Genomic DNA, 57,671 nt, shown 5'->3' with positions numbered 1-57,671 from the left:
CAGCGCACGGATCAGATCGGCGCTGAACACATCGAAGGAAAACCCGGCCATCTGCAGGTGGTTGAGGGGCTTGCGCAGCGCGTATAGCTGCTCCCATGCCGCACTCACCGCAATCAGCCCGCGATGCTCGACCATCACCCCCTTGGGTGTTCCGGTGGAGCCCGAGGTGTAGATGACGTAAGCCAGATGGCGTGACGTCAGCCCGACCGCATGCGGGTCCGGATTGTGCACTGATTGCGCTGCCCACAGCGGGGTGTCGGCCAGATCCAGCAGGGTTGGTGCAACCTCGACGCCGTGCAGAGCGGCCAACAGTGCCGCACGCGCCGGAGCATGGCTCAACAGCACACGTGGCGCACTGTCCGCCAGCATGTGTGCCAGGCGGGCTTTCGGGTACGCGGGGTCCAGCGGAACGTAAGCGCCGCCCGCCTTGAGCACTGCAAGCACGCCGACCAGCATGTCCAGCGAGCGCTCCAGGCACACGCCGACGCGCACATCCGGCCCAACGCCGAGGCTGCGCAGGTAATGGGCCAGACGATTGGCCTGAATATTGAGCGTCGCATAGTCAAGCGCGTCCTCTTCGAATCGCGCAGCGATGGTGCCGGGATTACGCTGCACCTGCGCTTCGAAAAGGCCATGTACAGACTGGTTTTCGTCAAAGAAGTGCGCTGTATCAGGATGAGCGAAGCCCGTCCCGCGCGAGGAAGATTTGTCGACCATCAGGAACCACCGTCCGTGAGCAGATTATTTTTATGAACGGACGGAAGCACAGAGCCTCCCGCCCTTCAGGCACAGCATGAGAGATGCCGGATGAACCTTGACACTCAGGGGGCGGCGCGCGCTCTTGCGCTCACGTCATGGCCAGACATGGAAGCGCTCGGGGGGATCGCAGGGAAATGACGGGCGAACGCGGCAAGGCGCGACTCGCATACAGAAAGGGGGTTGGCTGGCTCGTTGACGAGACTGATCGCTCTGCCCCTGAAGCTGGCGTTTGCATACCGCGTGACCAATTGAAACCTCATCTTCCGTTTGAGGGTCAACGACGGGGAACGGCCTGCGCCGGGGTGTCAGCGCCAGGGTGGACCCGATCGGCTGTGACTGCGGGGTTTGTAGACCCGTTACAATCATTGACGCTGGGTTTTTGGCCCTGAGCGCCCCGGATAATAACCATGAATTTCGGCGGTGAGGCAAACAAAAAGTTACAAACCCCGAAAGTGTCCGTCAAACGGCACTGCGCTGGAGGCGATGGACGTGTTTAAAAAATCGGCACCGGGTTAAGACTTTTCCCGGCCTTGAATGCAATACTCAGCGCCGGACTCAGAGGAACCCTGCGCTCATGACCATCACCTGTCGACGACTGATACCGGCTGATGCGGTCGCTTATCGCGCGCTGATGCTTGAGGCCTACGAACTCCATCCAGACGCCTTTACTTCTGACGTGAAGCAACGTGAATCGCTGCCTGTCGAATGGTGGGAGAGAAGGCTCGATGAGAGCGATACGGCTACCGACGTCGTGTTCGCCGCAGTTGAAGACCATCAGTTGCTGGGTGTCGCCGGGCTGTCTGTAGAAACGCGGAAGAAGGCCAGCCATAAATCAACCCTCTTCGGTATGTATGTGCCCCTGACGCACAGGAACACAGGCATTGGCTATCAGTTGATGAGCAGCGTGCTTGCCCACGCCAGATCGCGTCCTGAGATTCTGGTCGTGCAGCTTACTGTCACGCAGGGCAATAGCCAGGCACAAGGGCTGTATGAACGAATGGGCTTTGTCACCTTTGGCGTAGAGCCACTTGCCGTCGCTGTGGGCTCCAGGTTCGTCTCCAAGGTGCATATGTGGAAGGATTTGCGCGAGTGAGCCACTGACAGTAATCGCTGTCCCGACCGTCGCATCCCCCCGCCTTTACCGGCTCGGGCTCAGCAGCCGAGTGCTTCTGCCGCGTCGGTCAGGGAATCGACGATCAGGTCCCAGTCCTGTTCGGCGTCAAGGTCAGAGGTCTGCCCTGGCCCATGCTCGGATGGACGTCGAACGAATACGGTCTTGAAGCCACTGGCGCGGGCGGCAGCCAGGTCGGAATTATGCGCAGCCACCATGGCGATGGCTTCCGGAGCAAGGCCCACGGCCTTCGCGGACTTCAGATAGGTCTGGGGCATCGGTTTGTACGTGCCTGCGATTTCTGCGCCGACGATGACGTCCCATGGAAGCCCGCCGAACCTGGCCAGGTTGAGCATTCCGGCGATGTGCCCGTTGGAAAGCGTGCCGATCGAAAACCTGCGCTTGAGCCGAGCCAGACCGGCAACGGAATCAGGCCATGGATCCAGCCGTTCCCAGGCTTTATTGAGCTCGACGAGCTCGGCGTCAGGGATAGCGCCGAAATCCACCTCGTGCCGGGCCAGCAGTGTTTCCAGGCTCTCGCGGTTAAGCACGTCGAGTGTCACAAAAGGACGTTCACCCGAGCGCACCCGCTGCATGGAAGGTTGATAGAGCCCGCGCCACTGATCGGCAAAATCGAGGGGGTCAACGTTCACGCGATGGCGTTGCAGAAAGGGGGCGGCGGCCCGTGCGACACCCTTTCGCCAGTCGACGACGGTGCCGAATACATCGAACCCGAGAAAACCTGTCTGTTCAAATCCGGTCATATCGCCGCTCCCGAAATGTGTATCGTCGTTTATAGTTCTACAAAAGTAGAACTATAAACACAGCCCTACAGAGAAAGTCGCTGAAGACGCAGTCGCGCGGAAGATAGTCGTTCCGGGCAGACATTGCCCGCATTGAAGAGGTAATGAGCGGTATCGAAACGGTCGGCGACCGGCCAATCACCGATGAATGGAGAGTTCATGAACTACGTGAAGCTTGGAAACACAGGTCTGGATATTTCCAGACTGTGCCTTGGATGCATGACCTTCGGCGAACCTGATGCCGGAACGCATCCCTGGACACTGGGCGAAGAAGCAAGCAGACCGATCATCAGGCATGCCGTCGAGCAAGGCATCAACTTCTTCGACACCGCCAACAGCTACTCGGCAGGCACCTCGGAAACCATCGTCGGAAAGTTGCTGAAGGAGTTCACCCGTCGCGACGAGACGGTGATCGCAACGAAGGTGTTCTTCCCGGCAAACATGTGGGAAGGCTCGACAAGGCCCAACGAGAAAGGGCTCTCGCGCAAAGCCATCCTGTCCAGTATCGATGCAAGCCTTGCACGGCTTGGCACTGACTACGTCGACCTGTACCAGATTCACCGCTGGGACTATGACACGCCGATTGAAGAAACCATGGAGGCCCTTCACGACGTGGTCAAGGCCGGCAAAGCCAGGTACATCGGCGCGTCATCCATGTATGCATGGCAATTCGCCAAGGCCCAGCAGGTGGCCGCCGCGCACGGCTGGAGCAGGTTTGTCTCCATGCAGAACTACCTGAACCTGGTGTATCGCGAAGAAGAACGCGAGATGATCCCGCTGTGTATCGATCAAGGTGTCGGCCTGATGCCCTGGAGCCCTATGGCGCGCGGCAGGTTGACCAGGCCTCACGGTCAGCAGACCGAACGGACGAAAAGCGACATTTCCGGTCAGTCGTTCTACCAGGCCACGGAAGAGGAAGACGGTCGGGTAATCGATGTCGTGGAGCAGGTCGCGGCAGAACGAGGCGTACCGATGGCGCAGGTTGCACTGGCCTGGGTATTGGCCAAACGAGGGGTATCGGCACCGATTGTCGGTGCCTCCAAAGCCGCTCAGCTGGACGATGCCATTGCTGCACTGGCGCTGGTGCTCAGCGATGAAGACATCAAACGCCTTGAGGCTCCGTATGTGCCGCATGGGGTGACCGGGTTCGTCTGACGGACGCATTGGAATCCGTTCCCGGTGGCGGATTGCCCTTCCGGGCGGAAGCGCTCTGATGCCGTCATCGACGCCTTCGCAACGTCACATACTTATGCAATAACACCTGCCTATCTCGCTGCACGCAAATATCTATTGGGCAGCCGATAAAATGGACGATACTGTCCGGCCATTCGCAATGAATGGCCGTTTGCCATTGCTTGATTCGACTTTCCCGACTTCCCCGTTCGAGTTCCTTCCATGAAAAATCCGGTTTCTCTGGCTACCCGCATCGGCTTGGGGTTTGCCGCAGTCGTTTCCCTGCTCATATTGATCACAGCCGTCGGTATTCAGCGGGTTGGCTTCATTGACAGCACCCTGGAAGACGTGAGCAACAACGCCGCAAAGGTGCAGCGCTATGCGATCAACTTTCGTGGCAGCGTGCATAACCGGGCAATCGCCCTGCGCGATGCAGTGCTGGTCAACAATGATCAGGACCTGGCACTTCATCTGGCAGAGATGACCCGCCTTGAAAAAGACTATATCGACTCGGCAGCACCGATGGATCAGCTGTTCTCGAGTCCGACCGTCACTGCCGAGGAAAGGCAACTACTGCGTGGCATCAAGGAAATCGAACAGCAGACGCTGGGTTCCACCAAAAGCGTGATTGCCTTGCGCCGCACGGGAGACATTGCCGGTGCCCAGGCATTGTTGCTGCGCCAGACCTCAGGTGACTACAGCGAGTGGCTGAAACGCATCAACGCCCTCATTGACCACGAGGAAGCCGCGATCAGGGTTCAACTGGATGACGTGCAGGCAACGGCCAGCCAGTTCCGTGGCCTGATGTTGCTGGCTACGGCTTTCGCCGCAGTGCTGAGCATTGCGCTGTCGGTTCTCATCATTCGCTTTGTGAAAAGAACACTTGGCGCAGAACCGGTGGAGGTTGCGCAGGCCATTCGCCGATTGGCTGCGGGCGATCTGCAGCAAACCATCAGTACGGCGCATCCAGACAGCGTCATGGGCGTACTGGGCACCGCGCTCGGTCGTCTCTCGGAGACCATCACCGAGGTAAGGATGGCTGCTCAGGAGGTCAGCCAGTCATCTACGGTGCTGCTGGCAGCCTCATCGGCCAACAATGCACAGATCATGGTCCAGACCCGTGAAGCCGAGCAGGTGGCGACCGCCATCAGTCAAATGGCCGCGACGGTCAATGAAGTTTCGGGCTATGCAGCGCAGGCCGCCGACGCGGCACGCCTGGCAGACAGCGAAGTGGCAACCGGTAACAGCCTTGTCGAAGGCACCACAGTTGCCATCGAGCAACTGGCAGCCACGCTGACTGAAACAACCAGCACTGTGGAGCAAGTGTCCAGGCACGGCGAGCAGATCGAAACCGTCATTGAGGTGATCAACTCGATCGCCTCGCAAACCAACCTGCTGGCGCTCAATGCCGCCATCGAAGCAGCCCGCGCAGGCGAACATGGCCGTGGCTTTGCAGTAGTCGCTGATGAGGTTCGCTCCCTGGCGAATCGTACCCAGCAGTCGACCCAGGAGATTCAAAGCATGATCAGCACGCTGCAAGGAGGCACTGAAACAGCAGCGCAGAACATGCGTGACAGCTGTGAGCTGGTCAATCGCGCCGTCGACCAGACACGCAATGCACAAAGTGCGTTGTCCAGAATCAATCAGGAGGTGGGCGCAATCAACCACATGAATGCGCAGATCGCCAGCGCTGCGGTTCAGCAAAGCTCGGTCGCAGAGGACGTGGCCATGAACATCAACAGCATCCACGACTCGACGCTCAAATCCGCCAGTGGCTCGCAACAGGTGGCAACCGCCAGCGAAGAGTTGGCGCAGCTGGCGGACCGCCTGACCCGGAAAGTAGCGTTTTTCAAAGTCGGCTAGGGGTGTGAAAACGCGAATCGGGCGATGAATTTGGTCATCGCCCGATTCGTCAGCGCCGACACATCAGTCTGTGCAACGCACCGGTCTTGATCTGCGCAGCGACAGCGCCACGGTCGTCGCGGACAGCGCAGCGCAAACTGCACCAATCACGATAGCCGCGGTAAAGCCCACACGACCGGAGACCACGCCGCCAATGAACGCCCCGCCGCCAATCGACAGGTTGACCACGCAGACCAACAAGGCCTGAACCCCCTCCACACGCCCACTGGACGCCTCGAAGCACCAGATCTGCGTGGTGATGGGGATCATCCCGAAAGCGAACCCCCAGACCAGAATGACCGGCCAGAGCAGCCAGGGGTTGCCGACAAACGTCAGCAGCGCAGTCAGCGAGCCCAGCATCAACAGGGTCATGATCAAGACCGAAGACGGTGCGTTTCTGGCCGCCAGAGCTCCGCCGGCCAGGTTACCCGCGACCGCTGCCAGACCGAAGGCGAACAGCAAAACGCCCAGAGTCTGACCTTCGATATGCGCAAATTCCTGCACAAAGGGCGCGAGGTAAGTGTAGGCAGCGAAGTGCCCCACATAGATCAACAGTGCCGCAGCAAACATACGACGGATTCGTTGCTCGCCCGCCAGTGAAAGCATCTGGCTGATGCCGGCAGAACGCTCGCCCGGCAGCGCAGGCAGACAGGTTGCAATCAACAAACCAACCGCGATGGTCACAGCTGCCGCCGTTTCAAATGCGGCTCGCCAGCCGAACGCTTCGCCGATCAGCGTGCCCGCCGGAATCCCCGCAACAGTGCCTATCGAAACACCGGCGAGAATGTACGCGGTCGCCTTTACGCCCTCCTTGCCCGGCCTCAAGCGAGGCCCGAGCGACCCGGCAATCGTCCAGAAACCGCCCAGCGCAAAGCCGAGCAATACCCTGCCGGCAAGGGTCAGCCAGAAGTGCGCCGAGAACGCCACGATCAGGTTGGACGCCAGCAATATCGCCAGCAGCCCCAGCAGCAGGCGCTTGCGATCAACATGACTGAACAGGGCGATACAGGAAGGTGCCGAAATGGCCGCGAGGATGCCGGGCACCGCCATCATCAAGCCCGTCTGACTGACGCTGGTTCCCAGATCGCGAGCAATATCGGGCAGCAGCCCGACAGGGAGAAATTCAGTGGTGACGGTAGCGAACGACCCAAGGGATACACTGCCGACGGCCCACCAGGAAGCGGGCTCCAGTTTGACATTTTCAGCGGTTTCAAAGCGACTCACAGCGGTTCCAGAATTCGGAAATGTCAGCAACTGATCGTTCAGGCCAGCGCGCGGAAGCGACCAACCCTAACGTGTAAGCCCGTAGCGAAGCCACCTTGCGAGGGGATTTTGTTGTCACTTGACGCTTGACGGCTCCCGCACAGAATGCACGTGGACATACACCGATCCACCTGACCGGCGTGCCGATACTGCACGTCGACAGACAGTTCGTGCCGCGCTGCGCCACTGTCTGGCGCAGCGCGGCATCAGTCATCGTCATGGCCTATTTGTTGCGGGTCACTCTCCAGACAGTGTTTGCCAGGTCATCGGCGATGATCAACGCGCCCTTCGGATCCACCGTCACACCCACTGGTCGCCCGCGAGTCTTGCCATCAGCCCCACGGAAACCCGTTGCGAAGTCCACTGGCTCGCCCGCAGGACGTCCATTGCTGAACGGTACGAAGATCACCTTGTAGCCAACCGGGTTATCACGGTTCCAGCTGCCGTGCTCGCCGACAAATACGCCGTCGGCGAATTTGTCACCCATCGCCGGGATCGAGAACGACACGCCCAGTGCGGCGACGTGCGACCCAAGGCTGTAGTCAGGCTTGATCGCCGCAGCGACCTTGGCCGGGTTTTGTGGCTGGGCACGCGTGTCGACGTTCTGGCCCCAGTAACTGTATGGCCAGCCGTAGAACGCGCCCTCCTTCACCGAGGTCAGGTAGTCGGGAACCAGGTCAGGCCCCAGCTCGTCACGCTCGTTGACCACTGTCCATAATTGCCCGGTGCCGGGTTGGATCGCCAGTGCGGTAGGGTTACGCAAGCCGGTCGCATAAGGCTTGTGGGCTCCCGTTGCAGCATCGATCTGCCAGACCATCGCGCGATCGATTTCGACCTCCATGCCCCGCTCGGTCACGTTACTGTTCGAACCGATCCCGACATACAGGGAGCGACCATCAGGGCTGACCGTCAGCGCCTTGGTCCAATGGTGATTGATCGCCGAAGGTAGATCGGTGACCTTGACCGGCTCACCGCTGGCCTTGGTCTGGCCGTCCTGATAATCAAAGCGAACCAGCGCATCCTGATTGGCCACGTAAAGCTTGCCATTGGCGAACGCCAGGCCGTAAGGCGCATTGAGGTTTTCGGCGAAGACCGTCTTCAGCTCGTATTGGCCGTCGCCGTCCGCGTCACGCAGCAAAGTCAGGCGATTTCCGCCTTTGACCTTGGTATTGCCCTGCGCCTTGATGACGCTGGCAATCACATCCTTGGGCTTGAGTTTGGCGGCACTGCCACCACGACCTTCGGCAATGATAATGTCGCCGTTTGGCAGCACGAGGGATTGGCGTGGAATGCTCAGGTCGGTGGCAATCGCCGTGATGCTGAAGCCTTCGGGCACAGTCGGCTTTTGATCGCCCCATGCAACAGGCTCGGCAATCTTCATGCTCGGCAGCAGTCCGCGTTGCGGCTCCGGCAGTTTCGGGTCCGGCCCGCGTGCCTGCGTAGTGTCCGCTTCGCCACCGCAAGCGCTCAGCAGCAGCGCCATACTCAATACCGTCAATGCGTGAGCGTGCTTCATTCTGCACCTCCCGAACGCAGGCTGGTCAGCCCTGTCCATGTTGCAGCACAGGCCAGTACGGTCACGATCACCGACAACACCAGCCCCGACGGCATGACCGCCCAGGCGTCCTTCGCGTGTTCGAAGGCGTTGACCAACCCCAGCACCCAAGTAACCAGCAGCAACAGGAAATAAGCCACGGGACGGCCGGCCTTGTGATCCGCACGCACCAGATTGACCAGTGCGAACAGCAACGCCAGCCCGCAGAACAACAGACCTCCGGCAATCAGCCAGGCGGCAAAGTTGCTCCACTGAATCTGATAGGTCTGGTAATAGGCGATGTCGCTCAACAGTCCGCCGAGAAACAGCGGGACGGTTCCCGCAAGCAGGGTCGCGTGTAGCGGACCTGGCGTGTAGCGGTACAGGGGATGGGTGGTTACGGTCATGACGGCTCCTTTTCGTTCGGCGACCCTGGATCAATGCTCAGTGCGAATGCTCTGGCCTGTCGGGGTCGCGCTGAATGCGCATAGAAAAGGATCATGCTGGCGAAGCGATAGTTCAGCGCTTTTCATTTCGAAATATTTTGAAAGCGTTATGGGTTCACCGACTGCCTGTTTCGCCGACAGCGCTCCGAGCAATAGCGCACCTCGTCCCAGCAGCGCGCCCACTTCTTGCGCCAGGTAAACGGCAGCCCGCAGACCGCGCAGGTTTTGACCGGCAGTTCACTCTTTTTCAAAGCGCCTCTCCGGCATCCAGCCTGGCCAGCAACGACTCCCCACGTTCCCACAGGGCCTGTTGTCTGGGTTCGGCCATGCGATCAAGGTTCTTGTAAATAATGCCCATACGCTGGTTGCGCCGTAAAAGATCGCCATGACGCATCAGGAAATGCCAGTACAGCGCGTTGAACGGACAGGCATCGTCGGTGGTGCTTTCGGTCACCTTGTAAGCGCAGTTGCGGCAATAGTCAGACATACGCTTGATGTATTGACCACTGGCACAATAGGGCTTGGAGCCCAGATACCCACCGTCGGCGTGCATGACCATGCCCAGCGTATTGGGCAGTTCGACCCAGTCAAAGGCGTCCATGTAAATCGCCAGGTACCACTCGCAGATCTGCTCCGGCACAATACCGGCCAGCAGGGCGAAGTTGCCGGTCACCATCAGGCGTTGAATATGGTGGGCATAGGCATGCTTCAGGCTCTGGCCGATCGCCTGGCTCATGCAGTTCATCTTCGTTTCGCCGGTCCAGTAAAACTCCGGCAGCGGCCTGCTGTTGCCGAACAGGTTGCCATGGGCGTACTCGGGCATCTTCAGCCAATAGACGCCGCGCACGTATTCCCGCCAGCCGATCAACTGGCGAATAAAACCCTCGGCGGCATTCAGCGCCACCCTGCCCGACCAGTACGCGGACTCCACGTCACTGCAGATCTGGCGCAGATCCAGCAGGCCGATATTCAGCGCAGCGCTGATCCGCGCATGAAACAGAAACGGCTCATCACTGGCCATCGCGTCCTGATAATCGCCAAAGCCGGCCAGCCCGAAATCCAGAAAGTAGTCCCACAGCGACTGGGCATCGGCATGCGTGACCGGGTAATCGAAATCATCCAGCGAACCGTAGTGACTGGCAAAGTGTTGCCCCGTCAGTGTCAACACGTCGCGCGTGATCGCGTCTGCGCAGAAGCGCATCGGGTAAGGTGCCGCTACCCCTTTGGGCAGCGCCTTGCGGTTCTCCGCATCAAAGTTCCAGGCACCGCCCACCGGCGTGCCGTCGCCGTTCAACAGCAGCCTGCTTTTGCGCCGCATTTCCCGGTAGAAAAATTCCATGCGCAGCTGCTTCTTGCCTTGTGCCCAAGAGGAAAATTCTTCACGGGAACAGAGAAAACGCGTATCGGCATGCCACTGGATCGACAGCCCGCAATCCTTGATCGATTGCTCCAGCCGCCAGTCACCGCACTCGGTAACGTGCACCTCTTCGGCCTGCAGCAAAGCCTGCCAGCGCCGCAACTCACCCGGCACCGACCCGGTATTGTGCGGATCATCGAGCGCGACGTACTGCACCCGAACCCCACGCTCACGCAGCGCCTGGGCAAAATGACGCATGGCGCTGAAGATCAGCACGATTTTCTGCGGATGATGCGGCACATGGCTCGCCTCCTCCATCACCTCGACCAGCAGGACCGTGTCGCGTTCGGCGTTGAGGTGTTCCAGAGACTTCAGGTCGAAGGACAACTGATCGCCGAGGACAAGATAGAGATGGGGGGATTGGGTCAATGGGCGAGCTCCGCGGGGCTTCTGCAAGCACCTGAAAGGACGTGGCGACAGGCTGTTGGTCTGTACATCAACGCTGGCAGGCCAATACCCCAGCGCCACAAAACTTGTACCAATGTAATTTCATGTACAAGATTTTCATAGCATTTTTTGATGGCCTCGCACTGGATTGAATGCAGGCTTCAAGTTGTTCAGGCGAAGTCAGTCATCCAGTCGGTCTATACAAGCAAAGTGTAAAGCGTCATCACTGTAAGAAACGCACTACAACTTCTTATGAAATGGCCGACGTATTCGTTCGCCCTCTCGCCTCATTTCGCCGCGTTATTAGTAGTAATGTCGCCTGGTGACATACCGCTGCAATCTCATGGTGTGAGCCCGGAAACAGATCCATCGATTTCCACACCTCTCTCTATCGGCACTCTCAACCGGAAAGAGACGCTGGTTTTATCTCGGAGCAACAATGCTAAAGGATTTAACGGCCCTCTTTGCGCCGCAAAACCGTCGCTTGATCAAGTTGACGACCGTTGCCCGTGACGAACAGGAACTGCTGCTGGAGAAATTTACCGGCACTGAAGGCCTGTCCGAACTGTTCAGCTTTGAGTTATCCATGCTCAGCCGAGACGCCGGCCTGGCGCTCAAGTCCCAGATCGGCCAGCCTGCACAACTGGCAATCGAACTGGCCACCGGCGAGGCGCGTTACATCAATGGCTATATAAGCACCTTCAGCCTGCAAGGCAGCGACGGCGGTCTGGCGCATTACAGCGCCACACTACGCCCCTGGCTGTGGATGCTCTCGCGGCGTATAGACTCGCGTATATTCCAGGAGCACACCATCGAAGCCGTTATCCGCACGGTCTTTTCTGCCTACGGTGTATTACCCGATTTCGAGTTTCAACTCAGCCAGCCACTCAAGACGCACAGTTACATCACCCAATACCGTGAAAGCGATTTGACGTTTGTGCTAAGACTGCTGGAACACGAAGGGCTGTTCTTTTATTTCGAGCACGACAAAGAAAAGCACACGCTGATTATTCTCGATCACTCGCGTGACCTGTTACCACTTCCACAACAGCCGACCCTTCGCTATCACACGGTGTCCGTTACCGAAACGTCGGACTCGATTACCGAGTGGCGCAGCCATCGGCGCCTGCAATCGGGGCGCATGTCCATTCAGACCTTCGATTACAGGCAACCCCGCAATCAATTGCCTGTCGGCATGCCCAGTATCAATGAGCAGGGCAATGTCGAATCGTACGAAGTGTATGACTTCCTCAATCATTACAGCCACGGTACGTTCAATGACGGTGAACGACTGGTGCGTCAGCGCCTGGAAGCTCTTGAAGTCAAGGGCAAGACGTTCACCGGCAACAGTAATTGCCGCGCCCTGTACCCCGGTCATACCTTTGAACTGACACAGCATTTCGATCACGACCGCGGCACTGCCGAAGATCGTCGTTTTCTGCTGTTATCGGTCAGGCATGAGGGCTGCAATAACTACTTGTCGAAGGACGCCGCAGGTTACAACAACGAGTTCGAATGCATCCGTCACAAGATCCCTTATCGGCCTCCGCTCACCGTACCCCGCCCCACCGTTCCCGGCCCGCTCAGCGCAATCGTGGTCGGGCCGGAAGGTGAGGAAGTGTTCACTGATGAGCTGGCGCGGATACAGGTGAGGTTCCACTGGCAGCGTGGCGACAGCCTGCCGAAGGGCACTACGTGGCTGAGGGTGGCGATGCCCAGCGCGGGCAGCGGCTTTGGGCATCAGTTCCTACCACGCATCGGCCAGGAAGTGCTGGTGACGTTTCTGGGGGGCGATATCGACCGGCCTCTGGTGACGTCGGTGCTCTACAACAATATCAACCTGCCACCGCGCTTCAGCAAGGCCTCGGGGCTGCCGGGCAACCGCACGCTGTCGGGGATCCGTACCCAGGAACACAAGGGCAGCGGCTTCAACGAATTGCTGTTCGACGACACACCCGGTTCGCTGCGCGCACGCATGGGCACGACCCATCAGGCCACGGCGCTCGACCTGGGCAAGCTGACCGACCCACGCACCGACGGCACTGCGCAACCGCGTGGTCACGGCGCAGAACTGCGCACCGATGCCGCCATCGCCCTGCGTGCCGCGCAAGGCATGTTGCTGACGACCTATGCGCGCACTGACGCAAAAGGCTCGCAACTGGATCGCGAAGAGTTGCTCAAGCTGCTGGCCGAGTGCGGCGAACTGTTCAAAGCCCTCGGCGATACGGCTGCCGCTCGCGGCGGTCAGGCGGTGGATGTTCAAGGCATCGAAGCCTTGCGTCAGTCGCTCGAACAGTGGCCCGCGCCCGATGGCAACGGCCTGGGCGACCCGGTACTGGCCATGACCGCTGCTGCCGGCATCGCCAGCGGCACACCGCGCTCGCAGGTTCACTATGCCGGCGAAAATCACGACACCACCGCGCAGGACAACCTGCAATTGACCAGCGGCGCGGCCATGCACCTGCAGGCCGGCAAAGGGCTCTCGGCCTTCGCCCAGGACGGCGGGATCAGCGCCATCGCCAATCGGGGCAAAGTGCTGGTGCAGGCCCAGGAAGACGACATCGCCCTCAATGCGCAGAAAAACCTGCACGTGTCGGCCGTCGAAGGTGAAGTGGTGATCACCGCGCCGACCATTCGCCTGGTCGCCGATGACGGCAGCTATATCAGGATTGGCGGCGGCGTCGAGATCGGCTCGCAAGGCAAGGTCACCGTACACGCCAGCCAACACGACTGGATCGGGCCGAAAACCGACAGCGCTCAGTTCCCCTCTTTCGGCCGCGACCCCGCCGCCCAACAGGTCGCCTTGCACTACCCCGGTCACAGCGAAGAAAGCCCGCGGGCAGCGGTGGACCATTCTTATGAAATCAAACTGGAAGACGGCAGCCGGGTGACAGGAATGACGAACGCAGACGGACTGACAGAACGAGTGGAACGCGAAACGATGCATCAGGCACAAGTCTCGGCACTGCGCAGCGGTACATCGAAAGGCGGTGCGCAATGAACGGTGCCGATGAATACACCGTTGCCCAAGGCACCACACGTCTGATCCCCAACCTCAACACCACCTGCAAAATGGAAGTGCCCGCCGATTTGCCCGGTGTGGTGATCTTTCTGCATGGCGTGAATGATCCGGGGGCGTCTTATGAGTCGGTGGAAACGGGGTTGTGTCAGGGGGTCAATGAGCGGCTGGATCGGCCGGATCTGCTGGCGGGGCGGTATGGGGAGAAATACAAGGAAGCGGGAAATGTTCCCTATGAGAAAAGGGACAGTGATCAGAGAGCCCTACTTGATGATCCTGACACTTATCTTTATCAGCGCGACACCAAGGATCCGAAAACTCGTAGTCTGCTGATTCCCTTTTATTGGGGATATCGAGCCGACCCCAGCGAAATCAGTCGAGACAAAAACAACGACCCCACCAAACTGCGCGACCAGTATCAGGACATACAGGGCAATCGCCTGGATCGGCATTTCGGCAAGGCCGGTGGTTTTTTCGTTAACGCCACCAACAACCTGCTGGATATGTATGACAAAGGCCTGCCGCTTACCGGGCGTCTCAAGGCGGCCCGCCTCATGCTGCCCAATACGCATTTTATAGGCGATAACCCGCATCGGCGTTATTACGTGCTGGCCGCTCACCGGCTCGCCATGATGGTCAAGGAGATACGCCGGGTATCTGCCAACGAAACCATCACAATCATGGCGCATAGCCAAGGCACGTTAATCACCCTGCTGGCGCAAGCGCTGCTGGTCGACGCAGGGCATCGTTGCGCGGACACGATCATCATGGTGGACACGCCCTACTGCCTGTTCCCGGAAGTCACCCCCAAAGATCAGGACACGCTGACCACATTGACCCGCATCGTGGCGCAGGTGACTCAGGCACCGCACACCCAGCCGCCGCTGTCAGACCTGCGCAACCCTGCAACCTACTGCGGACGAGCCGGCCCGCAGTGGTCGCCTACACAAGGCTCGCGCAAGGACAAGGTCGGTAACCTGACGGTATTTCCCGAGCGGGATAACCGCGGCAAGGTGTACCTGTATTTCTGCCCGGACGACACCACCGTCGCACTGGATGACGTGAGAGGCATCGGCACTTACGGGGTGTGGGACACCCATGGCAAAGACAGTACTCGCAATCCTATGGCTGAATTGAAGGCCGTGCGCTTTTTCCAACGCATGTGGACCAAACGCTACCGCGACGGATCGCCGGTCATGGTTGGAAAGCCTCCAGGCCATGAGCTGTTACGCGCCAAAAATGAATCTCGTTATCCAGGTGGCGGTTTTATCACCGGGCTCATTTCGAAAGGCCCTATCGAAGAAGGGCATAAGCTCCTGATCAATGCTGAACAACTGTACCCGCCCCATGCCCCCAACATGTTTGGCGGGGAGGCGGTAGAGGGAACGCCGACTGCATCGGGCCGCGACAGACCTGACGATACAAACAAAGCCTCTGCATTGGGCAATCCCAGAGCCAAATTCAACTGGCGTTATGTTCGCAGCCACACTGGACCGATAGATCTGGAGCAAGAGCTGGCCCGATGGAACATGGGCAAGGCGCCAGGGGAGCAAACCCGCCTCATGCGTAAAAAAAGAGTGACAGGTGAAGGCGCGCCGAAGCCGATGGATCGTTACGACATAGAACGGGAAGAAACCCCAGATGAAATACGTAAGTTTATGGATGAAAGCAGCGAGGTGCTGGACGAAAACAGCTATCACTCGGGCCTCTTGCGCAGCCCGGAAAACCAACGTTGGGTAACGGCGATGGATATTGCGATTGGTCAGGCGAAATGCCTGGACGATCCGGTAATGCGTGATGTGCTGGTGGCGATTGCGGATTGGAAGATGGACAAAAAAAAATTCGAACTCATTGAGAGGCTGCCTGGCTGGACAAAACTTAGCGTCGAAGCTCAGACATTGGTAGAAGCTAGTCATACTTACTACCAACGAGGCATATTTCCGTCATCCATCCTGGTACCACTATCACCGCCACCCTTACTAACAGATTTTCAGATAAAAGGAGATGTTCAGTGACGGTTCGCCAAGAGAACACTCCGATACGTCCCAAGCTGAAGCTCTATATCTGGATTATATTAGCACTGCTTTTTTTCTGGTTAGGATTTGTCCTATTCGTCTACTTAAAATCACAGGAAAATAACATGGAACTTCGTGACATACACTCGGTGACAAGCTGGGGTATTGCGGCTATTTTTGGCACTGTGCTACTGACCTATAGTGGTCACTGGTGGGGCAAAGCCATTGCTCATGACAAGGCCGCCCTAGCGGCCTATAAATCCAACGTCGCAGCACAAGTTTTAGAACAGCAGGCTTTGCAAAAACGGACCTACGCCTTAGAAATGCGTGGAATCGGGCTAGCCGTAGCAGGATGGCATCAATCATCTGTATGGCGGAAAATCAAAGAAAAGAAAAACAACTTCACATCAATATATTCGCAAAATTCTGAAGATTACACGGACTCTTTACTCTCTCGAGAGAATACCCAGAGCATTAATATCCGTGCCGCATTCAAGCACTCAGCAGGAGAAGCGGTTGCATATTGGCCCATCCCGACATTTGCAATTGCCCCCCCGAAACAACCATCAGATACAGGCGCTGCTGATAACATTCTCAATGGGCGCAACGCTGCTACCTTAGGTGTAACTTTATTTTTGTGGCAAGATGCTGAAAACACCACTCACGCTCAAAAAATACTTGAGCGTTTATTCCGTTTTTTTGACGAAAATCCCTTAGTACCCGAGGCACTTATCGTAAGTGAAGATGGTGACGTCACCCGTAACGGATTACGCGTTTCAGGTACTCCAGGACTGCAAAATGCGCAAGTCGTACCTAAGATATTTGAGAGCATGACTGGACTACTGCTCAGTCGTTCAGATCGGATAGATCGTTATGTTCGCCCGTATGCGACTACCGAATCAGAGGACAATCAAAACAAAGATAGCGATCTAGGCAAGCTGTGGGCTTTTTACTGGGAGCGCGACAAGAATCTATATGAAGCAGGAGCAGGCACCTATAATCCCAACGTACCGGATGCTCCTAGCACAATGTCCACCCCCTACTGGCAAGCCCAACTCCCCACCCTGTGGAAAACCATCAGCAACCGCGGCCCCGGCAACTTCGAACCCTCCCCTTGGCTACCGATCCGCTGGGCTCAGCATCAGGTCAAGGAGTTCGACGCTGCGCCGGTGCTCGGCTATCTGCATCGCCCGATCAAGGCGTCCATGCAGGATGAAAACGGCAAGCGTCTGAAACCTGCCTTGCAAGCAAAAGCCCTGCAAGCCGCCTGGGTTCAGGCGCTGGATACCTTGCCCGAAGGCCAGAAACCGGTCCGGGTGTTCTACGACAGCACCAACAATCCGGAAGCCGAAATTGCTCTGAACAACGCCCTGCACGACCTGAACAAGGACGGCCATGGTCTTGAGCTCGGCAATGTCGAAGAGGGTTACGACATCGGTCGTCGTCTGGGCAATACCGGGGTCAGCGGTGCGCTGGTCGAGATCAATCTGGCGACCATCGCCAGTTACAAGGATGGCGGCGTCAGCGCCGTGGTCTACGCCGGCACCGATGGCAGCCTGACCGTACAAATGGTCCGCCCGCCCGATGAGGCCCGCAAGGCGAAGAACAGCCAGAACCGCGGCGCAGATCCGTTCACCTACGGCTCGCCAACCGGCGGGGCACCTGCAGAGTGAGTTATCCGGTCTGCCTGGGCGACGCCACCAGCAGTGGTGGCCTGGCAACTTTCAAGGCCTCATTGAATACCCCGTCAGCCCCTCTACCCGCTTAGCCCAGCGCAAGACATTCGGGTAGGTCTGCAACTCCACGCCACCCTCCGGTGCCAATGCCACGTAAGGATAAACTGCACATTCGGCGATCGTGGGCCGACCTATCGCCAGCCAATCGTGCTGCTCAAGGTGTTTGTCGAGCAGCCCCAACACTACAGACGCTTTCTGCACAGCTTCGGCCTGGTTCAGCACAGCACTGAATTTCTGCACCAGCCGTGCCGCGCAAAGGCTGTGCTGGATCTCGTTGCTGGCGAACGACAGCCACTGGACGATTTCGGCCTGCCCCTGAGGGTGAGCGGGCCACCACGCCAGGCCGCCATATTCGCCAGCGAGGTAAACCAGAATGGCTTGCGAATCGCGCAGGACAACCGGGCCATCTTGTAGAACGGGCAATTCACCCAATGGATTCAGGTCGGACAGTGGTGGCCTTTTATGCTCTGCATTCAGAAAGTCCACGGCGATCACTTCAAGCTCGATATTGGCGAGCGCAGCGAACAAGCGAACTTTGTAGCAGTTGCCGGAGGCTTGCAGATCGTACAGTTTCATTGCGTGTCTCCATCAACGAGTTGATTGAATTCCAGAACATTGCCATCGGGGTCGCGGATGAACAGGGCGATTCGTCTCGGGCCAATGGGGTGCGGTCCTTCCGTGACGACAATGCCCTGCGTATCAAGCCAGCGCTCGAGGAGTTGCAAGTCATCGACGACAAACGCCGGGTGCGTCATGCCGGGCAGTTTTAGCGGAGCATCCAGCAGCACGTTGTGCGCACGGGGCACGCGAACGCCATTGAAGATCAAATTGATGCGAACACCGTCCGTGCTGAGCATCTCGTTGGCTTCGTAACGCGGAAAACGTGCACTCTCGACAAAACCAAGCGCCTGGTAGAAAGCCAGTGCACGGTTTTGATCGCTGACGCGAATGCCGATGTGGTCATATGCGAGAATCCGGGCGGGGTTGGGTTGCAGGCTCATCAGGGTGAAACTCCGGTTGGAAGCAGTTACGCAAGTGTCTGCCACGGCCGCCGTTTCACCTATGCTGCGGACCTGACAAGACCTATGCACTAATCGCACAAATCAAGGGTGGCAATGGACAGGCTCAAGGCAATGGCCAACTTCGTGCGGATCGTCGACAGCGGCAGCCTGAGTGCGGCGGCGGACATTACCGGTCAATCGGTCGCGTCGCTGGTCCGCTCGCTGGCGGCGCTGGAAAGCCATCTGGGCGTACGCTTGTTGAACCGCAGCACACGGCGCATGGCGCTGACCGACGAAGGCGAGGAGTACTTGCACTGGAGCCGGCGCATGCTCGCGGATTTCGATGACATGGAGCACCGGCTTGATGGCCGCGACGGCGTGATGCTGACGGTCGCCTAATCAGGGTGCTCAATGACTTCGAAACGGCAGACCTGCCGATTCAAATGGTTTATCCACATGCCTTGCAGCTCTCGCCGCGGGTCAAAGCGTTTGTCGACTGGGCAATTCCACACCTGGAAACACGTCTGCCTGATCCTGCACTTCCAGACCTGTAACGGTCCGCCCTGCCCGGTCCGCCTCGCCACCGAGATGCACCTTGCCCGCCCGTGCAAATGTGAAAATTTTGTTAACTATTTGTTCGCAATGTCTTTTTCTGGCCGAAACAACCTGTCACACTAATGCGAACAGTTATCAACATTATTATCATCCTGCCACGGAAGGCATCGGGGGAGTGTCGGGTTCATGTCGGGGCAACAATCGCAAAGCCGTAATGGTTTCACGCCGGGGCTATTGGCAATGGGGATCTGGGCTGCCACCTCTCAGGCGGCCTTTGCGGCAGAAACCCAAACCACCGAAACACTACCAGCCACGACCATGGAGCTGGGTGCCACACAGATCAGCACCGATCAGCTTGGTTCCACCACCGAAGGCAGTCAGTCCTACACCACGGGCCCGATGCAGACGGCGACCAAATTGCCGCTGACCATTCGTGAAACGCCGCAGGCCGTGACGGTCGTCACCCGTCAGCGCATGGACGATCAGGCCATGACCAGCATCAACGATGTCGTGAGGTATACGCCGGGGCTGTTCCTCGACCAGTCCAGCGGACCGGGTCGGCAAACCTACACATCCCGCGGTTTCGATATCGACAACATCATGTACGACGGCCTGCCCGCCTCGTACTCCGGGTACACGGCGGGTGTCCAACCCAATCTGGCCATGTTCGATCATGTCGAGGTGATCAGAGGTGCCACTGGCCTGGCAACAGGGTCTGGCAATCCTTCGGCAGCAATCAATATGGTGCGCAAACGCCCTACTGCCGAGCCGCAGGTCACCCCCACCGGCACTGTCGGAAGCTGGGACGACTACCGTGGCGTATTCGATGCTTCCGGTCCATTGAACGACAGTCGCACAGTGCGTGGCCGGGTGGTCGGTTCTTATCAGGATGCCAACAGTTTCCGCGACAAGGAAAAAAGCGATCACGGCGTGTTCTACGGGGTTGTCGAAGCGGATCTGAACGACGCCACGACAGCGACCATAGGCCTGTCCCGACAGGAAGATCAGACCAATTACTTCTGGGGCGGGCTGCCCCTCGGCACTGACGGCCACCACCTGAATCTGCCGCGTTCGACCTATTCCGGCTCGGATTGGGAAAACAAGAAAATCCGCATCGACACCGTCTTCGGCGAGCTGGAGCACCGGTTTGACAACGATTGGAAACTGCGTGTGGCGGGCTCGAGCTCGTCGCTGGACGGCCTGTTTTCGGGCACTTATCTCTCTCGTTACAACGGCCCGCTGGAAACGACGGCCTATCAGTCGAGGCCGGACGAGAAGCAAAGCGCTTTCGATGTCTACGCCAGCGGACCGGTGGAAGCTTTTGGCCGCACCCATGAAGTGGTGGTCGGCACCAGTCGGCGCGTGTACGACAAGACCAGCAAGGAATACAGCCCGTACGACACCGGACTGCCGATAGGCGCGCCGAAACCGGACTTCGTCCGCGATGGCAAGACGCATAGCATCGCCACACAGGATGCGGTTTATCTCACCACACGCCTGAGCCTGGCCGATCCGCTGACCCTGATCCTTGGCGGCCGTCTGGACTGGTACGACTACGATGACCGTTCCGGCGATGAAGACTACAAGGTCACCCGCAACCTGACGCGCTACGCCGGGCTGATCTACAAACTGGATGAGCACCATTCCCTGTACACCAGCTACACCGATGTCTTCCAGCCGCAGAGCGCACAGGACTTGTCCGGCAAGGTACTCGACCCGGTGGTCGGCGAAAACTATGAAATCGGTATCAAGGGCGAATATTTCAACGGTGCCCTCAATACCAGCCTGGCGGTGTTCCAGATCGACCAGAAAAACCTCAAGACCCAGTCACCGACTCAGGCGGGCTGCGCGGTACTGACCTGTTACGACGCCGCCGGGCTGGTACGCAGTCAGGGCATCGAGATGGAACTGCAAGGCGCGCTGAGCGAAAACTGGCAGGTCGGCGCTGGCTACACCTACGCCCGCACCCATTACCTCAAGGACGCCGATCCGGCGAACAAGAATCAGCGTTTCGACACCGACACGCCCGAGCATCTGTTCAAAGTGTCTACTGTCTATCGGCTACAGGGCGCGCTGGAAAAAATGCGCGTTGGCGGCAACGTCTACTGGCAGAGCCGCATGTATAACGACATCGCACTCACCGATGGCAGCTATCGTCTGGAACAGGGCAGCTACGCCGTCGCAGATCTGATGGCGGGTTATCAGGTGAGCAAGAACCTGGACCTGCAACTGAACGCCAACAACATCTTCGATCGCACCTACTACACCGCGATAGGCGCAAGCTCGGTGTGGGGCTCGACTGACGTCTATGGCAACCCGCGCAGTTATGCATTGACGGCCAAATACAGTTTCTGAGCATGAAGCACGCCGCTACCGAACCTGATCGGTAGCGGCATGGCCACTCGCATGGCACCACCCGGCACCAGATCAGATACCTTCGTCACACCCCCTGCCCTGCAAAGTCAGATCAGTGTCCCGAACCACACATGAACCCCGTCGCCGTCCACGGCATCGCGATCAGCCATCCCTCCTGCCCGCCGTTCTGCACACTTGCCGGTGTGCCATAAGGTTTTTTCTATGGTCATTACGCGTATCCGCGAGTTTTCGGCATTGGCGATGGCTGGCACGCGCGCTTAAAAATCATCAAAAAGCTAAAAACAGAGTGATCACTCTGCTTTTTAAAAAGGCTTATTATTTTAAAAAAACAGTAAATTTCAAGATTTTATTGCCGATAAACAGTTTTATTAACAATTTAATATAAATAAATCACTTAATTACAGGTAGTGAATTTTAGTTTATTGAATTATATAAAATTCCATTCGTGTATTTTATCTCCTCGCCATTCCCCCACTCGTCAGACGCTCTTGCAATGAACTGTCAGCCGCCCTGAGCTGCCGACGTGGCTGTCTGCCTGTTTCATATTTCTATTTGGAGATTCTCCCGATGGCCAGCCCCCTGCTGCCTATTGTTGCCACCTTAATGATGTCCCTGGCCGCACTCCCGGTATTTGCCGCTGACAGGCAGAGCCCGCTGCCATCCACCTCGAGCGAGCGCCGCGCGGAGGTCGACACCCAGCGTGAGCAGATCACGGGGGCCGACGTCGCCGCACAGAAAACGCCTAATGGCGCGCAAACGCTGGTGGATGCCCCGATCGATACCGCAGACGCGCCTGCCGGCACTGAAGACCACTGAGTTCAGCGCTGACAGACAACCGAAAAACCCATGAATTATGTAAGGAATAGCTCCGTGTCCATGATCAAACAAGGCCTCGGCCTGAGCCTGCTGACGCTCGGTCTGGCCCAGGCAGGCAACGTGTTCGCTGTGACGCCAATGACAGGCAATGAAGTCGAAGCCCGGGTAGGCGCAATACTGGACAACATGACGCAATCGCAAAAAATCAATTTTTCGCGCGTTGACGATGGCCGGATGATTCCGAAGCTGGACGCGTTCAATCTGCAGGGTACGGTCGCCTACGATTCGGCGATGGGCGTACTGGTCGGCGGCAAGACATTCGGCGCGCAGTACCCTTCCCCATCAGCCCTGGCCGCTACCTGGAGCATCAATCGGGCCAAGGAATTCGGTCTGGCTATTGGTTATGAAACCCGAATAGCGGGTGGTCAGCAGATGCTGTCGCCGGCCATCAACCTCTATCGCACCCCTTTCAACGGGCGAGCGGCAGAATACATGAGCGGAGAGGATCCGTTTCTCGGCGCAGTATTGGCACCTGCCGTGACCAACGGTATTCAGGTGCAGGGCATCCAGGCGGCTGCCAAGCATTACCTGATGAACGAGCAGGAAGCTAACCGGCATTATCTGGACGTGAAGGTCGACGAACGAGCGATGCAGGAGTTGTACCTGCCTGGCTTCGAGTCGCTGGTCAAAAACGCCAACATCGCCTCGATCATGTGTGGCTATAACAAAATCAATGGCGAATACGCCTGTGAAAACCACCACCTCATCACCGACATCCTGAAAGGCCAATGGGGCTTTCAGGGTAACGTCATGAGCGATTTCAATTCGGTTCAGGACGCCTTCAAGGGTGCCTGGGCAGGCACCGACATCGACATGCCCAGCGGGCTTCAGTTTACCGAAGCCAAACTGCTGCCCTATGTCTGGAACGGTCAATTGCATCAAAACGTGATTGACGACAAGGTGCGCAGAAACCTGAGAGCGCTGGTCAGCTATGGTTTCGACAAGGCGATCAACAAGGCACAACCGCTGGAGCATCGTGAATACGGTCAACTGGCCGCCTTGAACGTGGCCAGAGAATCTATAGTGCTGCTGCGAAACGAGCCGGTAGACGGACAGAAACCCCTGTTGCCATTGTCCAGAAACGCAAAGATAGCCGTCATCGGTGATCTGGCCCTGCAGCCGCCGACCGCGCCGTTCGGCACGGCCTACTCGGCGCCCGCCAGTTACGTCACTGAACTGAGCGGCCTGAAGCAACTGGCAGCGAACACCGCCAATGTGGAATACCTTGCGCAGATGAGCCTGAACCCCAGGTCATCGGTCTGGTATCAGCCAGGCCAGGACAAACAGGCCATCAGCAATACCGGCGTGAAAGCCGAGTATTACGCCAATACCTCGCTGTCCGGCGACCCGGTTGCAACCCGCATCGAGCCGGGCGTCAATCTGGACTGGATCACCAGTACCAACGTCACCGATAGCGGCACCGGCACCGTCAACGGTTATACGCCTTCGGCAGGCTCGTTCTCTGCCCGCTTCACCGGCAGAATCAAACCGACGATCACAGGCCCTCAGGTGTTCAAGGTACGCGCAGACGGTGCCTATAAACTCTGGATCAATGACGAACTGGTGCTTGAGGACGAAGGCTCGCAAGTCTCATTCGACCTGATTCCAGTGGTCCCGCGCACCGTTAAAACGGCGATTCTCAAGGCTGGCACCGAGTACAACGTGCGCCTGGAGTATCGTCGGTTGAAAGGGAATTTCACACCGGTACTGGGCGGTATGAACGGCGTGCAGATGAGCTGGGCCTCGTTGCGTCCGCCGAAGAATCTGGCGGACTACGACGCCGTAGTGGTGGCCGCGGGCAACAACTTCGAATATGAAGGTGAATCCCTTGATCGACCGTTCGAACTGCCGCAATTTCAGTCCGAGCTGATCAGCTTCATTCAGAAAGCCAATCCGAAAACCGTCGTTGTACTGCACGGTGGCGGTGGCATGGACATGCAGCCGTGGGCCGACAAGGTAGCCGCTTCTCTGCACGCATGGTATCCGGGACAACAAGGCGGTCAGGCCCTGGCCGAAATTCTGTACGGCAAGGTCAATCCTTCAGGCAAACTGCCCATCACGCTGGACAAGAAGGCGCAGGATAATCCGAGCTATGCATCGTACTCGAACCCGGTGCCGTACTATTTCAGCAGCGCCAATCCTCCTGTTGAAATGACCTACAGCGAAGGCCTGTACCTGGGCTATCGCGGTTACGACAAGAAGCACGCCAAGCCGCTCTATCCGTTCGGTTTCGGGCTTTCCTACACCACGTACGAGTACAGCGACCTGAAGCTGTCGAGCAACGTACTGGCCCCGGGCGCGACCCTCCAGGCCTCGTTCAAGGTCACCAATACGGGCGACAAGGCCGGTTTTGAAGTGGCTCAACTCTATGTGCAGCCATCCAGGCCTCAGGTTGACCGTCCGGAGAAAGAGTTGAAGGGCTTTTCCAAGGTTTACTTGAAGCCGGGTGAAAGCAAAACCGTGACGATTGCACTGGACTCGCGCTCGTTCGCTTATTACTCAGCCAACTCAGTGAGCTGGAACGTCGACCCTGGCAAGTTCAAGATTCTGGTGGGCAAGGACTCGGAAAACCTGACACTCGATCGAACGGTGGTGGCGCTTTACCCGGAGCAACTGACCACTCGTGACTCCAACCCCCTTCCGATACCTCTGCGCAAGGCAGTTCAGGTCAAGGCAGAGCAGGCTTACTAAGCAGCAGTAATCCTCCAGCAGTAATCGGTGGTCGAGATGACCACCGATTACATCCATGCAACAAGCCGTTGATCAGCGCTCTCTCAGATCCTGGGCGAGTCGTTCGAGAAATCTGGCAAATGCACATTCTATCTGCACGTCTCCGGGCGAGCGAAGCCATTGAATCTGCAGGCCGTCCATCATGGCGGCGACCTCAAGGCTGATCTGCCTTGCATCGACGTCCTGTCGAATTTCACCAGCCTGAACCAGCCTGTTCAGATGATTCTGAAGGTGGCCGTGCACCTGATGGAAACGCTCGCTGAACCAGCGGTGAGCCGGGTGCGTGACCGACAGGCTTTCCGTGTTGATGATCATCAGCGCCTGACTGACGGAAATGTCTTCGATACTGAAACGCATGACCTGCTTCAGAAAGGACATGAATGCCTCCAGCGACGCGACCTGCCCGGCGTCCTGCAAACTGGCAGCAATATACTGGTCCCGATGTTCAAGAACGGATTGCAGCAGCACCAGCTTGCTCGGGAAGTGATGGAGCAAGCCTACCTGAGAGAGACCTGCAACTTTGGCGATGTTGGACAGTGACGCGCCCGCATAACCGTCTCGGGCAAAGACGGTCATGGCCGCCTGAATGATCTCTGCCTTGCGCACTTCGCCCTTTGGAAGACGACGCTTGACCGCAGCCTGCCTGGCGGTGGCGGGTGTATCAGAATTGTTTGCTTTCACGGACATACGAAGGGCACTGTTCGCACAACGAAAGGATAAATCGTAGCATGCAGTCGAAAGCAACCCCGAAAAAAGGCTGACGTCCGCGCATAAGGCGCCTCACAATAACCAACCGGATGTGCAGGCTGTAAACAAAGTCGACCAGCGATGTTGAAGCCCCTTAAAGAAACCTGCGCCCATGCCGATGGATACCGAAGCCCGGCTATATGGCGATTGCCATAGAACGCCCTGTGTCAGGTGCAGCCCCGCCGAGGGCGCGCGTCAGTTGGCCGACACCCCGGCGCTGAAGCGTATGGGCAAATGGCGACCTCGACAGTAACGGATCTCAATCCGCAAAGCAGGCCACGGGCACGTGCCCGCCCATGCAAACGATAACGTGTGAGCGGGAGGCGCTCTGGAATACCTGACAAGAGAAGAGCTGAAGGCGCAGGTCGTGGAACTGCGCCGGGCACTTGAAGAAGCCGGTATCGACGCCGGGACTGCGATAAACCGACCGGTCACTGCCAGCCGGGAAGCACGCCAGCGTGCGGTCTTCGGCAGTGCCATGGATTTCGCCATGATCCTGACCGATCGGCACGGAATCATCACTGACTGGAACCCTGGCGCAGAACAGGTCCTGGGCTGGACTCTGGAAGAGATGATCGGCCAAAGTGCCGAACGCTTCTTCACCTCCGAAGACGTGTCCCGCGGCCGGATCGAACATGAGATGCAACTCGCGCTGAGCGTGGGCCGCGCATCGGACGAGCGCTGGCACCTGCGCAAGGACGGTGAGTCGTTCTGGGCATCGGGCGAGATGATGCCACTTTATGATGAAAGAAATACTCACCTTGGTTTTGTAAAGATCCTGCGCGATCGCACCAGAGAGCACCTGGCGGCGCGCGCGACCGAAGAAGCCCAGGAGCGTTACCGATTGGCCGCCAAGGCGACCAACGACGCAATATGGGATTGGGATTTTGCCGCCAACCACGTGCTCTGGAATGACGCGCTGGAGCAGGCTTATGGCCACCCGCTGGCGACCCTGGACACCTCGGGCGACTGGTGGATAGCCCAGATCCATCCCGACGACCGGACACGTATCTACGACTCCATCCATGCCGTCATTGACGGCAGCGGCACTGCCTGGACCGGTGAATACCGGTTTCGCCGTCTGGACGGGTCTTACGCCGATGTACTGGACCGTGGCCATGTGATTCGTGATGCCGAGGGCAAGGCCGCGCGCATGATCGGCGCCATGCTCGACATGTCGAAAATGCGCAAGGCCGAGACAGCGCTGCGTCAGAGCGAAGAGCGCTCCAGAGCCATGCTGGAAACCATCGAGGCCGCGTTCGCCATTATCCAAGTCAAGTTCGATGCAGACGACAGTCCGGTGGACTACCGCTTCATCGAGGCCAACCCTGCGTTTGAACACCAGGCGGGGGTCGACCTGCGCGGCAAGTGGGTGACCGAGTTCGCGCCGGACCTGGAGCGTTTCTGGTTTGAAGCGTATGGCCATGTCGCAAAAACCGGCGAGCCTGCCAACTTCGAGAACTACGCCAAGGCTTTCGAGCGCTGGTTCGAAGTCCGGGCGGTGCGGGTCGGTGAACCGGCTGACCGGCAGATCGCGGTCATCTTCAGCGACGTCACTGCACGGCGCGACGCCGAGGAACGATTGCGGACCAGCGAAGCCATCGCGCGCGAAAACGTCGACCGCGTGCAACTGGCCCTTGCCGCCGGCGCGATCATCGGCACCTGGCACTGGGATTTGCCGACCGACCGCTTTACGGTCGACGAAGCCTTCGCCAAGGCGTTTGGCCTGGACCCCGCTCTGGGCCGCGAAGGTTTGAGCCTGGAACAAGTCATCGCCACCGTTCACCCCGAAGACAAGCAAGGCTTGATCGATGCGATCAACGCGGTCATCACCAATGGACGCGTGTATGCCCACCAGTACCGGGTCCGTCGTACCGATGGGATCTACTACTGGATCGAGGCAAACGGCCGCGTCGACCGTGCCGAGGACGGCACGCCATTGAGTTTCCCCGGCGTGCTCATCAACGTCGATGAACGACGCTCTGTAGAGGCCGAACGGGACCGCGCCACGGCGGCGCTGCGGGCGCTCAACGACACGCTTGAACAGCGCGTTGCCTCCCGCACGGCGGAACTGATGCAGGCTGAAGAGAAGCTGCGTCAGTCGCAGAAAATGGAAGCGGTGGGACAACTGACGGGCGGTCTCGCGCATGACTTCAACAACTTGCTGGCAGGCATTTCCGGGGCTCTGGAGTTGATGAGCACCCGGATTGCCCAAGGACGCTGGAACGATGTAGATAAATACATCGTGACTGCACAGGGGGCGGCCAAGCGTGCAGCGGCCTTGACGCACCGGCTTCTGGCCTTCTCCCGACGCCAGACTCTGGACCCGCAGCCGACCGATGTGAACCGACTGATGAAAGGCATGACGGATCTGATCCAGCGCACGGTCGGCCCCAGCATCCTGGTCGAAACCATCGGTGCCATGGGCTTGTGGCCGACGCTGGTCGATGCCAGTCAGCTGGAGAACGCACTGTTGAACCTGTGCATCAACGCCCGCGACGCAATGCCGGACGGCGGCCGTATCACCATCGAGGCCAGCAACCAGTGGATAGAAGGTGATGTGGCGCGAGTGCACGATATGCCCGAGGGCCGCTATCTGTCGCTGTGCGTGACCGACACCGGCACCGGCATGACACCCGATGTGATCGCCAAGGCCTTCGACCCCTTCTTCACCACCAAGCCTATCGGCCAGGGTACGGGCCTTGGTCTGTCGATGATTTACGGATTCGCCAATCAGTCCGGCGGTCGGGTGCGCATTCAGTCGGAGGTGGGCAAAGGCACCGCAATATCCCTTTATCTACCGCGTTACGACGGCACTGCAACCCGCGACGAGGGCCATGTGGACAAGAAGCCGTTCGAGTCCACGCAGTCTGGAGAGACTATCCTGATCGTGGACGACGAACCGACGGTGCGCATGCTGCTCACCGACGCACTCGGCGATCTGGGCTATACCCTGATCGAGGCAGCCGACAGCCTTGCCGGCCTCAAGCTGTTGCGCTCGGATGTGCATATCGATCTGCTCATCACTGATGTGGGCCTGCCCGGCGGCATGAACGGGCGACAAATGGCCGATGCGGGGCGCGAGGTGCGCCCGCACCTGAAAACCCTGTTCATCACCGGCTATGCGGAAAACGCTGCCATTGGTGACGAGCAACTCGGGCCAGGGATGCGGGTGCTGACCAAGCCGTTTGCAATTGATGACCTGGCTGCCAGGGTTCAGGAACTGATGAGCACCTGAGTCGTCCGGCCCGGTGCAAATCGGCTCCGGGCCTTCGACATTGAGCGCTGCACAAACCCGGTGCTAACATGCGCGACCGCCGTGCAGGCAAGGGAATTACCGGGTCATGAGCAGCATCCGCGAGCGCAACAAAGAACTCATCCTGCGCGCTGCCAGCGAGGAATTCGCCGATAAGGGGTTTGCCGCCAGCAAGACCAGCGATATCGCGGCCAAGGCCGGTGTACCCAAACCCAACGTCTATTACTACTTCAAATCCAAGGAAAACCTCTACCGCGAGGTACTGGAAAGCATCATCGAGCCCATCCTGCAAGCGTCGACGCCATTCGACCCTCGGGGTGTGCCGGCCGAAGTGCTGGGCAGTTACATTCGTTCGAAGATCCAGATTTCCCGTGACCTGCCCTTCGCGTCGAAAGTCTTCGCCAGCGAAATCATGCACGGCGCACCGCACCTGACCGCAGAGCAGATCGAACAGCTCAATGGCCAGGCGCGACACAATATCGAATGCATTCAGGCCTGGATCGACAGCGGGCAGATTGCCCGGCTCGACCCCCACCACCTGATGTTCACTATCTGGGCCGCAACCCAGACCTACGCTGACTTCGACTGGCAGATCGCAACCGTCACCGGCAAGGCGAAGCTGGAGGACGTTGATTACGAGGCTGCGACCCAGACCATCCTCAGGCTGGTACTCAAGGGCTGCGAACCGGATCGCTGATAGCGCCGCACTTTTATTCCGGCAGACGCAAAAAACCCGCCGAAGCGGGTGGTTTTGCAACATGACCATTCCGACATCCTGTCAGTAGCCTCCTGGCAATGGTCGATCCTCCCTGATCACTGCGGCGTTCCTTCGCTGCAGCTGTTGAATTGGATCCTACATTCATCGGGGGTCAGTCGATAGAGCCAATCGCGCCTCTTGATGTAAGCCTTTCGCTATACCCGTGCAGGCCTGTAAAAAAATGTGACTGCCATCTCATGTTTGGTCATGATGCGCCGAGAAGGTTAAGAGGCTCTGTATCGCGCGTTGCGCGACCCGGCGGCCATAAAAAGAAAAAATAATGCATGGGATGACGATCATGAGTATGCGCAGTTTGTCCATCAGTCGCCGTCTGTGGCTGATCCTTGTGGTTTCAGTGCTGATGCTCTTCGTTTTGTCCGCGACGCTGCTCAGGCAGATTCACAACGACCTGTATCAGGCCAAGGCCGAGAAAACCATGCATGTGGTACAGACCGCCAGCGGCATACTCACCTTTTACCAAGGGCTCGAAGCGGCGGGCAGCATGACGCGCGAGGCTGCGCAACAGCAGGCGCTGAAAGAGATAAAGGGGCTGCGTTACAGCCAGAACGACTATTTCTGGATCAACGACTTGCGCCCGGTCATGATCATGCACCCCACCAACCCCAAACTTGATGGCCAGGATATATCGACCATCAAGGACCCGGACGGCTTTGCGGTATTCAGCGAAATGGTCGCGATCGCCAAGGCCAAGGGTGCCGGGATGGTGAATTATCGCTGGCCCAAGCCGGGTGCAAGCGAACCGGTGAAAAAGACCTCCTACGTGCAACTGTTTCAGCCATGGGGCTGGATTCTGGGCTCGGGCGTTTATGTGGACGATGTAGCGGCAGAGTTCAAGACACAGCTGTGGAACGCCGGGATCTTCATCGCAGGAATTGTGTTGGTCATGGTGCTGCTGCTGGTCATGATTGTGCGCAGTATTGTGCGACCGCTGAGAGCGGCGGTCGGTGCAATGGCCAACATTGCCAGCGGCGAGAGTGATCTGACCCGCACGCTGGAAACCCACGGCAAGGATGAAATCACCGAACTGGGCACGCACTTCAACGCCTTTGTCGCCAAGCTGCGCAATGTCGTCGGGCAGCTGCAGAATTCGGCCGTGGCACTGGGCAAGGCCTCCACCGACCTGGGTAACAATGCAGAGCAGGCGCAAAACCGCAGCGAGCAGCAGTCCCAGCAGATGGACCTGGTCGCCACCGCCGTCAACGAAGTCACCTACGGCGTGCAGGACGTGGCCAAGAATGCCGAGCATGCCGCCAGCGAGATGCGCGATGCCGAATCCCAGGCGCAACAGGGTCAGGTCAACATCGACAACAGCCTGAAGCAGATTGAGCACCTATCCAGCACGATCGGTCAGGCCGTGGAAGTGATGCAGAGCCTGGCCAGCGAGAGCACGCAGATCGGCAGTGTGCTGGAAGTGATCAGTTCGATTGCCGAACAGACCAATCTTCTGGCGCTGAACGCTGCCATCGAAGCGGCACGTGCGGGTGAACAGGGCCGCGGCTTTGCCGTGGTGGCCGACGAGGTGCGTCTGCTGGCCCAGCGTACTCAGAAGTCGACCGCCGAAATTCAGGCAATGATCGAGCGGCTGCAAAAGCATTCCGACGCAGCAGTCAAGGTGATCGGTGACAGCAGCCGTTCCTCGCAACTGACGATCGAGCAGGCCAATCAGGCTGGCCAGAGCCTTACCTCCATCAGCCAGGCGCTGCGCAATCTCAACAGCCTGAACGCTTCCATTGCCAGCGCCACCCTGCAGCAGACGCATGTGGTGGATGACATCAACCAGAACGTGACCCAGGCCGCGCAGCTGTCCCAGAGCACCGCCCTGGCCGCCGAACAATCGACCTCGGCCAGCCTGCACTTGCGAGGTTTGAGCGAAGAACTGAACGGGTTGTTGAAGCAGTTCCGGGTTTAAACAGGCTTTGCGATGGGGAGCACGGAACCTCGTGCGCCTCTTGTTGCCTCAGACCTGCTTACTCAACCGCTCACTTAGCTGCTTATTAAATTGCAGGGGGTCACATGCGCACACTGGAATTGGCAGGCAGAACTGTACCAGTGCTGGGTCAGGGCACCTGGCACATGGGTGAAAAAGGGCACTTGCGCTCAGCAGAGATCGCTGGCCTGTGCCTTGGCATCGAACAGGGCCTGACCCTGATCGACACGGCCGAAATGTACGCCGATGGCGCTGCCGAAGAGATTGTCGGGCAAGCCATTGCCGGGCAGCGTGACAAAGTCTTCGTGGTCAGCAAGGTCTATCCGCACAACGCCAGCCGCGACGGTATCCCGGCCGCGTGCGAGGCCAGCCTGCGACGAATGAACACTGACTATATCGACCTTTATCTGCTGCACTGGCCAGGCAAGTACCCGCTGACCGAGACCGTCGAAGCATTCGAACGTCTGCAGGAAGCGGGCAAAATCGGGGCCTGGGGTGTTTCCAACTTTGACGTCCCGGACATGATCGAACTCAACAACCCGCGTTGCGCCACTAATCAGGTGCTGTACAACCCGGAACAGCGCGGCATCGAATTCGACCTCATGCTGTGGAGCGCCGATCGTCATTTGCCATTGATGGCGTACTGCCCGATCGGCCAGGCTGGCGACCTGCTTTACCACCCTGCCCTGCATGAAATCGCCAAACGCCACGACGCAACACCGGCACAGATTTCCCTCGCCTGGGTCCTGCGTCAGGACAATATGATCGCCATTCCCAAGGCCACCAACCCGGAACATATCCGTCTGAACATCGCTGCCGAACAGATTCGTCTCACTGAGCGTGATCTGGCCGATATCGACCTGGCCTGGCCTGCGCCCACACGCAAAGTCCCTTTGGCGATGGTCTGAGCGGATTCGATCCAGAACCACGCTGTCGATTGACTGAACGGCCGCCGACGCGGCCGTTTTGCGCTGCGGCAGACGACACATTCGGCAACAAGCTGTCACAAATATGAAATAGCGCCTTGTCATCATGCGGCCTTCGCCTCCCCGCCCGGGCCAGGCCGCACGTGGACAGCCATGAACCACAGTATTGCTCACCATCATCAGGACTCCGACCTTTTCGGTCTGCTCTACGGCTTCCGTTTTCGCCACGGTGAAAGCGGTCAGGAAATCGGCTCGGCCGCCGCGCTGGATTACCTGCAAAACCCTCCCGAAGAGAACGACTTCATCTGGCTGCACCTGAACCTCTCGCATGCGGCATGCGAGCGTTGGATGAAGGCCCGGCTGGATCTTCCGGAAGAGTTTTTCGAGGCGCTGCACGAGGGCTCGCGTTCGACCCGGATCGAGCACGTAGATGCCACATTGCTGGCGGTTGTCAACGATGTGGTGTTCGATTTCAACAGGCTCTCGACCGACATTTCGACCTTGTGGGTCTGTGCCCGACAGCGTTTGCTGATCACTGCCCGGCTGCAGCCGCTGCGGTCGGTGGACAAATTGCGCTCTGCGGTCAAACACGGCGAACAGTTCGATTCACCGCTGGAACTGCTCGCGCACCTGCTGAGCGATCAGGGCGAGGTGCTGACCCAGTTCCTGCGCAAGACCAGCGTCAATGTCGACCGCATCGAAGACCAGTTGCTGTCCCAGCGACTGAGCAACAATCGCTCCGAACTTGGTGCCATGCGCCGGGTTCTGGTGCGCCTGCAACGTCTGCTGGCACTGGAACCGGGTTCGTTGATGCGCCTGTTGCACAAGCCTCCGCAATGGCTGCGCGAACAGGATGTACAAGCGCTGCGTCAGTCCATCGAAGAGTCGTCGCTGGTCATCAACGACCTCACCGCACTGGGCGAGCGCATCAAACTGTTGCAGGAAGAGATTGCTGCCAACCTCAACGAGCAGAGCAGCAGAACCCTGTTCACTCTGACCGTAGTCACGGTTCTGGCATTGCCGATCAACATCGTGGCGGGCTTTTTCGGCATGAACGTCGGTGGCGTGCCATTGGCGTCCGACCCTGAAGGCTTCTGGATTCTGGTGGCGCTGGTAGCGACCTTTACCCTGGTCGCGGGACGCTGGGCGTTCCGCAAACGAGGCGATTACTGATCCGCCTTGCCGGTTGTCAGAAATCTGGCGCAAAAGCGCAATCATCAGGCACATGTCGTCTCTCTGTCACATTTTGCAATGACCATGTCAATATTCTTTCAACCCAGGATTGCGAACATGGCTACAAATGCACTTTCTCCCGACGCCACGGGCCGGGCGAGCCTGTCGGCGACTCATTTCGGGCGCAAACCCGGTCGCCTGACCATGGTCATTTTCTTCGCCATACTCATCGCCGGCCTGCTGTTTACCGGCTACAGCCTTAAGCAGGATGTGGACGATATGGGCACGGTGGTCACCACCTGGACCCCGTTCGTACTGTTGGGCGTGGCGTTGCTGATCGCGCTGGGGTTCGAATTCGTCAACGGCTTTCATGACACTGCCAACGCAGTGGCGACTGTGATCTACACCCATTCCCTGCCACCCGGCTTTGCGGTGGTCTGGTCAGGGTTCTTCAACTTTCTCGGTGTGATGCTTTCCAGCGGTGCGGTAGCGTTCGGCATCATCGCCTTGCTGCCGGTGGAACTGATCCTGCAAACCGGCTCGTCGGCAGGTTTCGCCATGATCTTTGCCCTGCTGATCGCGGCGATCATCTGGAACCTGGGCACCTGGTGGCTGGGTTTGCCGGCATCCTCGTCACATACCCTGATCGGCTCGATCATCGGTGTCGGCATCGCCAACGCCTTGATGCACGGACGGGACGGGACCAGCGGAGTGGACTGGTCGCAGGCCACCAAAATCGGCTACTCGCTGCTGCTGTCGCCATTGGTCGGGTTCGGCTGTGCTGCCTTGCTGTTGCTGGCCATGCGCATGTTCATCAAGAATCGAGCGCTGTACAAGGCACCGGAAGGCAATGCCCCGCCTCCCTTGTGGATACGCGCCATGCTGATCGTGACCTGCACCGGCGTCTCGTTCGCCCACGGCTCCAACGACGGACAGAAAGGCATGGGCCTGATCATGTTGATTCTGGTCGGCACCCTGCCAATGGCCTATGCGCTCAACCGCACCATGCCTGCCGATCAAGCCACTCAGTTCGGTGCAGTGGCCGAAGTCACCCAGCAGGCACTGATGCGCAGTGTCCCCCTCCCCGCCCCGAGCGACTCGCGCAAGACCCTGTCAGATTATCTGGTCAGCAAACAGGCAGGCCCTGACCTGATTCCTGCGCTGGCGGTCATGACCGGCAAGATCGGCAATCAGGTTGCCAGCTATGGCTCGCTCTCGAAGGTGCCTGCCGAAGCAGTGACCAACGTCCGCAACGACATGTACCTGACCTCGGAAACCATCCGTGTGATGGATAAAAACAAGGTGGGCAATTTCGACGCCGATACCCAGACCAAGCTTGATGCCTTCAAAGCGCAGATCGACAGTGCCACACGCTTTATTCCGACCTGGGTCAAGATTGTGGTGGCCATCGCTCTGGGGCTCGGCACGATGGTCGGCTGGAAGCGCATCGTCGTGACCGTTGGCGAGCGTATAGGCAAGACACATATGACGTACGCTCAGGGCGCGTCGGCAGAAGTCGTGGCGATGTTCACCATCGGCGCTGCGGATATGTACGGGCTGCCGGTGTCGACCACTCATGTGCTGTCGTCCGGTGTGGCGGGGTCGATGGTCGCCAACGGTTCAGGGCTGCAGATGCGCACCCTGCGCAACCTGGCCACTGCCTGGGTGCTGACGCTGCCGGCGGCGATTCTCCTGTCAGGTTCGCTGTATTGGGTGTTCAGCAAGCTGTTCTGATGCCTGTCGCGACAAGCTCCATCCTGGCAGGATGCGAGCTTGTCGATGCTCGATTCTGCGATGCAAGCGAGAGTTGCCCCTCCTTTGACTATCGTGCGCGACGCGCGTCGACATGCAGTTGATGACGCTCTGCGTCACACAGCGGTTCTGTAATGTCAGAGGGATTGGGACTCGACTCAAGTCACCTTTTCGCCCCTCGACGAATTACTTTGAGGGATCAGAGTGGGCAAAGTCCCGGCTGTCATGGAACTCAGCGTACATCAGCATCAGGCGGCACATCGCCGTCAGCGCTGGTGTCGATGCTTACAACCACCGACATGCCTGGTCGCAAACGTTCCAGCATGGGCTGATCGGCATCGACCACGATGCGCACCGGAATGCGCTGGGAAATCTTCACAAAGTTGCCGGTTGCGTTGTCGGCGGGCAGCAGGCTGAACTCCGAACCCGCAGCAGGCGAAATTCTTTGAACGTGCCCGTGCATCCTGTGGCCGTCGAGCGCATCGACGGTAAAGCTCACCGGCTGGCCCAGACGCACGTTGGCCATCTGGGTTTCTTTCATATTGGCCACGATCCAGCGCTGCGCAGGCACCAGTGCCATCAATTGCGCGCCCGAGTTGACGTAGGCACCAAGACGCACGCCAATCTGCCCCAACTGGCCGTCACGTGGAGCGACGATACGGGTATTGTCCAGGTCGATGCGCGCCAGCTCGATGGCCGCCTGAGCGTTGGCAACCGACGCTTCCAGTGAGCCACGGTTGACGATCACTGTTTGCAGGTCCTCACGGGCGATCTGCAATACTGCCTTGGCTTCTGCAACCGCAGCGTTTGCCTGCGCATCTGCAGCACGGGTCACGTCAAGCTCGCTTTTCGACACCGAACCATCGGTCACCAGCGCCTGATTGCGGCGCAGATCGGCAGCGCTTTTGCGACTTTGTGCAATGCTGTTCTGCAATTCGGCCTGGCGCTGGCCGATAGTCGCTTCGGCACTGCGCCGCTGTTGCAGGTTATTGGCCAGCGAGGCCTTCTGCACCGCCAGTTGCGCAATGGCCTGGTCCAGGCGCTGGCGATAAATACGGTCGTCCAGACGCACCAGCAAGTCGCCCGCCTTGACGAACTGGAAGTCCTGTACCGGCACTTCGTACACATACCCGCTCAACTGCGGCCCGATCAGCGTGGTCTGGCCCTTGACCTGTGCGTTCTCGGTACTCTCGATCGGACTGGCAAACGGTGGCAGTTGCCAGGCATACAGCACCACCAGCACCCCGGCCAGCGCGACGGCCCCGAAGATCACTGAAGACACCACTCGCTTGCGGGTCGAGCGCGGCTTGCTGGTGACCGGAGAAGTCAACGGTGCCGGAGGCGGCGCGCTGCGGGTTGCTTCTGTATCTGAGGAAGTGGATTGAGTCATGAAGATTTAACGCCGGAATGGGATACGGAAGTCGAAGCGCCAGGTGCCACGGGTGCCAGCGCCAGCGGTTGAGTGGTCATTTTCAGCCACAGGACTCGGGCTGAAATCCAGACCATGGTCAGCACGGCAATCAGGGCGATCAGCATGAACACATCGTTGTAGGCCAGCACGTTGGCTTCCCGTGTCGCGGCCGTAGCCATCGCGCGCATGCCTTGACTGTTGCGCAGCGACGGATCAGCGATAACCGAACCGTAACTGGCGCTGTAGCTTTGCAATCGCGCCTGAACCAGCGGGTCGATCAGGGTCAGATGCTCGACAATGTGGCTGGAGTGAAACTTCTCGCGCACGATCTGAAAAGTGCCCAGTGCAGCAGACCCGATAAGACCGCCGATGTTTTGGGTAATCCCGAACAACACCGAAAAACTCACCATGTTGCGCGGGTTGGCGAGCACCCCGCTGATCCCCAGCACCAATGTAGGACCGAGAAAAAACGTGCCACCGAACGCCAGCAGAAACTGGCTGAGGTACATGTTCGATTGCCGGGTCAGATTGGTCGAGTGACTGTCCATCCATGCACCGATAGCCATCATCGCAAGGGAGATCAGCAACGGCTTGATTAGATGCGCAGGATTGATTGTCAGCGCACTGGCCGCCAACCCGGCCACGCTGCCCAGCAACATCACCAGATACAGCGTGTGCAGTTGCTGACTGCCCATGTTCAGCGCCTGAAGAAAACCTACGGCCCCCACTGACTGTTCGGACAGCACCACTCGAAACAGGATAACGGCCAGGCCGAGGCGCAGAATCGCCCCGCTGCCGAGCCAGCGCGTGATCAGCAACGGATTGCTGCGGTTATGCTCGATGGCCAGTCCTGCACAGATCAGCACAATGGAGGCTGCTGACGCCAGACCTATCCACTGCGCCTCCAGCCACCATTCAATACGCCCCAGCGACAGCACCGCGCACAGCAGTGCAAAGCCGGTAGCCAGCAAACCGAAGGTCAGAAAATCCAGCTTTTCGAATGCCTTGAAACGATCCCCCGGTGGCAGTTTGAGCATCAGCACGCAGCCCAGCGAGAGCAGCGCCATACCCAGTTCGAACAGATACAGGCCGCGCCATTGGGCAATCTGCAACAGGTCTTCGGACACCAGACGAGCCAGCGGCGTCGCCAACTGAGCCGTGCCAAGCCCGAGAACCAAGGCCTTGAGCCGCCACTTCTGCGGAAAAGCCTGAATCATGTAGTACAGCCCGAGGGTACTGAGCGCAGCACCGACCATACCGTGCGCCGCACGCACTGCGATGGCCGAATCAATGTCGTTGACAAACAGGTGCGCCAGCGTCACCAGTGCATAGAGCACCAGAAACAGTTCGGTGAACGCGCGCAAGCCGAATTGCTGACGAAACTTCACCAGCAACAGGTTCATCGACACGTTGGTCATGATGTAAGCCGCCGGTAGCCAGGCAATGTCCTGCGACGTTGCCCCCAGCGCACCTTGCAGATACGGCAGGTTGGCCACCACCAGCGCGTTACCGAGCCCGCCGGTCAGCGCGACGATCACGCCCACCAGGGCAAATGCCCAGCGCCGCGCGTCAGAATGCAGCGGCGTCGACGGCGAGCCGGGCATGGTCGGACGCTCGTGGGCAGCCCACTCGCGCGGTGCATATTTATCGGTCATACAGGACAGTCATGGAGGCTTTCATGGGTCTACCCGAAGAATTCACTTCTGTGACATTAATGACAGTCATAATACTCATCAGCAGACAACGATTCGCCTCGACCCTTCAAGTGCAGCAACGCTTAGTTCCCCCGCAAACGCTCTAAATGGTGGTTTTCTGAAACTTCAGGCTATGCTTAAACGCAGTTTTGCTTTGCACATTTGCGCTGCTAGGATCTTCTGCGAAGCTCCAACAAAACTCGAACAAGAAGAAAGCGCAACCGAACAAGGAGTTCAGAATGAGTTCACAGGTTTCATCGGCCCGCCCGGTTCGACAGCCCACCAGTCGGGATTCGATCGTTGTCGACGTGCGTAACCACATCGGTCACCTGACCCTCAACCGCCCGGAAGGCCTGAACGCAATCGATCTGGACATGGTCCGCCTGCTTCGCCTGCAACTTGATCGCTGGTCTGATGACCCGTCTGTTCATGCCGTGGTTCTGCGCGGCGCAGGTGGCAAGGCGTTCTGCGCCGGCGGCGATATCCGTTCACTGTATGAAAGCCATCAGAACGGCCAAGACCTTCATCACACATTCTTTGCCGAAGAGTATGAACTGGACCTGACGATTCACCGTTACCGCAAACCGGTACTGGCCCTGATGGACGGTCTGGTGCTGGGTGGCGGCATGGGTTTGGTTCAGGGTGCCGACCTGCGCGTAGTCACCGAACGCAGTCGGCTCGGCATGCCGGAAGTTGCCATTGGCTACTTTCCGGATGTGGGCGGCAGCCATTTTCTGTCGCGACTGCCAGGCGAACTGGGCACCTGGCTGGGCGTAACCGGGTCACAGATAGGTGCTTCCGATGCGTTGTATTGCGGCCTTGCCAACTGGTCTATGGACAGCGAAATGCTGCCGCGCCTCGATCATATGCTCGACCACCTTAAATGGAAGTCGACGCCGCTCAAGGACCTGCAAGGAGCCCTGGCCAAGCTGGCGACCCAGCGCCTGCCCTACCCGCCCCTGGAAATCCTGCGACCTGCCATCGATCACTTTTTCGCCCTGCCCGACATCCCCAGCATGCTTGAGCAACTGCAAGAGGTGGTCATCGGCGAGACCCGCGAATGGGCGATGGACACCGTCGAGCGGATGAAACGCCATTCGCCGCTGGCAATGGCCGTGACACTTGAAATGCTGCGTCGCGGCCGTCACTTGCCGTTGCAGGCTTGCTTCGCCATGGAACTGCACCTTGACCGTCAATGGTTCGAGCGCGGTGATCTGATCGAAGGCATACGTGCCCTCATCATCGATAAAGACAAGAAGCCGCAATGGAAACACGCCAGCGCGCAGGACGTCAGCAGCGCGCATGTGCACAGTTTCTTCAGCGGTCTGGAGAATTGAACCGTGCACGACCTTGAACTGAGTGAAGAGCAGGTAATGATTCGCGACATGGCGCGCGACTTTGCCCGCAATGAAATCGCGCCGCACGCCCAGGCCTGGGAAAAGGCCGGCTGGATCGATGACGAGTTGGTCGCCAGGCTAGGTGAGCTGGGCTTGCTGGGCATGGTGGTCCCGGAACAATGGGGTGGCACCTACCTCGATTACGTCGCCTACGCGCTGGCGGTTGAAGAAATCTCCGCCGCTGACGCTGCCACTGGAACGTTGATGAGCGTACATAGCTCAGTCGGCTGCGGTCCCGTCCTCAATTACGGGACAGATGAGCAGAAATACACCTGGCTGGAGCAACTTGCCACTGGCCGCGCCATCGGCTGCTTCTGTCTGACCGAACCCCATGCCGGCTCTGAAGCACATAACCTGAGGACTCGCGCCGAATTACAAGGTGATGAATGGGTCATAAACGGTGCCAAACAGTTTGTCAGTAATGGCAAGCGAGCAAAACTGGCCATCGTGTTTGCCGTGACCGACCCTGAACTCGGCAAAAAGGGCCTTTCAGCGTTTCTAGTACCTACCGAGAACCCCGGCTTCGCAGTCGACCGCAGCGAGCACAAGATGGGTATCCGGGCGTCTGACACCTGTGCGGTGACCTTGAACAATTGCAGAATCCCGGCTGCCAATCTGCTGGGTGAGCGAGGCAAGGGCCTTGCCATTGCCCTCTCCAATCTGGAAGGGGGTCGTATCGGTATCGCGGCACAGGCGCTGGGCATCGCCCGAGCCGCATTCGAGGCCGCGCTGGCCTACGCGCGTGAGCGCGTGCAGTTCGATAAACCGATCATCGAGCATCAGAGCATCGCCAACCTGCTGGCCGATATGCACACCCGCATCAACGCCTCGCGATTGTTGATTCTGCATGCTGCGCGTCTGCGCAGCGCCAGCCAGCCCTGCCTGTCCGAAGCATCACAAGCCAAGCTGTTTGCCTCGGAAATGGCCGAATGGGTGTGCTCCAAGGCAATCCAGATTCATGGCGGCTACGGTTACCTTGAAGACTACCCTGTCGAACGCTATTACCGGGACGCGCGCATAACCCAGATCTATGAAGGCTCCAGCGAAATCCAGCGTCTGCTGATTGCTCGCGAACTGCGTCACTATCTGGTCTGACCACACTGACTGCCCCGGCGACTGCCGCCGTCGGGGCATGCCGTCATCACGCAGTGAATCGTTCCCGCCCAAGCAGAGTCACCAGCAAAGCGACCGAATCGGCGTTTTTAAGCATGATGTCGGTGCGCTTGTTGACGTCGCTATAAAACACATCACGCGCTTCTTCCAGCGTTCTCTTGCCGGTGATACTCAGAATGGTCTGTTTGCCGTTACCGTCCCTTCGTCTCAAGTCTCGCCAGGCTCCATCCAGCTGCTTGAACAGTTTGTCGCGATCAGTGTGGAAGGAGAGGGTTTTCTGCTGCTGATAAATCAGCTCGTTCCTGATGTGCAGTCGATAAATCGGCGCATCTTCAAGCACATCTATAAATGGCGCTTGAGAGTCGACATACGCAATGTCGTCGGCGTTCAGCACCAGGTGAGACAACTCATGAATCAGGATAGAAGCACGATAGTGCGGGCCAAACTTGAACTGCCCCGAACGTATTGCGCTGAGTTTCAGCCGGTAGGTAGGCAGACGAAAGAACTGCTCGGTCAGAAAAACCCGTCTTAATGGATCTTCCTTGAAAATGAACGCATGGGACGCCTCGTGACCTGTTCGATTGATCCCGACGACATAGCGCGCAGAATCGATGGGCGACAGCGAAGGATCCATCAACTCTTGATAAAGGTCGATAACGGCCTTTTTGGTAACATCGTACAGTCGCTCGTCCGGGTCCTTGTGAGCAAAAAAATCGACGAGTATTTTTTCCGTTCTCGGGTTTACCTTTCCGTTCGGCAATCGCCAGGTCAGGTTGGCCAGACAGTTTTCCAGATAGCGCTGAGCCTGGGCGTGCCCATCTTCGATGGACTGGGCCATTTCCCGGTAAGAACGTCGAATCTCAGGCATGCCGCGAGCGCTGACGACCATGGTTTCTTCAACCAGATCATCCACAAGGCTGCCGTCAAAGCGGCTGAGCGCGGCACCCCCGCCTTTTAGCCCACCCTGGATGTCAAGTATCCATTGCTGATTGGCATCCAGTACCACAGAAGGACCGATCTTTTTACCTGCGATAATGAACCAGCCGTCCTCATCGGATTGCAATTCATGGGTTTTTCCATCGATGACTGCATACTTTTTGCCTGTGACCGGATGGCGGTAAATACTCAACAACTCGTCCTTTTGCAGCGCGGACAAATCGATGTCACGGACTTCGAATTCGCGCAAGCGTTCTCGTATCTGCTGCGTCAGTGAGCTGTTGCCCCAGGAAAATTCGACCACCTCGGGCATATCGGTCCCGCCGTCCAGCTGTACAAGCGCATCAGACAGGCCAGCCTCCTCGGATAAAACGCCCGCTTCGTCAGTTATCCGTGATGTAAATGCCGAGGGCGTCTGTCTGGAAGAAATCATCACGCTCAACGCAGCCATGAATTCCGAGAGCGCCTTGCCCCAGTTCTGATCCCCGGCAGAGATGACCGACAGATTCAACAACGTCTGTCCCTGAATGATTCCGATCAGCGCGCCCAGACGGCCCGGCATCAGCGCCATGACTTGCTCGGCACCCAGCGTGAACAGGTAGCGGGACGAAGCACTGCGATGTTCGACGTTAGTGACACTGTGCTGTTGCACTTGTAATTTCAGGATATCCAGAGCGCCCTTGAACATCAGCAACAGGCAATTGCCCTCATAAGGATTGATCTTTACGGTTACCGGTGCAGGTTTTTCAAAGGGCATATCAAAAGAGGACTCTGCGCTGAAAGGCAGGTGCGGCTCCGCGAAGCCGCCGTTGTCGTAGACCTTGCGCAAATCGGGATCAATACGGTCCAGCATGTACGTCTGAAGGCTTGCAGAGGTGTGTATGTCCTGCAGCAGCGCTGCCTTGTCCGGGTACTCCTTGAAAACAAAGTCTTCGTGCAGCGGCGCGTACAGCACCCAAGGTCCCGGCTGATTTTCCAATGGCCCCATCAGGTAAGTATTAAGGACCACGGTCGGCTCCCAGCCTTCCCTGGCAGCAAGCAGCTGCAAGGGGCTCACCCCTATCTGGCAGCCGTCGACAGGTAGACGTGCAAGTGCATCGGGCATATTCAATACGTTTTCGATGACCCGATAGGCTTGCTCGGACAGTTCGTTCTTCAGCCTGAGCGCAAGCGCTCGAAGAATATCCAGCGAGGGCACCTGTTCGACGAACAGTTTGCGTCGCTCGGGGTAGTCTGGAGCCGTCACGGCGAGCGCCGAGTCCAACATGCTCCGGTAACCCACCGCGAGGTCCAGCGACCTGACCACATCACGAACATAAGCAGGCGTCAGTGACGCATTCAGCGGCTGATCGTCCAAGGACGAAAGAAGAATGACTCCGTCCTGCCGGGACAGGAAACGGTTGATAGCATACTCGGCCAGGTTTTCGCTTGCGGTTTGCGTGGACGCAGGTATCGATTGAGGCGTTTGCCCCGGCGCAACCGGGGCAGGAACATAATGCGTCAGCGTAACCCGGACATTTTCAGGGTCAGGACGAGGCTCGGTGAAATCGGTTTCAAACCTGCTTTTCAATTGCTCGCAGGAGTATTCGTAAAGGCTGGGGATATCAAACAGAAAATCTTGTTTCCCGACACAAGTCACATAGAACCGCTGCAGGGCATCCACCAGAATGATCTGATCGGCCCTCGACGCATTGCTGATCCATGAGGGCACGATGGCTTTGTAAATGATGAACTGAATCGCAACGCCCAGGTAGCTGAGGGCCTGGCGATTGCGGTCATCGCGCTCTATTGCTCCCAGCACGTTGACAAAAAGTTCTGACGGCAGCCGCCAAGCCACTGCCTGCTGGTAAAGATAGGCCGCAGTGCTTCGCTGACGCTCTATCTCCCCCTGTTGCAACGCCTCGATGAAATGCCCGTCAATGCGCTTCAGACCTACCTCAAGATCAAGCATGCCTGCTTTGGCACGCTGATCAAGCAGCGTCTGCCTGTCCGGCTCGGCAAAAACGCCCGATAAGTGGGAAACCAGTTCACTGCCTGCCAACCGCGCGGCTACATACTCCTTAAGTGCCTGCAGCGTTTCGAAAAGTATGAGCCCTTTGCTCAGCATCCACAGAGTCGGTTTACTATCAGCATTCGTTTTATTGACCACGAATACGTTGGGCACCTGAATCGCTTCTGACTCAGGAGCGTATTGAACTGAAACGGCAAAAGCGTCGACACGTGCCTCACCCAGTGCCTCCCTGAGATGTGGTAATGGCCGGTCCAGTAGCTGCTGAACGTTTTCTATGACTGATTCGGGAAGTGTAGCAATGCGCTTTTCGACAAGCAGTTCCAGGCGCAGTGTGTCATCCCGAACCCGCGCAGACAGGTCACCGGTGCGCACGCAGCGATTCAAAGGACGAATTGATCGTGAATAGAATTCGCTGATCTGCTCCTCGAAGCGGCGAGGGCAATCCGCCTGCACACAGATCAGTATGTGCTCAAGCAATGCCAATGGCAGACGGTGCACCGGCTGCGCCATAACCGGAGAAACCAGCCCCGCAACCACAACGCCGTCTGACAGAGATGCCTGCGTGTCACCGCAAACCCGGTCAAGCGCCAGCGAAAGCAGGCGCACGGGCACTGCGTCTGCTGCAGCCGGCAAGACCCAAAGCCTCCGTGCATCCAGCGGCGCTCCTCCAATCACAGCCAGGTATCGGTTCAGCGCATGGCGCATGCAGCCATCCACGCCGGCATGTAGAACATCAACGCGCTGCAGCAACACATCGAGCTTCTTCAGCCTGGCAATCCAGTTGTAGGACCGCTCGGAAGCCAAGTCCGTGTGTTGCCGCGTGTCAGCCAGTGCAGACGCTTCCCAGACCTGATCGAAGGCCATCAGCTCCGGGTGCCAGCGCCCTGCGTGATTCAGGCTCGGCAGCCGACCGTCCAGTAGCCTGCGAATATCCAGCGCATCATCGACCCGCACCGGATTTTCTTCGGAATGAAGGGCGGGCAGCCCCAGCACATAACGCAAATTACGCTTTTGCAAAGCAATGACCGAATCAACGAACTCACTGAAGAACGCCGCGGAGAGCGCATCCTGATGCAGCTCGACCTCTCCCTGCTCCCTGACGGCAAGGTGATCGTTCAAGGATGAATAAGCCAACAGCCCGGCACGCGAGGGATCGTTCACTACGTGTGCAATTGCCAGGGGTGAATCGCCAAAGCGCAAGAAGCCGGGTAACGAGGAATAAAGAAATACGTTCGACGACTCTGCGGGAAAATCGATCAGGAACATGCCCACCAGTTTTACCGGTTCCTGGTCGGCCACTGCGACTGACAGACGTCGGACACGTACCGACGGTGCATCAACAGCGTCAGGGTTCGAAGGCAACAGGCTGAGCAAACAACGATACTCAACCTCAGTCACCGTGCCATGTGCCCGGCTCGATAGAAGATGCTGACGAAAACACTCCGCGAGCGCATGGCGGACAAAGTCTCGAACTGAATGCCCGTCCTGCCGTCTGGACATCCAGTAGTCAGTCAGCAGTTGTTCGTAAGCAACGCTGACTTCGGAAACGGAGTCAGCCAGCGCCTGCTCGAACAGGCTCGTCTGTGCCTGAGACAAGGCCAGGCCCTTGGCGTCCATAAATTTCCGTATCAGGTTTCCCGGGCGTGGTTCCGCGGAAAATGCCTGCACAGCCGCATCGGCCAGATACTGAGTGCCGACGACCGATGAGCCCCTTGGGTCAGTTCCGGCCTCGGTATCGACGAGCTGCAATAGCTGGCTGAAAACGTCGATGCTGCCTAAGCCCTTCTGCGATAAAACTGTCTGCAAGGCCTTGCCTGCCGCAGCTCTCAGGTCAGGCAGGTTCTGCAACTGCACCGACAGATTATCCAGATGCCCGGCCTGCTCACGCATCACAGCCAGCGTTCGTGCTTCGAAAAGTGAGCCCTCAATGCGCTCTGCCTCGAGCGTCGATATCGCGCTAACCTCATTGAAACGCTGCTGCAACGTGGCGAGCAGCGAGCTGCGACTCTCGAATCGCTCGATCCCGAAGGCCAGCGTACTCAAAAAAACAGGCGCTGCAGTTCTGGCAGGGTCACTGATGAACAAGGCCCCTGCCAGTTCGGCGTTGTCAGGTGAACCGTCGCCTATGATCAGCCGGTCGGCTCTCGGAACGCGTTCATCAGCATCAGCAGTCGACTCACTGTTCGCGGCATTCAACAGCCGCAGCCAATTGCCCTCATCGAGGCTGATGCGAGAGCTGTCGATTGCATCCTGAATGTCTTGTGTGAATCGTGCGCGCAGAGAGTCGCTGAAAAAATATGGAAGTGCTGCTGACATGTGCTGTTTCCTTCGGATAAAGCCCCATCGCGCACTCCGTGCGGGCGCGTGGCGAGGTAAAGGAAACAGCTTATTGAGGTAGCGCGGCGCGCCTGCGTTACATAAAGCAATTGATCAACAGGCGCGCGTCACTTGAATCAGTTGGCAGACGGCCTGGCGTTCTTTTCTACCCAGGCAGCAAAGGCGTTGATGAAGGTTTGCAAGAAAGGCCTGGTTTTTTCGGAGAGCGTGCCGGCCTCATCGAAGAAACTCGCAGCACCGCCCAGATAAGCCTCGGGCTGCTGAAGACACAGCACATCCAGGAACACCAATGATTGACGCAGATGATGATTAGCGCCAAAACCACCAACGGCACCCGGCGAAGCGCTTATGACCGCGCCCGGCTTGCCGCTGAAAGCGCTTTTGCCATAAGGACGCGAGCCCACATCAATGGCGTTTTTCAGCGCCCCCGGCACTGAGCGATTGTATTCTGGAGTCACGAACAGCACGCCATCGGCGGCACCCAGTTGTTCGCGGAAGGTGGTGTACGCAGGGGGCGGTGAGGTGCCGTCAATGTCTTCGTTATACAGCGGCAAATCGCCAATTTCGACAATATTCAGCTTGAGGCTGGCAGGCGCAAGCTCCGCGAGAGCAAGCGCGATCTTGCGGTTGATGGAGTCTTTTCGAAGACTGCCGACCAATACGGCAATGGAATGAACCTGGCTCATGAAAATATCCGTCATCTGATTAAAGGGAGGATCAGGTATACAATAGCAGCCGGGTTTAGACGACTGTTGACCGGGTCAATTCCCCCGGCGCCCCCGAACCGCGCGGATTATTTTTTCCCGACGGGCAAACTCACCTATAGATCAGTGGTCTACTAGCGTCGATAGATTCGTAAACCAGCAGTTATATTCAGTTTCAGAGGTTACAGAGCAAATGGCTTCAGTTCTCGTCGGACAATTTCATGCCAGAGACGCCGAAGGTCGCGTTTACCCGGTGCATGAATTCCAGGAATCGCAGCCGGATGAGTTGCAGGGCGGGCAGCCGGTGATCACCTACAGGCTGGCAATCGGTGATCGGGTCAAGCATTTGGGTGGCGAAGACTTTCAACTGGTGCAATCAGGCGTGAAAATCACCCGCACACCCACGTAATACCGGCAGAACTCCCGCTCAAGCTGCCGCAGCCAGCGGGAAGTCGTCAGTCCTGGAATATCAGATACCAGAAGATAGCTGTCTCACGGGTGTTCGGATCTATGCCTCGATAGCGCATGTTATCCACCCCGCCTACCACGTATCCACACCGCTCATATAACTTGCAGGCACCAAGATTATTGTTCTGGGTTTCCAGAACGATACCGGGCAGATTGCGCTTGAGACTCCAGAATCGAGCGACATCGAGCAATGAGCGGGCTACTCCGTGACGACGCGCCGACTCGTCGACAGCAAGTTCATCAATGTAGGCGAATCCGCTCCAGTGAGTGCTCATCACGATATGGCCAACCGGGCGGTCGTCCAGCCAGGCAACCATCACCGAACTCGTACTGGCGTCACGATGATCGGCAAACTCCTGAGAATCGATACCGTAATTCTTGCTATACGGCTCGACCAGTTCGACCTGCCATGAGTCAACGCTTTCGCCGATACGCGGTTGGGCATAGCCAAGCACTGTAAACGTGAATTCGCTGTTGAGGATGTAGTCCTCGAAGCATTCGTCTGCAACCCGAATGCTCAAGGCAGGATTTGCCACGTTCATGTCACCACTCGCCGGTTTCTGTCAGGAAGACGCCTGCGCCGCGGCTTCCAGCATTTGTACCCACAGGGCAGGTGCACCGGAAGCCTTGGCGATGGTGCTCATACGTACTTCGTGCTCGGCCAGTTCACTTTCCGAAGCGCGAATGACGCGGCAAGGTGTGCGATCGGCAGGCAAGCGGCGAATTTCGCTACCACGGTTGCCGGAGCCTTCACCGGACCCGTTGCCATCGGAGGCATTGCCAGCCAGCGACAGACTGGTCTGTCCGCCGGTCATTGCCAGATAGACGTCGGCCAGAATCTCGGAGTCGAGCAATGCGCCGTGCAGCTCACGGCCCGAGTTGTCGACGCCATAGCGTTTGCACAGGGCATCCAGACTGTTGCGCTGTCCCGGGTGACGCTCGCGGGCCATCATCAGGGTGTCGAGGATCGAACAGTGACGGGTGATATCCGCCCTGTCCTGCGCGCCCATCAACGCAAATTCGTTGTTGATGAAGCCGACGTCGAACGCCGCGTTGTGAATGATCAACTGCGCGCCTTTGATGAATTCGAAAAACTCATCGGCGACTTCGGCAAACCGGGGTTTGCCGACCAGAAATTCGTTGGTGATACCGTGAACACCAATCGCGCCTTCGTCACTTTCGCGATCAGGTTGCAGGTACACATGAAAATGCCGACCGGTCAGACGGCGGCCAATCAACTCGACACAACCGATTTCGATGATGCGGTGACCATCTGTCACCGGCATACCGGTGGTTTCGGTATCGAGAACGATCGATCTGTTATCCAGGTTTTGCATTGCCATTGACTGTTGCCTCATGTACAGGCCGCGATTCTAACACGCTGCAGCCACTGGAAGCCTGTCGGATCTATCCAAGAACGAAAGGGATAAACGTCAGCAGGCGCTTTCACAACACAAGAAGTTCGACGATTCTGCGCCAGACTCGTACAACCTCTGAGTTGCGATTAAAGCAACGAAGTTGTGAGTTTTCGATTATTGCTGGTGCACCTGCCACGTGCCCATACTCGAACCATCGGTAACAGGAGATCGATATGTGCCCTCTCTGGCAGCGCCTTCGCGATCAAGCTCGGCAACTGACCGAGCGCAACCCGGTACTCAGCGATTACGCGACAAGCCATCTGTTGGCCTACTCGACGTTCGAGGATGCGCTCGCCGCGAACCTTGCCCGACAGATGCAGGCTCAAGCGAGCAATGTGCCACTGGAGAACTGGTTCAAGGCAATCATAAAGGCCAGCCCCTCCATTGCGCAGGCAGCGGCCGCCGACATCGAGCATCTACAGACAGTCAACCCTGCCTGCCCGGATCACCTCACCGCCTTTCTGACGTTTCGTGGCATACAGGCAGTTCAGGCGTACCGCATAGCCCATGTATTGTGGACGGAGGGCGATGTGCAAAGCGCGGTGCTTGTACAGAACTGGGCGGCCACTACCTGGAGCATCGACATCCACCCGGCGGCGCGCCTTGGAAAATCCCTGTTTGTCGATCACGGCATTGGCCTTGTCATTGGGGAGACCGCCGTAGTCGAAGATGAAGTCAGCCTCTGGCACGGTGTCACGCTGGGCAGCACACTCAGCGAAGCAGGCGATCGCCATCCGAAAATCCGCAGAGGCGCGCTGATTTGCGCCGGAGCCACTGTCCTCGGAAACATCGAAGTGGGTGCCAGGGCCATCGTGGCAGCCAACTCGGTGGTGCTGAAGGCCGTTGCCGCAGGAACGGTCGTCGCCGGTGTACCGACAAAGGTGGTCGGCGATGCTCCGGACTCTCTTGCCACCTTCACAACCAAGTCCACAGGCTGATCAGGAGCCATGATCATGACAGCAGCCGCGCAATTCCCTCAGGGTATCGATCATCCTCTTGTCACTGTGCGTAATCACGCTGAAGCCCTGGAGCTCTACCGGAAAATGGGCTTCGCCCCCTCTCCGGTCAGTTACCACCCGTGGGGAAGCGTGACATCGCTGATGATGTTCCCCAGCAATTTCATAGAATTGATCGGCGTTGAAGACCCTGCAAAGTTTGGCACCCGCTCGGTAAACGGCTTCTGCTTCGGACGTCAGTTGGGGCAATTCCTGGACCGAGGCGAGGAAGGCGTTTCGCTGGTGGCGCTGCACAGCAAGGATGCCGATGCTGACCACGCGCGAATGACGCGAGCAGGGCTTGAAAGCCAGGGCCGTATCGATTTTCGCCGAAAAATGATGCTTCCCGACGGCCGAGACGGTGAGGCCGTTGTTTCACTGGCACTGTTTATCGATCCGGAACTCCCCGACGCCTCCAACTTTATCTGCCACCAGCACCGTCCGGAGTTGATCTGGGTTCGCGAATGGCAAAACCACCCAAATGGCGCAGACGGGATCCTCGCGATCACTTATCTGGCAGACCCCAGGCTGCTTGAACCTCGCTGGCGAGCCATCTACGGCGATACCGTAAGGTACAACGGTGCTGTTCTGGAGGCGGATACCCGGTGCGGCCTGTTACGCGCTATCTATGCAGCGAAAGCTGCTGTGGAATTTCCGGGCATCGAACTGCCCAGGGTCACAAGCGAACGCCCCCATGCCATAGCCATTCGATTGCACACCACGAGCCTCACTGCGTTGCGCGCGATCCTGGAAAGCAACGATGTCCCGCATCGCGAAGTCCCGGGGCGTGTCTTTGTGGCGCCACACGCGGCAGGCAACGTCATCCTGGATTTCGTACAGAGCGTTTGACCGACACATTCAGTGCCAACCTGCCACTGGTAATTCAGCGTGCCAGCGGCCGAAGAAACACCAGCGCGTGCACACCTGCCGGGGTTATTCGCGCTTGATGCCCCGCACTTCGTCAACACCGCGGTTGGCAAGCTGGTCGGCACGCTCGTTGCCGGGATGGCCGATATGGCCACGTACCCACTGCCATTTCACGTTGTGCCGACTGACCTGCTCATCCAGCAATTGCCAAAGATCGGCATTTTTGACCGGCTCCTTGGCCGCGGTTTTCCAGCCGCGCTTCTTCCAGTTGGCCATCCACTCTGTAATGCCTTTCATCACGTACTGAGAGTCGGTCACCAGCGTCACTTCGCAGGGACGCTTGAGCTCTTCAAGCCCCCGAATCGCACCAGTCAGCTCCATCCGGTTGTTGGTGGTATTGGCTTCGCCACCCCACAGCTCTTTCTCGACGCCTTTGCACACCAGCAAGGCGCCCCATCCGCCGGGGCCAGGATTACCCTTGCAGGCACCGTCGGTGAAGAGTTCAACGCTATCGCTCATTACGACCTTTCCAGAATGATGGGCTTCATGCGCAGCATGGCATCGCTCAGGAATGATCCTGAGTATTGCGACTGACCTTGGCCATCGGCATGGGGATCAGCTTGCCGATAGGGTCGCGGCGTACCTGACGCACGGGCCTGAGGCCTACCACCAGCTTGCGCGCTACCAGGAGATAGAAGCCGCCACCGGGGCTCTGACGCCCCTCGCCCAGGCTTTCGAGCCCTGCCAGGCGCGACTGCCATGCCGCTGAAGCAAGGGGCGGACGATAGCATCCGAAGCGCCGTTTCTCCAGCGCGAAGCCCAGCAGGTTGAGCCAGTCGGCCACCCGCGACGACGAGATACAGCGCGCCTTGCGCAGTGCATCGCGAGCGAATACGTGGCGCAAACCCCAGGTGCTCCACGGATTAATGCCGATGATCAGCAGGTGTCCGCCCGGGCGCACACTGCTGGCCGCCTCGCGCAGCAGCCCGTGGGGCGACAGACAGAAATCCAGCCCATGTTGAAGCACCACGACATCGGCCGCGTGCTCGCTCAGTGGCCAGGCCTGCTCCTCGCAAACGATCTCGACACCCGGCAACGGCGCTCCGAGCCGCACATTGCGCTGCACTTGCGGCGCGACCGGCGGGGTTTCCGCCGAGGGGCCGTAATGCACCAGATAGCCGCCGAAATACCGCCCCAGTTCTTCGTCGAGAACACGCCGTTCCTCTTCGAGCAGAAGCTGCCCCAACGGCCCCGAAAGCCATTCACGGGCAGCGCGGATCAATGCAAGCCACTCAGGATCGGCCTGAGCGAACGCTTCATCGGTCATGAGTTCTCCTCCAGAGGTGCTCGCGTACAGCGGCAACAGACTCTAAGATGCACCATTGTCCGCCGCTATGCGAACTGCGCCATGATACAGATCCATGCCCTTCCTGCTTTCAATGACAACTACATATGGTTGTTACAAGACCTTTCCAGCCGGCAGTGCGCCGTGGTCGATCCGGGTGACGCAAAGCCGGTAATGGGCTGGCTGGCGCAAAATCCCGACTATCGGCTGACCGATATCCTGATCACCCACCACCATAACGATCATGTCGGCGGTGTTGCGGAACTCAAACAGGCAACCCGGGCACGCGTACTCGGTCCCGCAGCGGAGAGCATCCCGGCACGCGACATCGCGCTGGCCGACCATGACCGGCTGACCGTACTAGGCCTTGAGTTTGTAGTGCACGCGGTTCCCGGTCATACGCTGGGGCATATCGCCTTCTATCATGAAGACGCCACGAGTCCCTTGCTGTTCAGCGGCGACACACTGTTCGCAGCAGGCTGTGGACGTCTTTTCGAGGGCACACCGCAGCAGATGCATGACTCCCTCTGCCGTCTGGCCGAACTGCCGGACAGCACCCTGATTTACTGCGCCCACGAATACACCCTGAGCAACCTGCGCTTCGCCCAGGCCGTGGAGCCCGACAATCTGGACATTGCCGAGCGCCTCGCGGAAGTGACCCGCTGGCGTAGTGAAAATCGCATCAGCCTTCCTTCGAATCTGGCGCTGGAGAAGCGTACCAATCCTTTCCTGCGCACCCGGGAAACATCTGTTAAAGAAAAAGCGGACGAACGGAGCGGAGGACAAAACACCTCGCAGAGTGCGGTCTTTGCCAGCTTGAGGGCATGGAAAGATAAGTTCTGACCTGACCGTAAAACCGCAATAAAATTCTGAAAGGTTGACCGACGGCAGGCTGCTTCCTAGAATCGCCCGACATTTTCGTCTGGATGTACCCCCCGAACAATGTCGTCATCTATCAGCAAGCCTTCACATTCGGACGCATTGACTCGGTTGGCTCAGGCCATGGCTGTCACCGCGAGTGCGCTTCTGGCCGGTTGCCAGAGCACCGCCAGCGTCGATCCCGTCAGCAGCCACCGAGCGCCTAATCTGGCCGCCGGCATCAAGCAAAAACCGATTTTCCTGTCTCACAAGCCCACCACCCCGCTCGCCCCGCCACAGGATGTCTGGGAGCGCATGCGTCAGGGCTTTCAACTGCAACAAGGCAACGATCAGAACCCTCGCATCGATCAACAGCGTCTGTGGTTCGCCAACAATCCTTCCTTCCTGGAAAACGCTGGCGAGCGTGGCAGCCTGTACATGCACTACATCGTCGAGCGCCTTGAAGAGCGCAACATGCCGCTGGAGCTGGCCCTGCTTCCGGTCATCGAAAGCGCCTACAACCCAATGGCCGTTTCGCGTAGCCAGGCTGTAGGCCTGTGGCAGTTCATCCCGTCGACCGGGCGTTACTTCAACCTGCGTCAGACCAGCTTTTATGACGGACGTCGCGATATCCAGGCATCGACCGTTGCCGCACTGGATTACCTGACCCGCCTGCACGACATGTTCAACGGTGACTGGTTACTGGCCCTGGCAGCCTACAATGCGGGGGAAGGCACGGTGAGCCGTGCCATCGAACGCAATGACAAGCTGAACCTGCCGACCGACTACTGGAACCTGCCACTGCCACAGGAAACCCGGGACTACGTGCCCAAGCTGCTGGCGCTGTCTCAGGTCGTGCTGTCGCCGGAAGCCTACGGTGTCAACCTCAACCCGATCGCCAATCAGCCCTATTTCGAAGTCGTCGAGCTCAACAAGCGCGTCGATCTGTCCAAGGTCGCCAGCGCTGCCGACATTGACGAGGACGAGCTTATCCAGCTCAACCCCGCCTACAAGAAGCGCCTGACCGTCGATGGCCCCCAGCACCTGCTGGTGCCCACGTCCAAGGCGCAACTGCTGACGGCCAGCCTGCTTACCATGAAGCAGGAAGAACTGGTTGCCTGGCAGCCTTACCGCGTCCGCAAGGGCGACACGCTCGAAAGCCTGGCCAGCCGCTATCAGGTGACAGTCAGCTCGCTCAAGGGCAACAACAAGCTGGCGGGCAATAGGCTTAAAGTCGGTCAATCGCTGAGTATCCCGGTCAAGCCGGGAATGCAGACGTCACAGCCGGTGTTCGAAGCGCTGGCCAGCAATGACAAACCGGCACGCACCCGCACCTACAAGGTCAAAAGCGGCGACAACCTGACCACCATTGCGCAGGCCAACAAGGTCGATGTCGAAGATTTGCAACGCTGGAACAAGCTGACCGGCAAAAAGCTCAAGGTCGGGCAGGCACTGGTTATGCAGGACAACAGCAAAGCCACGAGCAAAGTCAGCAGCAAGGCGGTCGCCAGCGCCAGTGCGAAGGACGGCGAAAAGAAATCCATGCAGTACAAGATCCAGAAAGGCGACTCCATGTACCTGGTCGCCAAGCGCTTCAACGTCGAGATGCAACATCTCAAGCGCTGGAATCCACGTAGCGGGCAGGCCCTCAAACCCGGCCAGACCCTGACCGTTTACCTGCCGCACTGATGACCGCGGCCACTTGCCCTTCGATGACCTTGGGGCGGGTGGCCAGCACCGCCCCGACCACGCCATCACCTGCAGTCTTTTTCCAGCTGGAACAAGCTGTTACTGTTAGCGACCCGAAAGCCCAAGTCGCCTGGATCGTGATACGTCCCTTCCTGCTAACCGTCAGCCTGGCCTTGAGCTTCTGCGCCAACGCAGCCATCACTGAAAGTCATGGCTACGCGCAGTTTGGTGTTCTCAAGTACCCGGCCAGCTTCACTCATTTCGACTGGGTCAATCCCGAGGCGCCGAAAGGTGGCACCTTGAGAATGATGGCGTTTGGCACGTTCGACACGCTCAACCCCTATACATTCAAGGGCAGCAGCCCGGTCTCTACCGGAAATTTCCTGCAGTACGGCGTCAACGAACTGAACGAGCCGTTGATGGTTGGCACGGGGCAGTATGACCCCTCCGGCGATGAACCGACCTCCAGTTACGGGCTGATCGCCCAGTCGGTTGAATACAGCGAGGACCGTAGCTGGGTGGTATTCAATCTGCGCCCACAGGCGCGCTTCCATGACGGTAAGCCGATCACCGCCTACGATGTGGCTTTTTCCTACCGGACACTGCTCAAGGACGGTCATCCTCAATACCGCACCGCCTTGCAGGAAGTGCAGCGCGTCGACATTCTCAATCGCCATCGCATCCGCTTTGTCTTCAAGCGTTCCGGCAACCCTCTGCTGATCCTGCGCCTGGGGGAATTGCCGGTGCTGCCCCAGCATTACTGGAAGGACAGAGACTTCAAGGCGACGACCTTCGAGCCGCCGCTGGGCAGCGGCCCCTATCGCATCACGCGCGTGCAGCCCGGACGGCAACTGGTGTTCGAACGAGTCAAGGATTACTGGGGCAAGGACCTGCCGGTCAACCGTGGCAAATATAATTTCGACCGGGTCGACGTCGAGTTCTACCGTGACAGTGATGTGGCGTTCGAAGCCTTCAAGGCGGGCGAATTCGATATCTACATCGAGCATCAGGCCAAGAACTGGGCCAACGGTTACAACTTCCCGGCGGTAGCCAATGGTCAGGTGATCAAGGCACAGATTCCACACCGCATACCGACCCAGACCCAGGGTCTGTTCATGAACACCCGGCGCGCTGCCTTCGCGGATATCCGCGTACGCGAGGCACTGGGGCTGCTTTTCAATTTTGAATGGACCAACCGTACTCTCTTCAGCGACGCTTATGAGCGTTCGACCAGCTACTATCCCAACAGCGAATTTTCCGCCAGGGGACTGCCAACCGGAGCAGAATGGCTACTCTTGAGCCCCTATCGTGATCAGTTGCCCGCCAGCCTGTTCACCCAGCCGTTCACGCCCTCGAAAACCGATGGCGGTGGCATCCCGCGCGAAACCTTGCGCAAGGCCCTGAAACTGCTCGCCGACGCAGGCTGGACATTGTCGAACCAGGGTTTGCTCAACGCCGACAGACAACCGTTGCGTTTCGAGATACTGCTGGTCAACCCCAACCTTGAACGCATCCTGCAACCCTACATCGAAGACCTGCGACGCCTGGGGATCGACGCCGGGCTGCGCACCGTTGACCGTGCCCAGTATAAACAGCGCCTTGACCGGTTCGATTTCGACATGATTCTCATGACCCTGCAGCAAACGTTGAGCCCGGGTCTTGAGCAGTGGCAATACTTCCATTCCAGCCAGGCCACCATCAACGGCAGCAAGAACTACGCAGGTATTGCCAACCCGGTGGTCGATGCCCTGCTGAACAAACTGCTGGCTGCGCAAACCCGTGACGAACAGGTGGCGGCTGCACGAGCCCTCGACCGCGTGCTACTGGCTCAGCATTACAGCATTCCCAACTGGTATCTGAACAATCATCGGCTTGCCTATCGCAACCGATTCGCCATGGTCACCACCCCGCCCTATACCCTGGGTCTGCGTGCGTGGTGGCTCAAGACTCTGGAGAAGCCCCGATGAACCCTCTGCATTCCCTGCGCCAACAGGCAGCCGGTCTGCTGCTGGCCGGCCTCGCTTGCACGGTACAGGCAGCGCCTCAGCATGGTGTGACGCTGTACGACGAAGCCCCCAAGTATCCGGCTGATTTCAAGCATTTCGATTACGTGAACCCGGACGCTCCCAAGGGTGGCACGTTCCGTCAGGCCGGCTTCGGCGGCTTTGACAGCCTCAACCCGTTTATCAACAAAGGCGTGCCGGCAGATGACATCGGCCTGATCTACGACACCCTGGCCCGTGCAAGCCTGGATGAACCGTTCAGTGAATACGGGCTGGTTGCCGGCAAAATCGAGAAAGCTCCGGACAACAGTTGGGTACGTTTCTACCTGCGCCCGGAAGCACGCTTTCACGACGGTCACCCGATCCGTGCCGAAGATGTGGAGTTCAGCTTCAAGACGCTGATGGAGCACGGGTCGCCCATGTACAAGGGCTATTACGCCGACGTCGATCAGGTCGTCGTCGAAGACCCGTTGCGCGTCCTGTTCAAATTCAAGCACAAGGGCAGCCGCGAAATGCCGCTGATTCTTGGCCAGTTGCCCGTACTGCCCAAACATTTCTGGGCAAACCGCGATTTCAGCAAGGGCAATCTGGAGTTCCCGCTGGGCAGCGGACCTTACAAGGTGGCCGATGTGAAGGCCGGGCGTTCGGTGCGCTATGAACGGGTCAAGGATTACTGGGCCAGGGATCTGCCGATCAACAAGGGCTTCTACAACTTCGATGTGCTGACCACCGACTATTACCGTGACAACACGGTTGCGCTGGA

At 58.3% G+C, this 57,671-nt stretch carries 42 protein-coding genes and 1 pseudogene (2 of these 43 cut by a window edge); 25 read left to right on the top strand and 18 right to left on the bottom strand.

Translation table 11 applies throughout. From position 1 onward, the window contains the following. Positions 1 to 717: the beginning of a non-ribosomal peptide synthetase gene (locus MME58_RS09145; protein ID WP_055006708.1), read on the bottom strand. 8,304 nt of this gene lie to the left of the window's left edge; only the first 717 of its 9,021 coding nucleotides appear in the window; the start codon lies at positions 715 to 717; its stop codon lies beyond the left edge, outside the window. Between the two features lie 616 nt (positions 718 to 1,333). Here MME58_RS09145 and MME58_RS09140 point away from each other — a divergent pair. Beyond that, positions 1,334 to 1,852, top strand: coding sequence for a GNAT family N-acetyltransferase (locus tag MME58_RS09140; RefSeq protein WP_055006709.1), 519 nt, complete (start codon positions 1,334 to 1,336; stop codon positions 1,850 to 1,852). A 59-nt stretch (positions 1,853 to 1,911) separates the two neighbouring features. Here MME58_RS09140 and MME58_RS09135 read toward each other — a convergent pair whose 3' ends face one another. Continuing rightward, positions 1,912 to 2,634 carry a haloacid dehalogenase type II gene (locus tag MME58_RS09135; protein WP_055006710.1) on the bottom strand — a complete coding sequence of 241 codons (723 nt, stop codon included), beginning with the start codon at positions 2,632 to 2,634 and terminating at the stop codon, positions 1,912 to 1,914. Between the two features lie 198 nt (positions 2,635 to 2,832). Between MME58_RS09135 and MME58_RS09130 the strand changes: the two genes are divergently transcribed. Then, complete coding sequence (locus tag MME58_RS09130) at positions 2,833 to 3,828, top strand: aldo/keto reductase (protein ID WP_055006711.1); 996 nt, start codon at positions 2,833 to 2,835, stop codon at positions 3,826 to 3,828. 240 nt (positions 3,829 to 4,068) lie between these two features. Next, the gene (locus MME58_RS09125) at positions 4,069 to 5,709 is read left to right on the top strand and encodes a methyl-accepting chemotaxis protein (RefSeq protein WP_054988444.1); all 1,641 of its coding nucleotides are present in this window, start codon (positions 4,069 to 4,071) and stop codon (positions 5,707 to 5,709) included. Positions 5,710 to 5,772: 63 nt separating this feature from the next. Here the strand turns inward: MME58_RS09125 and MME58_RS09120 are convergent, their stop codons facing one another. The 5 genes from MME58_RS09120 to MME58_RS09100 all read right to left on the bottom strand — a co-directional run bounded on the left by MME58_RS09120 (position 5,773) and on the right by MME58_RS09100 (position 10,777). Next, complete coding sequence (locus MME58_RS09120; protein ID WP_054988445.1) at positions 5,773 to 6,972, bottom strand: MFS transporter; 1,200 nt, start codon at positions 6,970 to 6,972, stop codon at positions 5,773 to 5,775. 262 nt (positions 6,973 to 7,234) lie between these two features. Beyond that, complete coding sequence (locus MME58_RS09115; RefSeq protein ID WP_055006712.1) at positions 7,235 to 8,527, bottom strand: PQQ-dependent sugar dehydrogenase; 1,293 nt, start codon at positions 8,525 to 8,527, stop codon at positions 7,235 to 7,237. Further along, entirely contained in the window at positions 8,524 to 8,952 is a 429-nt protein-coding gene (locus MME58_RS09110) for a DUF2231 domain-containing protein (RefSeq protein WP_055006713.1), read from the bottom strand. The genes MME58_RS09115 and MME58_RS09110 overlap by 4 nt, the downstream gene beginning before the upstream one ends. Positions 8,953 to 9,098: 146 nt before the next feature. Beyond that, positions 9,099 to 9,242, bottom strand: a complete 144-nt coding sequence (locus MME58_RS09105) for a DUF2256 domain-containing protein (RefSeq protein WP_082427558.1) — start codon at positions 9,240 to 9,242, stop codon at positions 9,099 to 9,101. Next, on the bottom strand, positions 9,239 to 10,777 hold the full coding sequence (locus MME58_RS09100) for a cryptochrome/photolyase family protein (RefSeq protein WP_055006714.1): 1,539 nt from the start codon (positions 10,775 to 10,777) through the stop codon (positions 9,239 to 9,241). Before MME58_RS09100 ends, MME58_RS09105 begins: the two co-directional genes overlap by 4 nt. 457 nt (positions 10,778 to 11,234) lie before the next feature. Between MME58_RS09100 and MME58_RS09095 the strand changes: the two genes are divergently transcribed. From MME58_RS09095 to MME58_RS09085, 3 genes are read left to right on the top strand one after another with little or no spacing between them, the layout of a single operon-like run. Further along, positions 11,235 to 13,796 (top strand): type VI secretion system Vgr family protein, encoded by a 2,562-nt coding sequence (locus MME58_RS09095; RefSeq protein WP_055006715.1) that lies wholly within the window; start codon positions 11,235 to 11,237, stop codon positions 13,794 to 13,796. After that, positions 13,793 to 15,829, top strand: a complete 2,037-nt coding sequence (locus MME58_RS09090) for a T6SS effector phospholipase Tle3 domain-containing protein (RefSeq protein WP_055006716.1) — start codon at positions 13,793 to 13,795, stop codon at positions 15,827 to 15,829. The genes MME58_RS09095 and MME58_RS09090 overlap by 4 nt, the downstream gene beginning before the upstream one ends. After that, complete coding sequence (locus MME58_RS09085) at positions 15,826 to 17,502, top strand: type VI lipase adapter Tla3 domain-containing protein (RefSeq protein WP_162491467.1); 1,677 nt, start codon at positions 15,826 to 15,828, stop codon at positions 17,500 to 17,502. The genes MME58_RS09090 and MME58_RS09085 overlap by 4 nt, the downstream gene beginning before the upstream one ends. A 51-nt stretch (positions 17,503 to 17,553) precedes the next feature. On the opposite strand, the gene MME58_RS09080 is transcribed toward MME58_RS09085, so the two are convergent. Together MME58_RS09080 and MME58_RS09075 are read right to left on the bottom strand one after the other, a co-directional pair. Further along, positions 17,554 to 18,141: a glutathione S-transferase family protein gene (locus MME58_RS09080; RefSeq protein WP_055006718.1), complete on the bottom strand. Its 588-nt coding sequence runs from the start codon at positions 18,139 to 18,141 to the stop codon at positions 17,554 to 17,556. Continuing rightward, positions 18,138 to 18,566 carry a VOC family protein gene (locus MME58_RS09075; RefSeq protein WP_055006719.1) on the bottom strand — a complete coding sequence of 143 codons (429 nt, stop codon included), beginning with the start codon at positions 18,564 to 18,566 and terminating at the stop codon, positions 18,138 to 18,140. The genes MME58_RS09080 and MME58_RS09075 overlap by 4 nt, the downstream gene beginning before the upstream one ends. Before the next feature lie 114 nt (positions 18,567 to 18,680). Here MME58_RS09075 and MME58_RS09070 point away from each other — a divergent pair. The 4 genes and pseudogenes from MME58_RS09070 to MME58_RS09055 all read left to right on the top strand — a co-directional run bounded on the left by MME58_RS09070 (position 18,681) and on the right by MME58_RS09055 (position 25,064). Next, a pseudogene (locus MME58_RS09070) lies at positions 18,681 to 19,120 on the top strand (LysR family transcriptional regulator). 187 nt (positions 19,121 to 19,307) lie between these two features. Next, the gene (locus MME58_RS09065; RefSeq protein ID WP_055006721.1) at positions 19,308 to 21,476 is read left to right on the top strand and encodes a TonB-dependent siderophore receptor; all 2,169 of its coding nucleotides are present in this window, start codon (positions 19,308 to 19,310) and stop codon (positions 21,474 to 21,476) included. 588 nt (positions 21,477 to 22,064) lie between these two features. Beyond that, on the top strand, positions 22,065 to 22,313 hold the full coding sequence (locus tag MME58_RS09060) for a hypothetical protein (protein ID WP_055006191.1): 249 nt from the start codon (positions 22,065 to 22,067) through the stop codon (positions 22,311 to 22,313). Positions 22,314 to 22,373: 60 nt separating this feature from the next. After that, positions 22,374 to 25,064, top strand: coding sequence for a beta-glucosidase (locus MME58_RS09055; protein WP_055006192.1), 2,691 nt, complete (start codon positions 22,374 to 22,376; stop codon positions 25,062 to 25,064). A gap of 72 nt (positions 25,065 to 25,136) precedes the next feature. Here MME58_RS09055 and MME58_RS09050 read toward each other — a convergent pair whose 3' ends face one another. Then, positions 25,137 to 25,790, bottom strand: coding sequence for a TetR/AcrR family transcriptional regulator (locus MME58_RS09050; protein ID WP_055006193.1), 654 nt, complete (start codon positions 25,788 to 25,790; stop codon positions 25,137 to 25,139). A gap of 427 nt (positions 25,791 to 26,217) precedes the next feature. On the opposite strand from MME58_RS09050, the gene MME58_RS09045 reads away from it, so the two are divergent. The 6 genes from MME58_RS09045 (at position 26,218) to MME58_RS09020 (ending at position 35,644) form a co-directional block, all read left to right on the top strand. Further along, entirely contained in the window at positions 26,218 to 29,088 is a 2,871-nt protein-coding gene (locus MME58_RS09045; protein ID WP_054987186.1) for a PAS domain-containing hybrid sensor histidine kinase/response regulator, read from the top strand. Positions 29,089 to 29,194: 106 nt separating this feature from the next. Next, positions 29,195 to 29,803: a TetR/AcrR family transcriptional regulator gene (locus tag MME58_RS09040; RefSeq protein ID WP_054987185.1), complete on the top strand. Its 609-nt coding sequence runs from the start codon at positions 29,195 to 29,197 to the stop codon at positions 29,801 to 29,803. A gap of 358 nt (positions 29,804 to 30,161) precedes the next feature. Next, complete coding sequence (locus tag MME58_RS09035) at positions 30,162 to 31,793, top strand: methyl-accepting chemotaxis protein (protein ID WP_082427651.1); 1,632 nt, start codon at positions 30,162 to 30,164, stop codon at positions 31,791 to 31,793. 104 nt (positions 31,794 to 31,897) lie between these two features. Continuing rightward, the gene (locus MME58_RS09030; protein ID WP_054987184.1) at positions 31,898 to 32,719 is read left to right on the top strand and encodes an aldo/keto reductase; all 822 of its coding nucleotides are present in this window, start codon (positions 31,898 to 31,900) and stop codon (positions 32,717 to 32,719) included. Positions 32,720 to 32,890: 171 nt separating this feature from the next. After that, complete coding sequence (locus MME58_RS09025) at positions 32,891 to 33,910, top strand: transporter (protein WP_054987183.1); 1,020 nt, start codon at positions 32,891 to 32,893, stop codon at positions 33,908 to 33,910. A 117-nt stretch (positions 33,911 to 34,027) separates the two neighbouring features. Then, a complete protein-coding gene (locus tag MME58_RS09020; protein WP_054987182.1) occupies positions 34,028 to 35,644 on the top strand; it encodes an inorganic phosphate transporter in 1,617 nt (538 codons plus the stop codon). A 250-nt stretch (positions 35,645 to 35,894) separates the two neighbouring features. Here the strand turns inward: MME58_RS09020 and MME58_RS09015 are convergent, their stop codons facing one another. Together MME58_RS09015 and MME58_RS09010 are read right to left on the bottom strand one after the other, a co-directional pair. Further along, the gene (locus MME58_RS09015; RefSeq protein WP_054987181.1) at positions 35,895 to 37,052 is read right to left on the bottom strand and encodes an HlyD family secretion protein; all 1,158 of its coding nucleotides are present in this window, start codon (positions 37,050 to 37,052) and stop codon (positions 35,895 to 35,897) included. Continuing rightward, on the bottom strand, positions 37,049 to 38,728 hold the full coding sequence (locus tag MME58_RS09010; RefSeq protein ID WP_054987180.1) for an MFS transporter: 1,680 nt from the start codon (positions 38,726 to 38,728) through the stop codon (positions 37,049 to 37,051). Before MME58_RS09010 ends, MME58_RS09015 begins: the two co-directional genes overlap by 4 nt. A gap of 278 nt (positions 38,729 to 39,006) precedes the next feature. On the opposite strand from MME58_RS09010, the gene MME58_RS09005 reads away from it, so the two are divergent. Beyond that, positions 39,007 to 40,104: an enoyl-CoA hydratase/isomerase family protein gene (locus MME58_RS09005; RefSeq protein WP_054987179.1), complete on the top strand. Its 1,098-nt coding sequence runs from the start codon at positions 39,007 to 39,009 to the stop codon at positions 40,102 to 40,104. Positions 40,105 to 40,107: 3 nt separating this feature from the next. After that, positions 40,108 to 41,259 carry an acyl-CoA dehydrogenase family protein gene (locus MME58_RS09000; RefSeq protein WP_054987178.1) on the top strand — a complete coding sequence of 384 codons (1,152 nt, stop codon included), beginning with the start codon at positions 40,108 to 40,110 and terminating at the stop codon, positions 41,257 to 41,259. 46 nt (positions 41,260 to 41,305) lie between these two features. Here MME58_RS09000 and MME58_RS08995 read toward each other — a convergent pair whose 3' ends face one another. Both MME58_RS08995 and MME58_RS08990 read right to left on the bottom strand, forming a co-directional pair. Continuing rightward, positions 41,306 to 46,540 (bottom strand): dermonecrotic toxin domain-containing protein, encoded by a 5,235-nt coding sequence (locus MME58_RS08995; protein ID WP_055006622.1) that lies wholly within the window; start codon positions 46,538 to 46,540, stop codon positions 41,306 to 41,308. A gap of 137 nt (positions 46,541 to 46,677) precedes the next feature. Continuing rightward, positions 46,678 to 47,247, bottom strand: coding sequence for an NADPH-dependent FMN reductase (locus tag MME58_RS08990; protein WP_055006623.1), 570 nt, complete (start codon positions 47,245 to 47,247; stop codon positions 46,678 to 46,680). 211 nt (positions 47,248 to 47,458) lie between these two features. Here MME58_RS08990 and MME58_RS08985 point away from each other — a divergent pair, with 211 nt between their 5' ends. Beyond that, positions 47,459 to 47,674, top strand: coding sequence for a hypothetical protein (locus tag MME58_RS08985; RefSeq protein WP_055006624.1), 216 nt, complete (start codon positions 47,459 to 47,461; stop codon positions 47,672 to 47,674). 46 nt (positions 47,675 to 47,720) lie between these two features. Here MME58_RS08985 and MME58_RS08980 read toward each other — a convergent pair whose 3' ends face one another. Both MME58_RS08980 and dnaQ read right to left on the bottom strand, forming a co-directional pair. After that, complete coding sequence (locus MME58_RS08980) at positions 47,721 to 48,275, bottom strand: GNAT family N-acetyltransferase (RefSeq protein WP_054987174.1); 555 nt, start codon at positions 48,273 to 48,275, stop codon at positions 47,721 to 47,723. A gap of 21 nt (positions 48,276 to 48,296) precedes the next feature. Further along, the gene (gene dnaQ, locus MME58_RS08975) at positions 48,297 to 49,076 is read right to left on the bottom strand and encodes a DNA polymerase III subunit epsilon (RefSeq protein ID WP_054987173.1); all 780 of its coding nucleotides are present in this window, start codon (positions 49,074 to 49,076) and stop codon (positions 48,297 to 48,299) included. A gap of 248 nt (positions 49,077 to 49,324) precedes the next feature. Here dnaQ and epsC point away from each other — a divergent pair, with 248 nt between their 5' ends. Beyond that, on the top strand, positions 49,325 to 50,089 hold the full coding sequence (gene epsC / locus MME58_RS08970) for a serine O-acetyltransferase EpsC (protein ID WP_055006625.1): 765 nt from the start codon (positions 49,325 to 49,327) through the stop codon (positions 50,087 to 50,089). Positions 50,090 to 50,104: 15 nt separating this feature from the next. After that, positions 50,105 to 50,995 carry a VOC family protein gene (locus MME58_RS08965; RefSeq protein WP_055006626.1) on the top strand — a complete coding sequence of 297 codons (891 nt, stop codon included), beginning with the start codon at positions 50,105 to 50,107 and terminating at the stop codon, positions 50,993 to 50,995. Between the two features lie 84 nt (positions 50,996 to 51,079). On the opposite strand, the gene rnhA is transcribed toward MME58_RS08965, so the two are convergent. Then, the gene (gene rnhA, locus MME58_RS08960; protein ID WP_054987170.1) at positions 51,080 to 51,532 is read right to left on the bottom strand and encodes a ribonuclease HI; all 453 of its coding nucleotides are present in this window, start codon (positions 51,530 to 51,532) and stop codon (positions 51,080 to 51,082) included. Between the two features lie 46 nt (positions 51,533 to 51,578). Beyond that, positions 51,579 to 52,340: a methyltransferase domain-containing protein gene (locus MME58_RS08955; protein ID WP_055006627.1), complete on the bottom strand. Its 762-nt coding sequence runs from the start codon at positions 52,338 to 52,340 to the stop codon at positions 51,579 to 51,581. Positions 52,341 to 52,421: 81 nt separating this feature from the next. On the opposite strand from MME58_RS08955, the gene gloB reads away from it, so the two are divergent. From gloB to MME58_RS08935, 4 genes are all read left to right on the top strand, one after another. Further along, positions 52,422 to 53,201 carry a hydroxyacylglutathione hydrolase gene (gene gloB, locus MME58_RS08950; protein WP_054987168.1) on the top strand — a complete coding sequence of 260 codons (780 nt, stop codon included), beginning with the start codon at positions 52,422 to 52,424 and terminating at the stop codon, positions 53,199 to 53,201. A gap of 99 nt (positions 53,202 to 53,300) precedes the next feature. After that, on the top strand, positions 53,301 to 54,905 hold the full coding sequence (locus tag MME58_RS08945) for a LysM peptidoglycan-binding domain-containing protein (protein ID WP_055006628.1): 1,605 nt from the start codon (positions 53,301 to 53,303) through the stop codon (positions 54,903 to 54,905). 137 nt (positions 54,906 to 55,042) lie between these two features. After that, complete coding sequence (locus MME58_RS08940) at positions 55,043 to 56,872, top strand: extracellular solute-binding protein (RefSeq protein ID WP_055006634.1); 1,830 nt, start codon at positions 55,043 to 55,045, stop codon at positions 56,870 to 56,872. Next, a protein-coding gene (locus MME58_RS08935; protein WP_055006629.1) for an extracellular solute-binding protein crosses the window boundary here: on the top strand, positions 56,869 to 57,671 show its beginning. The gene runs 1,054 nt beyond the window's last position; only the first 803 of its 1,857 coding nucleotides appear in the window; it begins with the start codon at positions 56,869 to 56,871; the stop codon falls past the right edge of the window. The genes MME58_RS08940 and MME58_RS08935 overlap by 4 nt, the downstream gene beginning before the upstream one ends.

It is taken from the genome of Pseudomonas syringae pv. tagetis (genome assembly GCF_022557255.1).
In the GTDB taxonomy this organism is placed as follows: domain Bacteria; phylum Pseudomonadota; class Gammaproteobacteria; order Pseudomonadales; family Pseudomonadaceae; genus Aquipseudomonas; species Aquipseudomonas caricapapayae.
This window is presented reverse-complemented; position numbering and strand designations above follow the sequence as displayed.

Coding starts and splice junctions, on each gene's coding strand:
- MME58_RS09140 (WP_055006709.1), top strand. CDS start 1,334: ATGACCATCACCTGTCGACGACTGATACCGGCTGATGCGGTCGCTTAT.
- MME58_RS09135 (WP_055006710.1), bottom strand. CDS start 2,634: ATGACCGGATTTGAACAGACAGGTTTTCTCGGGTTCGATGTATTCGGC.
- MME58_RS09130 (WP_055006711.1), top strand. CDS start 2,833: ATGAACTACGTGAAGCTTGGAAACACAGGTCTGGATATTTCCAGACTG.
- MME58_RS09125 (WP_054988444.1), top strand. CDS start 4,069: ATGAAAAATCCGGTTTCTCTGGCTACCCGCATCGGCTTGGGGTTTGCC.
- MME58_RS09115 (WP_055006712.1), bottom strand. CDS start 8,527: ATGAAGCACGCTCACGCATTGACGGTATTGAGTATGGCGCTGCTGCTG.
- MME58_RS09110 (WP_055006713.1), bottom strand. CDS start 8,952: ATGACCGTAACCACCCATCCCCTGTACCGCTACACGCCAGGTCCGCTA.
- MME58_RS09095 (WP_055006715.1), top strand. CDS start 11,235: ATGCTAAAGGATTTAACGGCCCTCTTTGCGCCGCAAAACCGTCGCTTG.
- MME58_RS09090 (WP_055006716.1), top strand. CDS start 13,793: ATGAACGGTGCCGATGAATACACCGTTGCCCAAGGCACCACACGTCTG.
- MME58_RS09080 (WP_055006718.1), bottom strand. CDS start 18,141: ATGAAACTGTACGATCTGCAAGCCTCCGGCAACTGCTACAAAGTTCGC.
- MME58_RS09075 (WP_055006719.1), bottom strand. CDS start 18,566: ATGAGCCTGCAACCCAACCCCGCCCGGATTCTCGCATATGACCACATC.
- MME58_RS09065 (WP_055006721.1), top strand. CDS start 19,308: ATGTCGGGGCAACAATCGCAAAGCCGTAATGGTTTCACGCCGGGGCTA.
- MME58_RS09060 (WP_055006191.1), top strand. CDS start 22,065: ATGGCCAGCCCCCTGCTGCCTATTGTTGCCACCTTAATGATGTCCCTG.
- MME58_RS09055 (WP_055006192.1), top strand. CDS start 22,374: ATGATCAAACAAGGCCTCGGCCTGAGCCTGCTGACGCTCGGTCTGGCC.
- MME58_RS09050 (WP_055006193.1), bottom strand. CDS start 25,790: ATGTCCGTGAAAGCAAACAATTCTGATACACCCGCCACCGCCAGGCAG.
- MME58_RS09040 (WP_054987185.1), top strand. CDS start 29,195: ATGAGCAGCATCCGCGAGCGCAACAAAGAACTCATCCTGCGCGCTGCC.
- MME58_RS09035 (WP_082427651.1), top strand. CDS start 30,162: ATGAGTATGCGCAGTTTGTCCATCAGTCGCCGTCTGTGGCTGATCCTT.
- MME58_RS09030 (WP_054987184.1), top strand. CDS start 31,898: ATGCGCACACTGGAATTGGCAGGCAGAACTGTACCAGTGCTGGGTCAG.
- MME58_RS09025 (WP_054987183.1), top strand. CDS start 32,891: ATGAACCACAGTATTGCTCACCATCATCAGGACTCCGACCTTTTCGGT.
- MME58_RS09020 (WP_054987182.1), top strand. CDS start 34,028: ATGGCTACAAATGCACTTTCTCCCGACGCCACGGGCCGGGCGAGCCTG.
- MME58_RS09015 (WP_054987181.1), bottom strand. CDS start 37,052: ATGACTCAATCCACTTCCTCAGATACAGAAGCAACCCGCAGCGCGCCG.
- MME58_RS09010 (WP_054987180.1), bottom strand. CDS start 38,728: ATGACCGATAAATATGCACCGCGCGAGTGGGCTGCCCACGAGCGTCCG.
- MME58_RS09005 (WP_054987179.1), top strand. CDS start 39,007: ATGAGTTCACAGGTTTCATCGGCCCGCCCGGTTCGACAGCCCACCAGT.
- MME58_RS08995 (WP_055006622.1), bottom strand. CDS start 46,540: ATGTCAGCAGCACTTCCATATTTTTTCAGCGACTCTCTGCGCGCACGA.
- MME58_RS08990 (WP_055006623.1), bottom strand. CDS start 47,247: ATGAGCCAGGTTCATTCCATTGCCGTATTGGTCGGCAGTCTTCGAAAA.
- MME58_RS08985 (WP_055006624.1), top strand. CDS start 47,459: ATGGCTTCAGTTCTCGTCGGACAATTTCATGCCAGAGACGCCGAAGGT.
- MME58_RS08980 (WP_054987174.1), bottom strand. CDS start 48,275: ATGAACGTGGCAAATCCTGCCTTGAGCATTCGGGTTGCAGACGAATGC.
- dnaQ (WP_054987173.1), bottom strand. CDS start 49,076: ATGGCAATGCAAAACCTGGATAACAGATCGATCGTTCTCGATACCGAA.
- epsC (WP_055006625.1), top strand. CDS start 49,325: ATGTGCCCTCTCTGGCAGCGCCTTCGCGATCAAGCTCGGCAACTGACC.
- MME58_RS08965 (WP_055006626.1), top strand. CDS start 50,105: ATGACAGCAGCCGCGCAATTCCCTCAGGGTATCGATCATCCTCTTGTC.
- rnhA (WP_054987170.1), bottom strand. CDS start 51,532: ATGAGCGATAGCGTTGAACTCTTCACCGACGGTGCCTGCAAGGGTAAT.
- MME58_RS08955 (WP_055006627.1), bottom strand. CDS start 52,340: ATGACCGATGAAGCGTTCGCTCAGGCCGATCCTGAGTGGCTTGCATTG.
- gloB (WP_054987168.1), top strand. CDS start 52,422: ATGATACAGATCCATGCCCTTCCTGCTTTCAATGACAACTACATATGG.
- MME58_RS08945 (WP_055006628.1), top strand. CDS start 53,301: ATGTCGTCATCTATCAGCAAGCCTTCACATTCGGACGCATTGACTCGG.